This window comes from Streptomyces sp. NPDC001270 (assembly GCF_042896695.1).
In the GTDB taxonomy this organism is placed as follows: domain Bacteria; phylum Actinomycetota; class Actinomycetes; order Streptomycetales; family Streptomycetaceae; genus Streptomyces.
Genome location: NZ_JBIAXM010000010.1, coordinates 282,130 through 331,385, shown reverse-complemented (window position 1 = coordinate 331,385; position 49,256 = coordinate 282,130). Strand labels below are relative to the sequence as shown.

At 72.1% G+C, this 49,256-nt stretch carries 38 protein-coding genes and 1 pseudogene (1 of these 39 running past the window's edge); 16 read left to right on the top strand and 23 right to left on the bottom strand.

All coding sequences use genetic code 11. The features are described from left to right. On the bottom strand, nucleotides 1-718 hold a 718-nt coding region (locus tag ACFY2B_RS19680), incomplete at its 3' end, for a maltotransferase domain-containing protein (protein ID WP_390764364.1). Nucleotides 719-1,337: 619 nt separating this feature from the next. On the opposite strand from ACFY2B_RS19680, the gene glgP reads away from it, so the two are divergent. Further along, nucleotides 1,338-3,968: an alpha-glucan family phosphorylase gene (gene glgP, locus ACFY2B_RS19675; RefSeq protein WP_390764363.1), complete on the top strand. Its 2,631-nt coding sequence runs from the start codon at nucleotides 1,338-1,340 to the stop codon at nucleotides 3,966-3,968. A 165-nt stretch (nucleotides 3,969-4,133) separates the two neighbouring features. On the opposite strand, the gene ACFY2B_RS19670 is transcribed toward glgP, so the two are convergent. The 6 genes from ACFY2B_RS19670 to ACFY2B_RS19645 form a co-directional block, all read right to left on the bottom strand. Further along, complete coding sequence (locus ACFY2B_RS19670; RefSeq protein ID WP_390764362.1) at nucleotides 4,134-4,649, bottom strand: DUF1990 domain-containing protein; 516 nt, start codon at nucleotides 4,647-4,649, stop codon at nucleotides 4,134-4,136. A gap of 86 nt (nucleotides 4,650-4,735) precedes the next feature. Next, nucleotides 4,736-6,391: a M4 family metallopeptidase gene (locus ACFY2B_RS19665; protein WP_390764361.1), complete on the bottom strand. Its 1,656-nt coding sequence runs from the start codon at nucleotides 6,389-6,391 to the stop codon at nucleotides 4,736-4,738. A 685-nt stretch (nucleotides 6,392-7,076) separates the two neighbouring features. After that, nucleotides 7,077-8,840 carry an ABC transporter ATP-binding protein gene (locus tag ACFY2B_RS19660; protein ID WP_390764360.1) on the bottom strand — a complete coding sequence of 588 codons (1,764 nt, stop codon included), beginning with the start codon at nucleotides 8,838-8,840 and terminating at the stop codon, nucleotides 7,077-7,079. Next, the gene (locus tag ACFY2B_RS19655; protein WP_390764359.1) at nucleotides 8,837-10,612 is read right to left on the bottom strand and encodes an ABC transporter transmembrane domain-containing protein; all 1,776 of its coding nucleotides are present in this window, start codon (nucleotides 10,610-10,612) and stop codon (nucleotides 8,837-8,839) included. The genes ACFY2B_RS19660 and ACFY2B_RS19655 overlap by 4 nt, the downstream gene beginning before the upstream one ends. A gap of 57 nt (nucleotides 10,613-10,669) precedes the next feature. Continuing rightward, nucleotides 10,670-12,562, bottom strand: a complete 1,893-nt coding sequence (locus ACFY2B_RS19650) for an ABC transporter ATP-binding protein (protein ID WP_390764358.1) — start codon at nucleotides 12,560-12,562, stop codon at nucleotides 10,670-10,672. Beyond that, nucleotides 12,559-14,481, bottom strand: coding sequence for an ABC transporter ATP-binding protein (locus ACFY2B_RS19645; protein WP_390764357.1), 1,923 nt, complete (start codon nucleotides 14,479-14,481; stop codon nucleotides 12,559-12,561). The genes ACFY2B_RS19650 and ACFY2B_RS19645 overlap by 4 nt, the downstream gene beginning before the upstream one ends. A gap of 1,659 nt (nucleotides 14,482-16,140) precedes the next feature. On the opposite strand from ACFY2B_RS19645, the gene ACFY2B_RS19640 reads away from it, so the two are divergent. Further along, complete coding sequence (locus ACFY2B_RS19640) at nucleotides 16,141-17,235, top strand: hypothetical protein (protein WP_390764356.1); 1,095 nt, start codon at nucleotides 16,141-16,143, stop codon at nucleotides 17,233-17,235. A gap of 126 nt (nucleotides 17,236-17,361) precedes the next feature. On the opposite strand, the gene ACFY2B_RS19635 is transcribed toward ACFY2B_RS19640, so the two are convergent. After that, nucleotides 17,362-17,679 (bottom strand): hypothetical protein, encoded by a 318-nt coding sequence (locus tag ACFY2B_RS19635; protein WP_390764355.1) that lies wholly within the window; start codon nucleotides 17,677-17,679, stop codon nucleotides 17,362-17,364. A 278-nt stretch (nucleotides 17,680-17,957) separates the two neighbouring features. Here ACFY2B_RS19635 and ACFY2B_RS19630 point away from each other — a divergent pair, with 278 nt between their 5' ends. Continuing rightward, a complete protein-coding gene (locus tag ACFY2B_RS19630) occupies nucleotides 17,958-18,167 on the top strand; it encodes a DUF397 domain-containing protein (protein WP_390764354.1) in 210 nt (69 codons plus the stop codon). A 29-nt stretch (nucleotides 18,168-18,196) separates the two neighbouring features. Here the strand turns inward: ACFY2B_RS19630 and glgX are convergent, their stop codons facing one another. Beyond that, entirely contained in the window at nucleotides 18,197-20,443 is a 2,247-nt protein-coding gene (gene glgX, locus ACFY2B_RS19625; protein ID WP_390764353.1) for a glycogen debranching protein GlgX, read from the bottom strand. Nucleotides 20,444-20,678: 235 nt separating this feature from the next. Here glgX and ACFY2B_RS19620 point away from each other — a divergent pair, with 235 nt between their 5' ends. From ACFY2B_RS19620 to ACFY2B_RS19590, 7 genes are all read left to right on the top strand, one after another. Then, entirely contained in the window at nucleotides 20,679-21,902 is a 1,224-nt protein-coding gene (locus ACFY2B_RS19620; RefSeq protein WP_390764352.1) for an Ig-like domain-containing protein, read from the top strand. 165 nt (nucleotides 21,903-22,067) lie between these two features. After that, a complete protein-coding gene (locus ACFY2B_RS19615) occupies nucleotides 22,068-23,330 on the top strand; it encodes an Ig-like domain-containing protein (RefSeq protein WP_390764351.1) in 1,263 nt (420 codons plus the stop codon). Nucleotides 23,331-23,410: 80 nt separating this feature from the next. Continuing rightward, nucleotides 23,411-24,178 carry an enoyl-CoA hydratase/isomerase family protein gene (locus ACFY2B_RS19610; RefSeq protein ID WP_390764350.1) on the top strand — a complete coding sequence of 256 codons (768 nt, stop codon included), beginning with the start codon at nucleotides 23,411-23,413 and terminating at the stop codon, nucleotides 24,176-24,178. 279 nt (nucleotides 24,179-24,457) lie between these two features. Continuing rightward, the gene (locus ACFY2B_RS19605) at nucleotides 24,458-24,961 is read left to right on the top strand and encodes an ATP-binding protein (protein WP_390764349.1); all 504 of its coding nucleotides are present in this window, start codon (nucleotides 24,458-24,460) and stop codon (nucleotides 24,959-24,961) included. Nucleotides 24,962-25,198: 237 nt separating this feature from the next. Next, the gene (locus tag ACFY2B_RS19600) at nucleotides 25,199-25,996 is read left to right on the top strand and encodes a polysaccharide deacetylase family protein (RefSeq protein WP_390764348.1); all 798 of its coding nucleotides are present in this window, start codon (nucleotides 25,199-25,201) and stop codon (nucleotides 25,994-25,996) included. Further along, a complete protein-coding gene (locus tag ACFY2B_RS19595) occupies nucleotides 25,996-27,174 on the top strand; it encodes a hypothetical protein (RefSeq protein ID WP_390764347.1) in 1,179 nt (392 codons plus the stop codon). Before ACFY2B_RS19600 ends, ACFY2B_RS19595 begins: the two co-directional genes overlap by 1 nt. Before the next feature lie 85 nt (nucleotides 27,175-27,259). Then, a complete protein-coding gene (locus ACFY2B_RS19590) occupies nucleotides 27,260-27,880 on the top strand; it encodes an ADP-ribosyltransferase (protein ID WP_390764346.1) in 621 nt (206 codons plus the stop codon). Here ACFY2B_RS19590 and ACFY2B_RS19585 read toward each other — a convergent pair. After that, complete coding sequence (locus tag ACFY2B_RS19585; protein WP_390764345.1) at nucleotides 27,834-28,499, bottom strand: GNAT family N-acetyltransferase; 666 nt, start codon at nucleotides 28,497-28,499, stop codon at nucleotides 27,834-27,836. The two genes, ACFY2B_RS19590 and ACFY2B_RS19585, sit on opposite strands and share 47 nt — an antisense overlap. A gap of 53 nt (nucleotides 28,500-28,552) precedes the next feature. Between ACFY2B_RS19585 and ACFY2B_RS19580 the strand changes: the two are divergent. Both ACFY2B_RS19580 and ACFY2B_RS19575 read left to right on the top strand, forming a co-directional pair. Further along, a pseudogene (locus tag ACFY2B_RS19580) lies at nucleotides 28,553-28,800 on the top strand (MerR family transcriptional regulator); the annotation flags it as partial. Nucleotides 28,801-29,071: 271 nt separating this feature from the next. Further along, entirely contained in the window at nucleotides 29,072-29,284 is a 213-nt protein-coding gene (locus ACFY2B_RS19575) for an EF-hand domain-containing protein (RefSeq protein WP_390764344.1), read from the top strand. 42 nt (nucleotides 29,285-29,326) lie between these two features. Here ACFY2B_RS19575 and ACFY2B_RS19570 read toward each other — a convergent pair whose 3' ends face one another. Both ACFY2B_RS19570 and ACFY2B_RS19565 read right to left on the bottom strand, forming a co-directional pair. Further along, the gene (locus ACFY2B_RS19570; RefSeq protein WP_390764343.1) at nucleotides 29,327-30,112 is read right to left on the bottom strand and encodes an ABC transporter ATP-binding protein; all 786 of its coding nucleotides are present in this window, start codon (nucleotides 30,110-30,112) and stop codon (nucleotides 29,327-29,329) included. Continuing rightward, a complete protein-coding gene (locus ACFY2B_RS19565; protein ID WP_390764342.1) occupies nucleotides 30,109-30,381 on the bottom strand; it encodes a hypothetical protein in 273 nt (90 codons plus the stop codon). Before ACFY2B_RS19565 ends, ACFY2B_RS19570 begins: the two co-directional genes overlap by 4 nt. A gap of 202 nt (nucleotides 30,382-30,583) precedes the next feature. Between ACFY2B_RS19565 and ACFY2B_RS19560 the strand changes: the two genes are divergently transcribed. Continuing rightward, complete coding sequence (locus ACFY2B_RS19560; RefSeq protein WP_390764341.1) at nucleotides 30,584-31,243, top strand: NADPH-dependent F420 reductase; 660 nt, start codon at nucleotides 30,584-30,586, stop codon at nucleotides 31,241-31,243. Nucleotides 31,244-31,269: 26 nt separating this feature from the next. On the opposite strand, the gene ACFY2B_RS19555 is transcribed toward ACFY2B_RS19560, so the two are convergent. The 5 genes from ACFY2B_RS19555 to ACFY2B_RS19535 all read right to left on the bottom strand — a co-directional run bounded on the left by ACFY2B_RS19555 (nucleotide 31,270) and on the right by ACFY2B_RS19535 (nucleotide 37,420). Beyond that, a complete protein-coding gene (locus ACFY2B_RS19555; RefSeq protein WP_390764340.1) occupies nucleotides 31,270-31,827 on the bottom strand; it encodes a glycoside hydrolase family 25 protein in 558 nt (185 codons plus the stop codon). Nucleotides 31,828-31,953: 126 nt separating this feature from the next. Continuing rightward, nucleotides 31,954-32,967, bottom strand: coding sequence for a carbohydrate ABC transporter permease (locus tag ACFY2B_RS19550; protein ID WP_390764339.1), 1,014 nt, complete (start codon nucleotides 32,965-32,967; stop codon nucleotides 31,954-31,956). Nucleotides 32,968-32,971: 4 nt separating this feature from the next. Beyond that, complete coding sequence (locus ACFY2B_RS19545) at nucleotides 32,972-34,000, bottom strand: carbohydrate ABC transporter permease (RefSeq protein WP_390764338.1); 1,029 nt, start codon at nucleotides 33,998-34,000, stop codon at nucleotides 32,972-32,974. A 47-nt stretch (nucleotides 34,001-34,047) separates the two neighbouring features. Further along, nucleotides 34,048-35,469 carry an N-acetylglucosamine/diacetylchitobiose ABC transporter substrate-binding protein gene (gene ngcE / locus ACFY2B_RS19540; protein ID WP_390764337.1) on the bottom strand — a complete coding sequence of 474 codons (1,422 nt, stop codon included), beginning with the start codon at nucleotides 35,467-35,469 and terminating at the stop codon, nucleotides 34,048-34,050. 103 nt (nucleotides 35,470-35,572) lie between these two features. Then, entirely contained in the window at nucleotides 35,573-37,420 is a 1,848-nt protein-coding gene (locus ACFY2B_RS19535) for a hypothetical protein (RefSeq protein WP_390764336.1), read from the bottom strand. A 465-nt stretch (nucleotides 37,421-37,885) separates the two neighbouring features. Between ACFY2B_RS19535 and ACFY2B_RS19530 the strand changes: the two genes are divergently transcribed. Further along, complete coding sequence (locus tag ACFY2B_RS19530) at nucleotides 37,886-38,476, top strand: alpha/beta fold hydrolase (RefSeq protein WP_390764335.1); 591 nt, start codon at nucleotides 37,886-37,888, stop codon at nucleotides 38,474-38,476. Between the two features lie 98 nt (nucleotides 38,477-38,574). Here ACFY2B_RS19530 and ACFY2B_RS19525 read toward each other — a convergent pair whose 3' ends face one another. The 6 genes from ACFY2B_RS19525 to ACFY2B_RS19500 all read right to left on the bottom strand — a co-directional run bounded on the left by ACFY2B_RS19525 (nucleotide 38,575) and on the right by ACFY2B_RS19500 (nucleotide 48,096). Continuing rightward, on the bottom strand, nucleotides 38,575-39,207 hold the full coding sequence (locus ACFY2B_RS19525; RefSeq protein ID WP_390764334.1) for a pyridoxamine 5'-phosphate oxidase family protein: 633 nt from the start codon (nucleotides 39,205-39,207) through the stop codon (nucleotides 38,575-38,577). Then, nucleotides 39,204-40,265, bottom strand: a complete 1,062-nt coding sequence (locus ACFY2B_RS19520; RefSeq protein ID WP_390764333.1) for a LuxR C-terminal-related transcriptional regulator — start codon at nucleotides 40,263-40,265, stop codon at nucleotides 39,204-39,206. Before ACFY2B_RS19520 ends, ACFY2B_RS19525 begins: the two co-directional genes overlap by 4 nt. 14 nt (nucleotides 40,266-40,279) lie before the next feature. Then, nucleotides 40,280-41,551 carry an MFS transporter gene (locus ACFY2B_RS19515; RefSeq protein ID WP_390764332.1) on the bottom strand — a complete coding sequence of 424 codons (1,272 nt, stop codon included), beginning with the start codon at nucleotides 41,549-41,551 and terminating at the stop codon, nucleotides 40,280-40,282. Next, nucleotides 41,548-43,311, bottom strand: a complete 1,764-nt coding sequence (locus ACFY2B_RS19510; RefSeq protein WP_390764331.1) for a condensation domain-containing protein — start codon at nucleotides 43,309-43,311, stop codon at nucleotides 41,548-41,550. Before ACFY2B_RS19510 ends, ACFY2B_RS19515 begins: the two co-directional genes overlap by 4 nt. 143 nt (nucleotides 43,312-43,454) lie before the next feature. Continuing rightward, entirely contained in the window at nucleotides 43,455-44,219 is a 765-nt protein-coding gene (locus tag ACFY2B_RS19505; protein WP_390764330.1) for a protein phosphatase 2C domain-containing protein, read from the bottom strand. A gap of 283 nt (nucleotides 44,220-44,502) precedes the next feature. Further along, nucleotides 44,503-48,096, bottom strand: a complete 3,594-nt coding sequence (locus ACFY2B_RS19500) for a BTAD domain-containing putative transcriptional regulator (protein ID WP_390764329.1) — start codon at nucleotides 48,094-48,096, stop codon at nucleotides 44,503-44,505. A gap of 254 nt (nucleotides 48,097-48,350) precedes the next feature. Here ACFY2B_RS19500 and ACFY2B_RS19495 point away from each other — a divergent pair, with 254 nt between their 5' ends. Together ACFY2B_RS19495 and ACFY2B_RS19490 are read left to right on the top strand one after the other, a co-directional pair. Continuing rightward, on the top strand, nucleotides 48,351-49,220 hold the full coding sequence (locus ACFY2B_RS19495; protein WP_390764328.1) for a diiron oxygenase: 870 nt from the start codon (nucleotides 48,351-48,353) through the stop codon (nucleotides 49,218-49,220). Continuing rightward, nucleotides 49,217-49,256, top strand: partial view of a hypothetical protein gene (locus ACFY2B_RS19490; protein WP_390764327.1) — the 5' portion only. Its footprint extends 803 nt past the window's final position; the window shows 40 of its 843 coding nt (coding positions 1-40); it begins with the start codon at nucleotides 49,217-49,219; the stop codon falls past the right edge of the window. Before ACFY2B_RS19495 ends, ACFY2B_RS19490 begins: the two co-directional genes overlap by 4 nt.

The window sequence follows — 49,256 nt, the reverse complement described above, 5'->3', positions numbered from 1 at the left end:
GGAGGGGCAGCGGGTCGGAGGCGGTGACCAGTTCCCGTAGCGGGTGGCGGGCCAGGACCTCGTCCACCTCCGGCGCCAGCGCCGCCCCCAGCCGCCAGGCGTCGGGACGGCCGGTGTCCCGCAGGGCCGCCACCGCGGCGAGGACGGCGTCCCGCGCCCCGTCCGCCTCGGGGACCTGGGCCGCCGCCCGCTCGTGGAGCCGCGCGCCCTCCTCCAGGACCAGTTCGGTGTCCATCCCGGCCGGGATCTTGATCCGCGCGTGCCGCCGCCAGGTGGTGACGGGATCGCTCCAGCCCTCCACGTGGTAGGTCCAGTGGCCCATCGCGTCCGGGGTGACGTCCGCGCCCCAGCGGTCCGTGCCGGGGGCCAGTTCGCGCATCGGCGTCCACGGACCGGGGCGGCCCCGCGGGTCGGTGAGTACGACGTTGGCGGCCACCGCGTCGTGGCCCTCGCGGAACACGGTGGCGGAGACCTCGAAGGTCTCCCCGGTGACCGCCTTGGCGGGCCGCCGTCCGCGCTGGACCACGGGGCGGACGTCGAGGACGGGGATGCGGCCGACGGCGGTGGCCCGGTCCGGGGAGGTCCGCTCCGGTGCGGCCGGCCGGGCGCCGCCGCTGCCGCCCGGGTCCGCGGCGCCGGCCGTACGCTCCGGCGGCCCGGCCGCCGTACCGTTTCTGCTGTTGGTCGGGGGTGATGACGAGTGATGCGTGGCGGGCATGACCGCTCCTGTCCGCGTCAACGAGGGTGTGGGCGGATCGGGTGTGGGAGGTGGGCCGTGCGGGTGTGCCTGTGGTGCGCCCGAGGGGCGTACCGGAGGAGCCTTCCCACCCTATTCGGGTGAGCAATCCGGCACTCTGTTAACTACTCGCGCGTATGTCTGCCGCCAGGACCGGCCTTTTTCGGCGGGGCGACCGCGCCCGGTGCCGGGCCGCCGTCACCCCGCGGTACCTGCGGGAGTTCGTCCGACAGGCCGGACCGGAGGGCGTACGGACCGCTCGCGCGGCGGCACGGATATGGCCGGATGTGTACGGTCCGGGTCCTGGGCGGACTCCGTCCTGGACCCGGGCGGGCCGTCCGTGGGACCCCGGCAGCTTTTGGGCGGGGAGCCGGGCTGGCCCTGGGCGGCTGGAGCGAGCGCCCCTGAAGCGGGAGGCGGGCGGCACGAGGCGGGACTTGGGGCGGCCCGTCGCCGGGGCGGGGAGCGGGCTCGGTCCGGATCCGTCCGGGGGCCGCACGGCGATGCCTCGGCGGGGCGCGGGCCGACACCGGTACCGTCGTGACAGACGACGAGCCGCACAGCGATGCGCGGCTCCCGAGCAACCGCGCCGAGGTGGAATGTGAAGGCGATCCGTCGGTTCACCGTCCGTCCCGTTCTCCCCGAGCCCCTCCGTCCGCTGAGCGAACTGGCGCGCAATCTGCGCTGGTCCTGGCATGCCGAGACGCGTGACCTGTTCCAGTCCGTGGATCCCGGCCGCTGGGCCCCCTGCGGCGGCGACCCGGTACGGCTGCTCGGCAGCGTGCGCCCCGCGCGCCTCGCCGAGCTGGCCCGGGACCGCCGCTTCCTGCGCCGGCTCACCGCGGCCGCCGACGACCTCGACGACTACCTCGGCGGGGAGCGCTGGTACCAGGCGCAGCCCGCCGGGCTGCCGGCCGCCGTCGCCTACTTCTCGCCCGAGTTCGGTGTCACCGCCGCCCTGCCCCAGTACTCCGGCGGCCTCGGCATCCTCGCCGGGGACCATCTGAAGGCGGCCAGCGACCTCGGCGTCCCGCTCATCGGGGTCGGCCTGCTCTACCGGCACGGCTACTTCCGGCAGACCCTGTCCCGGGACGGCTGGCAGCAGGAGCACTACCCCGTCCTCGACCCCAACGAGCTTCCGGTGCGGCTGCTCAAGGCCGCGGACGGCACCCCCGCCCGGCTCACGCTCGCGCTCCCCGGCGGCCGGCAGCTGCACGCCCGCATCTGGCTGGCGCAGGTCGGCCGGGTGCCGCTGCTGATGCTGGACTCGGACGTCGAGGAGAACGACCTCGGCGAACGCGGCGTCACCGACCGGCTGTACGGCGGCGGCAGCGAACACCGGCTGCTCCAGGAGATGCTCCTCGGCATAGGAGGGGTGCGGGCCGTGCGGGCGTACTGCCGGCTGACCGGCCACCCGGAGCCCGAGGTCTTCCACACCAACGAGGGGCACGCGGGCTTCCTCGGCCTGGAGCGGATCGCCGAACTCGGCGCGCGGGGAGAGAACTTCGACGCGGCGCTGGAGGCGGTGCGGGCCGGGACGGTCTTCACCACGCACACCCCGGTCCCGGCCGGCATCGACCGCTTCGACCGGGAACTGGTCGCCCGCCACTTCGGTCCCGACGCCGAACTCCCCGGCATCGACGTCGGACGCGTCCTGCGCCTGGGGACGGAGACCTACCCGGGCGGTGAGCCCCACCTGTTCAACATGGCCGTGATGGGCCTGCGGCTGGCCCAGCGCGCCAACGGGGTCTCCCTGCTGCACGGCCGGGTCAGCCGCGAGATGTTCTCCGGGCTGTGGCCGGGATTCGACCCCGACGAGGTGCCCATCACCTCCGTCACCAACGGGGTGCACGCCCCCACCTGGGTCGCCCCCGAGGTGCTGCGGCTCGGCGCCAGGGAGGTCGGGGCGCAGCGCGCCGAGGACGCGCTCACCGTCGGCGACGCGGAGCGCTGGGACCGGTTCGCGGGCATCCCGGACGAGGAGATCTGGGAGCTGCGCCGGGAACTGCGCGAGCACCTGGTGGCGGAGGTGCGCGAGCGGCTGCGCGCCTCCTGGCGGCAGCGCGGCGCCGGCACGGCCGAGCTGGGCTGGATCGACGGCGTGCTGGACCCCGGCGTCCTCACCATCGGGTTCGCGCGGCGCGTCCCGTCGTACAAGCGCCTCACCCTGATGCTGCGCGACCGCGACCGGCTGACGGACCTCCTGCTGCACCCCGAGCGCCCGGTCCAGATCGTGGTCGCGGGCAAGGCGCACCCCGCGGACGACAGCGGCAAACGCCTGGTGCAGGAACTGGTCCGGTTCGCCGACGACCCCCGCGTGCGCCACCGCATCGTCTTCCTGCCGGACTACGGCATGGCGATGGCGCAGAAGCTTTATCCGGGCTGCGACATCTGGCTGAACAACCCGCTGCGTCCACTGGAGGCGTGCGGTACCTCCGGGATGAAGGCGGCCCTCAACGGCTGCCTCAACCTGTCCGTGCTCGACGGCTGGTGGGACGAGTGGTTCCAGCCCGACTTCGGCTGGGCCGTCCCGACCGCGGACGGAGCGGGCACCGACCCGGAACGCCGTGACGACATCGAGGCCGCCGCCCTCTACGACCTGCTCGAACAACGGGTGACCCGGCGCTTCTACGAACGGGGCCGCAGCGGGCTGCCCGACCGGTGGATCGAGATGGTCCGCCAGACCCTGACCCTGCTCGGGCCGAAGGTGCTGGCCGGCCGCATGGTCCGGGAGTACGTCGAGCGGCTGTACACGCCCGCCGCCCACGCGCACCGCGCGCTGACCCCGGACGCGGCCCGTGAACTGGCCGCCTGGAAGGCCCGGGTGCGCGCGGCCTGGCACGGGGTGAGCGTCGACCACGTCGACCACGTGGCGACGGCCGCCGCGACCGCCACCGCGGAGCTGGGGGCCACCCTGGGGCTGAGGGTGCTGGTCGCCCTCGGCGACCTGCGTCCCGACGACGTCGAGGTGCAGGCCGTCTCGGGCCGGGTCGATCCGGAGGACCGCATCGACGACGCGACGGCAGTGCCGCTGAAGCCGACGGGTGGCGCGGATCTGGAGGGCCGCTGGGTGTACGAGGGGCCGCTGTCCCTGGACCGCACCGGTCCCTACGGTTACACGGTCCGTGTCCTGCCCGCGCACCGGTTGCTCGCCTCCGGTGCGGAGATGGGGCTGGTGACGGTGCCGGTGGGGGACGTGGTGGTGGGGGTGGAGGGCCTGCCGTTGCGCTGACCGCTGGGTTGGGGAGGGGGGTGGGGGGAGGGGGTTGTCTGTTGGCTGTGGGTGGGTGGGGGTGGAGGTGGTTGCGCAGTTCCCCGCGCCCCTATGGGGTTGTCTGTTGGCTGCGGGTGGGTTGTGGCTGGTCGCGCAGTTCCCCGTGTTCCTTTGGGGGTGGGGTCAGGTGTTTTGGCCGCAGAGTTTGCGGAGGGTGGTTCCGCAGCGGTGGGCGTATGCCTGTTGGAGGGCGCGGGTGGCCGGGCCGCCCGCTCGGGTGTACCACTTCTGGGGGCGGCTGAAGGCGGCGACCGTCAGCCAGACGGTGCCGTCGCCGGTGCGGTCGACCACGAAGGCTTCCTCACCGCTCTCGGGGTGGCCCTCCAGGGTGCCGTAGGCCCAGCCGGCCCTGCGGGGTTCGGACAGGGTCCACACGACACGGCAGGGCGCCTTGAGCAGACCGGCCAGGGAGACCGTGACATCGACGCCGGGGGCTGCCCGGTCGGCGTCCGTCTCGATGCCCACGCCCATCGCGCGGTGCATCCGCCAGGTGGAGAGGGTCTCGACGGCGCTCCGGAACACCTCCTCGCCCTCGCCGATGCGCGAACGCACATGCAGGGAGTGGAAGCCGGGCGGGCACGCGGTGAGGTTCTCGCGGGTCGCACCGACCGGCTCGTAGGTGAAGTGCGGCGAAGACATGGCACCCAAGGGTAGGGCGGCCCCCCGGAAGGCATTCCTCCCGGGGGGCCGCCCTGTCACCTGCCTGAGATCAGGAGACGCTGGGATCAGGAGACGCTGACCGCCGACCAGGCGGCGGCCACCGCGTTGTACTCGGCGCTGCCCGAGCCGTACAGGGCGGTCGCCGCGTTCAGGGTCGCCGTGCGGGCGGCCTTGTAGTTGGTCGTGGACGTCATGTACGTCGTCAGCGCCTTGTACCAGATCTGCAGGGCCTTGGCCCGGCCGATGCCGGTGACGGTGGAGCCGTTGGACGTCGGGGAGTTGTAGGACACCCCGTTGATCGTCTTCGCGCCGCTGCCCTCCGACAGCAGGTAGAAGAAGTGGTTGGCGACACCGGACGAGTAGTGCACGTCCTTGTTGCCCACGGTGGAGGACCAGTAGTCGGCGGAGGCGCCGTCCTTGCTGGGCTTGTCCATGTAGCGCAGCGGGGTGCCGTTGCCGTTGATGTTGATTTCCTCGCCGATGAGGTAGTCGCCGACGTCGTTCGGGTTGTTGGCGTAGAACTCCACGCCCGTGCCGAAGATGTCGGAGGTGGCCTCGTTCAGGCCGCCGGACTCACCGGAGTAGTTGAGGCCCGCGGTGTTGGAGGTGACACCGTGGCTCATCTCGTGCCCGGCCACGTCCAGCGCGGTCAGCGGGTGGGTGTTGCCGGAGCCGTCGCCGTAGGTCATGCAGAAGCAGCTGTCGTCCCAGAAGGCGTTGACGTAGTTCGAGCTGTAGTGGACGCGGGAGTAGGCACCCACGCCGTTGTTCTTGATGCCGTTGCGGCCGAAGGTGTTCTTGTAGAAGTCCCACGTCTCCTGGGCGCCGTACGCGGCGTCGGCGGCGGCCGTCTGGTCCGTGGAGGAGCTGGAGGCGGCGCCGGTGCCCCAGACGTCGTCGGCGTCGGTGAACAGGGTGCCGGTGCCGGAGGTGCCGCGTGCCAGGTTGTTCGTCTTGTGGCCGCCGCGCGTGCCGTCGGTCAGCTGGTACGTCGAGCCCGACTGCGTGGTGGTCAGGGTGACCGTGCCCGAGTAGAGGGTCTTGCCCGTGCCGGTCTCGATGCCCTGGTACTCGTAGAGCTTCTTGCCGGTGGCCGCGTCGGTGATGACGTGCAGCTCGTTCGGGGTGCCGTCCTCCTGGAAGCCGCCGACGACCGTCTCGTAGGCGAGGACGGGCTTGCCGGAGCCGGCCCAGATCACCTTGCGGGCGCCGTCGGCCTCGGTCTTGGCGGAGCCGTCGGCCTTGGCCGCGGTCAGCGCCTGCGTCTCGGCCTTGGCGGCGGCGATCTTGGGCGTGAGCGAGGACACCTTGATGGTGTTGCTGTTGGCCTTGGTGACGCCCTCGGTCTTCCCGGCCTCGGAGGTGTGCACGATCAGGTCGCCGCCGAGCACCGGGAGGCCCGCGTAGGTGCGCTCGTAGCGGGTGTGGACGGTGCCGTCGACGTCCTTCACGACGTCCTTGACGACCAGCTTCTCCTGCGCGCCGAGACCTATGGTCCGGGCGGTGTCGGTGGCGTCGCTCTGCGCCTGCTTGATCAGCTCGGTGCGGGCCGCGGCCGACAGCACGGTCGGGGAGGCGGCGAGCGGCTTCGCGGCAGCGGCGTCGGCCGGGGTCTGCGCGGAGGCGTTGGTGGTCAGGCCGGTGGCGAGCAGGGCGCCGGCGGCGACAGCGGTGGCGATGGCCAGAGTGGTGCTCTTACGACGCGCGTAGCGGGGGCTCACTCAAGCTCCTTCATGTGGGGGAGTCCGGGCGGCGCTGGGGCCACCGGCCGGAGGAATGGGTGAAGTTGCTTTGCTGCGGCGGGTGAAGGAAGGGTGACACCAAGGGCGCGTACATGTCAGGGCCTTGGGGTGACGTTGGCTGAATCCCGGTTGTCCGGGACGTGTTGCGGGGGTGTGAACTCGTGCCGCTCCGGGGGGTGGGTCGCTGGTGTCGCGTGCCGTTCCCGTCGTCGGTGGGGGCGTTTGCGCGAACGTCGGCCGGCTGCCGCCGGACCCCGGGGCGCGGCCGGGGTGGGCCGTTCGGGCAGACGGGGCGTGACGCGGAACCGGACGCGGTTGCGAGTGCGTTGGCCGGTCCGGGCGTCCCGGTGTCCCCGCGGGGTGTGGTGGGCCGGTCGTGGGGAAGGGTGACGGGGGATCGGTTCACCTGTCAGGGCTGCGTCAAAAGTTTGGCCGGAATCGGTTCGTTGGCCGGATGTTCATGTCCGGTATGCGGACAATTGGCCGGAGGGGTGGGACTCCTGGACCGGCCGGATCGACGGCCCTGGACCGGCCGGCCGGCTCTCCCGGCTCGCCCGGCTCGCCCGGAGAGGGGCGTACGACCGAGGCCGCCGTCGGTACTGTCCCGTGGGCCTGTGGCAAGGTTCTGGTGGCCCACCGCGGTGGGGGCGTGCGGTTCGGGGGCTCAGGTCGCCGTGTCGTCCCCGTGCCAGGTCCGCCACAGTGCGGCGTACGCGCCGTCGGCGCGTACCAGGTCGTCGTGCGTGCCCAGTTCGGTCAGCCGCCCGTCCTCCATCACGGCCACCCGGTCGGCGTCGTGGGCGGTGTGCAGGCGGTGCGCGACGGCGATGACGGTACGGCCCGTCAGGACCGCGGCCAGCGCCCGCTCGGCGTGCCGTGCGGTCGCCGGGTCCAGCAGGGCGGTGGCCTCGTCCAGGATCAGCGTGTGCGGGTCGGCCAGCACCACCCGGGCCAGCGCGAGCTGCTGGGCCTGGGAGCCGTCGGTGGGCCGGCCGGCCGGGCCCAGCCGGGCGTCGAGGCCGCCGGGCAGCTCCCGTACCCAGGTGTCGGCGCCGACCGCGGCCAGCGCCGTCCACAACTCCTCCTGGGTGGCGTCCGGTTCGGCGATCAGCAGATTGTCGCGGACGGTGCCCAGGAAGACATGGTGCTCCTGGGTGACCAGCACCACCTGGCGGCGCAGCCGCTCCGGCTCCAGACCCGCGATCGGCACCCCGCCGACCGTCACCGCGCCCGCGCCCGGCGCGTCGACGCCCGCGAGCAGCCGGCTCAGCGTGGTCTTGCCCGCGCCGGACGGCCCGACCAGCGCCAGCCGCTCCCCGGGGCGCACCGTCAGATCGACCCCGCGCAGCACCTCGCCGCCCCGCTCGTAGGCGTAACGCACCCCGGTCACGTCGATCCGGTCGTCCGCCGGGGCGGGCGAGCCGCCGCCCGGCACGGACCGCGGTGCCCCGGCCAGCCCCTCCACCCGGGCGAACGAGGCGCCGCTGCTCTGCAACTGCTCGATCCGCGTCAGGATCTGGTCCAGCGGCTCGGTGAGCTGCCGCAGGTACAGCGCCGCCGAGACCACCGCCCCGAGACCCACCGCCCCGTGCGCGTGCAGCACCCCGCCGAGCAGCAGGACCCCCGCCACCGGGATCGTGTACGACACCTCGACGGCCGGGAAGAACACCGTGCGCAGGAACAGCGTGTACAGCCGGGCCCGCCGCAACGTCTCCAGCGCGTGCCGGCTCGCCGTGATCCGCCGCTCCTGGAGCCGGAACGCCTCCACCGTCCGGGCCCCGGCCGCCGTCGACGCGACGATCTCGGCGACCTGCGAGGTGGCCGAGCCCTCGGCGAGATAGCCGTCCCGGGCGCGGCGCAGGTACCAGCGCAGCGCGAACCAGATCGGGGTCATCCCGAGCACCCCGAACGCGCCCAGCAGCGGATCCAGCGCGAAGACCGCGCCGAGCACGAACAGCGCCTGGACGGAGCCGACCAGCAGTTCGGGCCCCACGTCCCGCAGCGTGCCGCCGACCGCGGCCACGTCCGCGGTGCCGCGCGCGGTGAGGTCACCGGTGCCGGCCTGCTCCACCACGGAGGCGGGCAGCGCCAGCGCCCGGTCGACGAACTCCTCGCGGACCCGGGCGAGCGTGCGCTCCCCGAACCGGTAGCCCACGTACCGGGCCGAGCGCGCCAGCAGCAACTGGACCAGCGCGCACACCAGGATGACGAACGCCAGCCGGTCCACCGTCCGCACCCCGGCCCCGGCCCGCACCTCGTCCACGATCCGGCCGACCAGCCACGGCCCGGCCAGGCCCGCCGTGGCGGCCAGCGCGTTCAGCAGCAGCGCGGCGGCGAAGGCCCGGCCGTCGGCCCGCACCAGCCGTACCGTCGCCCGGCGTACCTCGGCCCGCCCGGCGACCGGCAGCTGACCCGCGGCCGGCGTCATCGCACGACCTCCTCGGTGTCTTCGGCGCCTCCCACGTCCTGGGCGTCTTGGGCGGCTCCGGCCTCCCGGGCGCCCTCGGCATCGTTGTCGCGTGCCACCAGGGCCCGGTAGCCGGGCTCGTACGCCAGCAGTCCGCGGTGGCTGCCGCTGGCCGCGACCTTGCCGTCCACCAGGTAGTACACGGTGTCGGCGCGGTCCAGCACCAGCGGCGAGGTCGTCGTCACCACGGTCGTACGGCCGGCCCGCGCCGCCCGCAGCCGGTGCGCCACCGCGGCCTCCGTGTGCGCGTCCAGCGCCGAGGTCGGCTCCACCGCGAGCAGCACCTCCGGGTCCGCCAGCAACGCCCGGACCAGCCGCACCCGCTGGCGCTGGCCGCCGGAGAGGCTGCGGCCCTGCGCGGACACCGCCGAGTCCGGCCCGTCCGGCAGGCCCTGCACGACGTCCTCGGCGGCGGCCGCGCGCACCGCCCGCTCCAGCGCGGTGTCGTCGCTCTCCCGGTGCCCGGCCACCGTCTCCCGCAGCGTGCCGGCGAACAGATCCGCCTCGTTGTCGCAGACCAGGATCCGGGCCCGCACCTCGGCCAGCGGCACCTCGTCGAGCCGTACCCCGCCCCAGGTGGCGGCGGACGGCGTGAAGCGGCCGAGCCGGTCGAGCACGGCCGTGGCGTCCGCGGGCAGGGCCCCGGCCAGCGCGGTCAGCCGCCCCGGCGCCACCCGCACCCCCGAGCCGGGGTCGACCAGCGCGGACGGCTGGGCCGGCGCGGGACGGGTGCCCGCGTCCGGCTCCGGTTCCAGGCGCAGCAGCGCCACCACCCGCCGCGCGGCCACCACGCCCCGGCTGAGCTGGTAGCCCATCTCCAGGAAGAAGGCCACCGGGCCGACCAGGACGGCGACATAGCCGTACACCGCCACCAACTCGCCGACGGTCAGCTCCCCCTGGGCGGTCATCCGGGCCGCGAGCCAGGTCACCACCGCCAGGAACAGCGTCGGCAGGCCCACCCCGAGCGCCTGCACCCAACTGGCCACCGCGCCCACCCGGTAGCCCTGCGCCCGCAGCCGCCGCGAGTCGTCCCGGAAGGCGTCCGCGAACAGGCTCTTGCCGCCGAGGCCGCCCAGGACCCGCAGCCCGCCCGCCAGATCGCCGATGCGCGCGGTCAGCACGCCCTGCCGCTCCCGGTACTCGGTCTCCTCCTTCTGCAACCGCACCGTCAGCGGACCGGCGACCAGCGCGATCAACGGCATCCCGAGCAGCACCACCGCGGCCAGCAGCGGCGAGATCGACAGCAGCACCACGGCCACCACGACGTAGACCACCACCGAGCCCACCCCGGGCCCCACCACGGTCAGCGCGTAGGCGATCGTCTGCACGTCGCCCACGCCGACCGTGACGATCTCCCCGGCCCCGGCCCGCCGCTCCAGCGCGGCCCCCAGCCGCACCGCGTGCCCGACGACCACCTTGACGGTGCGGAAGTTGGCGTCCATCCGCACCCGGGTCATGGTGCGGTGACGCAGGATGCTCACCCACGAGCCCGCCGCGCCGACCAGGAACAGCACCACCGTCCACCGGGCCAGCCGGCCCGGATCACCGGCCACCAGACCGTCGTCGACCGCCCGGGCCAGCAGATACGGCGCCGCCGCCATCAGCACCAGCCAGACGCTGCCGAGCAGCGCCCCGGCCAGCGACCGGCCCGGCTGGCGGGCCACCAGCCACCACAGGAACCGCCAGCCGCCGCGGCAGTCGGGCGTCCCTGGATCCTCGTACGCGTCGATCATGGGAGCTCCCGTCCCGTTCCCGGAGTGCTACGCGAGGCCGTCCCGCTTTCCTGAGTGCTAGGCGAGGCTGTCCCGCCAGGCCCGGTGCAGATCCGCGAACCGGCCCGTCCCGGCGATCAGTTCGCGGGGCTCGCCGTCCTCGACGATCCGGCCGTGCTCCATGACCAGCACCCGGTCGGCGATCTCCACGGTCGACAGCCGGTGTGCGATGACCACGGCCGTACGGCCCCGCAGCACCGTGGTCATGGCCCGCTGCACGGCCCGTTCCCCGGGCACGTCCAGCGAACTGGTCGCCTCGTCCAGGATCAGCACCGCCGGGTCGGCGAGCAACGCCCGTGCGAAGCCCACCAGTTGTCGCTGACCGGCCGAGATACGGCCACCCCGCTTGCGTACGTCCGTGTCGTAGCCGTCCGGCAGCGCGTCGATGAACTCGTGCGCCCCGATCGCCTTCGCCGCCCGCTCGATCTCCTCGCGGGTGGCGTCGGTCCGGCCGATGGCGATGTTCTCGGCCACCGAGCCGGAGAACAGGAACGCCTCCTGCGTCACCATCACCACCCCGCGGCGCAGCTCCCGCGACGACAGCTCGCGCAGGTCCACGCCGTCGAGCAGGACCCGGCCCTCGGTGGGGTCGTAGAACCGGGCGAGCAGCTTGGCCAGCGTCGACTTGCCGGCGCCCGTCGAACCGACCACCGCGACCGTCTGGCCGGCCGGGATCGTCAGGTCGAAGCGGGGCAGCACCTCGCCGCCGGTGCGGTACGCGAACCGGACGCCGTCGAAGACGACCTCGCGGCCCGGCCGGTTCTCCGTCGCGGGCGCCGGCAGCTCCCGGGGCGCACCCGGCTCCGGCACCGAGGGGGTCTGCGCCAGCAGGCCCGCGATCTTCTCCAGTGACGCGGCGGCCGACTGGTAGGAGTTGAGGAACATGCCGAGCCGGTCGATGGGGTCGTAGAGCCTGCGCAGATAGAGCACCGCCGCCGCCAGCACCCCGAGGGCCAGCGAGCCGGACGCCACCCGGTAGGCGCCCCACAGCACGATCAGCGCGACCGCCGTGTTGGCGACCAGCCGTGACCCGACCACATAGCGGGCCATCTCAAGGAGCGCGTCGCCGTTGGTCCGCTCGTGCCGCCGGTTGAGGACGGCGAACTGGGCCTCGTTCGCGGCCTCCCGGCGGAAGGCGCGCACCGGCCGGATGCCGTTCATCGTCTCCACGAACTTCACGATCACCGCGGCGATGGCCGTCGACCGCACCCTGAACACCCGCCCCGCGCGCCGCTGGTAGAGCCGTACGAGCAGGTAGAGCGGTACGAAGGAGACCACGGCGACCGCCCCGAGGCCCAGGTCGAGCCAGAGCAGCAGCACACAGATGTAGACGAAGGACAGGATCACCGTGATGAGTTCCTGGAGCCCTTCGCTGAGCAGCTCGCGCAGCGACTCCACGTCCGTGGTGGAGCGCGAGATCAGCCGGCCCGAGGTGTAGCGCTCGTGGAAGTCGACGCTCAGCGCCTGCGCGTGCCGGAAGATACGGCCGCGCAGGTCGAGCAGCACGTCCTGGTTGACCCGCGCGGACGACTCGATGAACGCGAACTGCAGACCGCCGGAGGCCAGCGCGCACAGCAGACAGCCGACCGCGACCGCGACCAGCGGGCCGTGGTCGTCGCGACGGAACGCCGGTACGGCGCTGTCGATGGCGTACACCACCAGCAGCGGACTCGCCTGCACGGCGGCCTGCTGGAGCAGCAGCAGGACCGTGGTGACGGCGACCCGGGCCTTCAGCGGGACGAGCAGCGAGCGCAGCAGCGCGGCCGTGGCACCGGGCGGCGCGGGCAGCACGTCCCGGTCGAAGGGGTCGGCCGAGTCCTGCGGGCGGGGCAGCGGATCGGCCTCGTCAGGAGGGGGAGGTGGAGGGGAACCGGCGGCGGGCGGCGGGGCCGACGAGGCGGGTGCGGTCATCGTGCGTCCTCCACTTCTGCGGCCGGCATACCGCCCGGCCGCGGCTCGCCGGTCCGGAACTCGTCCTGTTCGCCGGACATCAGACGGGCGTACTCCGGGTTGGTGCGCAGCAGTTCCTGGTGGGTGCCGACCGCGGCTATCCGGCCCCGGGCGAGCAGCGCGACACGGTCGGCGAGCAGCACCGTGGAGGGGCGGTGGGCCACGATGAGCGCGGTGGTGTCCACCAGGACCCGGCGCAGCGCGGCCTCCACGGCGGCCTCGGTGTGCACGTCGAGAGCGGACAGCGGGTCGTCGAGGATGAGGAAACGCGGCCGGCCCACCACCGCACGGGCGAGGGCGAGCCGCTGCCGCTGCCCGCCGGACAGGCTCAGCCCCTGCTCGCCGACCTGGGTGTCCGTGCCCTGCGGCAGCCCGTGCGCGAACTCCGCCTGCGCGACGGCCAGCGCACGCTCCAACTCCGCGGGACCGGCGGCCCCGTCGGCACCCATGAGGACGTTCTCGGCGACGGACGCGGAGAACAGCGTCGGTTCCTCGAACGCGACGGCCACCTGGGTGCGCAGTTCCTCGCGGGACATCGAGGTGATGTCCCGGCCGTCCAGCGTGATCCGCCCGGAGGTCACCTCGTGCAGCCGCGGGACGAGCGCGGTGAGCGTGGTCTTCCCGCTGCCGGTGGCCCCGACCAGGGCCATGGACTCGCCGGGGCGGATGTGGAGGTCGATGCCGTCGAGGGCGGGCGGGGAGCCGGGCGGGGCGTCGGGGTAGCGGAACCGGACGCCGTGGAAACGCAGTCCGGTACCTTCGGGCCCCGGCGGTGGCTGCGGCCCCGACCCCGATCCCGGCGGTGGCTGCGGCCCGCCGGCACCCGCCGGTTCCTCCACCACCGCGTCCCGGACCTCGAAGTACCGTTGCGTCGCGGTCGCCGCCTCCTGGGTCATCGCCAGCATGAAACCGATCGAGTCCACCGGCCAGCGCAGCGCGAGCGCCGTGCTCAGAAAGGCGATCAGCGTCCCCGCGGACAGCTCCCCGTCCGCCACCCGCACGGCCCCCAGCACCAGCGCCGCCCCGATCGCCACCTCCGGCAGCGTCACGATGACGGCCCAGATCGTCGCCAGCAGCCGCGCCTTGCGCAGTTCCGTGCCGCGCAGGGTCCCCGACAGCTCCCGGAACGCCCGGGCCTGACTGCGGTGCCGGCCGAACCCCTTGATGACGCGGATGCCGAGCACGCTCTCCTCGACGACCGTCGTCAGGTCGCCGACCTGGTCCTGGGCGAGCCGCGCCACATCCGCGTACCGCTTCTCGAAGACGACGCACGTCCACATCACCGGTATCGCGGGGACGAGGACGACCAGCCCGAGTATCCAGTCCTGGGACAGCATGATCGCCACACCGACCACGATGGTGACCCCGTTGACCAGTAGGAACGTCAGCGGGAAGGCGAGGAACATCCGGAGCAGCATCAGATCGGTGGTGCCCCGGGAGAGGAGCTGTCCCGAGGCCCAGCGGTCGTGGAAGGCCACCGGCAGCCGTTGCAGATGCCGGTACAGGTCCGTCCGCATCTCCGCCTCGACGTGCGACAGCGGCCGGGCCACCAGCCGGCGCCGCACCCCGAACAGCACCGCCTCCGCGATGCCGAGCAGCAGCAGATACAGCGCGCCCAGCCACACACCCGCCGGATCCCGGTCGGCCACCGGCCCGTCCACCAGCCACTTCAGGACGAGCGGGATCACGAGCCCCACGCAGGAGGCGACGACCGCGATGGCGGCGGCGGTGAACAGCCGTACCCGCACGGGGCGTACGTACGGCCACAGACGCAGCAGGGTGCGTACGGCGGAACGTTCGGAACGTTCGGAACGCTCGGGACGGTCGGGACGCTCGGAATGGTCGGAGTGGTCCTTGGTGGGTGCATGTGTCGTGGGCATCACAGGGAGCGTACGGTTCGGCACCGACGACGCCCAGTGAGTTTCGACCGGCCCCGGATCCGTCGTAGGACCTACGACCAGCGCATTCGCGGTCCGCGCCGCCGGTCGCACGCGAGGTCGCACGGAGGCGTCCGGAGGTCGTACGCCCGCGCCCGAGCGGGGCGGCGCCGTCCTGGCCACCGGCCGAGCAGGCGGCCGGGCATAACAAGTGGTGCGAGGTGTTCTCGGTGGCAACGGGCAGGGTGGATCCGGGTGAACCGTGGGGGCCGGGGAACCGTTTCCGACAGGTGTAGTCACCGGTTCGAGGAGGGGTTTTTATGCCGATAGAGGATGAGATCACCAGACATGTAGCTGTGTTGAGTGCCTGGCATAAAGGCGACGGGCATTCCGCCGTTTTCCCGAGAGACCTGCCGCGGATTTGGATTCCGGAGTCTCTCCTTGAGGCGACTGCATGGGGGGATCTGACTGAGGCACTGCGACCATATAAATTGAGATTTGCCTCCGATGCGACCGGTGAGCGAATGAGAATTGAGCAAGGCAGTACCCGTGCGGAAAGTGGCAAATATGCGCAAATGTTGAATGACCTACCGGACAAGTTGTCTGAACGACGTGGTGGGAGAGGGGTGCACAGGGAGGGAAAGGAACCTCTCGATCTCAACCTCGTCAAGTACCTGAGTCATCTGCGGCGCAACGGACAAAGGGATTATCCGACTAAAGAATGGGCTGATTCGCTCCCACGGCACGATCTGAAAATGGAGAAGATGATACTGGAGGGTAGAAAGAGTAGGTGGTATCTGGTGGATGCGCCGGGCGGGGCGGCGGAGTCGGCCGCCGGTGTCGGCGTTGGGGAGCGGCGGGATCCTGTACGGAGTGTGTTCCCTGTCGCGGGGTTTGGGGTGGATGCCGGACCTTCGTCCTGGTCTGCGGGTGAGGGCGCGGATGTCCACGCCATGCAGGCCGGGGGGCGGATGGTGCCCGAGTTGTCGATGCCCGACGGCGGGGAGATGTTCCATGGCGAGGACGTGGACATGATTGCGATCTCTATGGCCAACGTCGACTCGTTCGGTGACGTGGAAATTGACGAGGCTCTGAGTCATCCGCTTGTTGACGACTGGGTCGGCCGCCGCGGTACCTCGGGTGAGGGTCTGGGCTCTGCGACCATTCAGGCGGAGCCGAATTCCGGGCCTGATGGGCCGGAATCGTATGGCTCCTGGTCTGCTGCTCCGGTCAATTCTGCCGCGCCCTACTTGGACGGATTCTCGAATCCCGGGGTGGCCGTGCTGCCGTGGGGGACGGGCGGGCCGGCGGGTGCGGCTGCCGGGTATCCCCCGGTGGGGTCGTCGGGGTATTCCGTGGCGGGGCCTTCGGTTGCGCAGTACGCGGGGGTGGGCATGGACGCGCTGCCGAGGACGGGCGGGCCGGCGGGTGCGGCTCCCGGGTATCCCCCGCTGGGGCCTTCGGGGTATCCCGCGGCGGGTCCTTCGGGCGGGCGTTCCCGGTAGGGGTGGGGTCGGTCAGGGGTTCACGGCCCCGGGACCCTTGCATGGATGCGGTGGTGAACGGCGGTACCCGCACGGGGCCCAGGGCAGATCCGGGTGAACCGTGGGCCCCTGGGAACCGTTTCCGACAAGAGTGGTCGCCAGTTCGAGGAGGGTTTTTGTGTTTGTGCTGACAGAGGAAGTAATCGCCAGGCATGTAGCCGTATTGAAGGCTCGAAAGAAAGGCGAGCTGCCCAAGAGGCAAAAGGGTCAGATGAAGCTGGAGAAGAAAGATGAGCACTCCGCCGCCCATTTCCTGGAAAGCCTGCGGCGGCGGGGGGTCAGATCGAGACTACTCGATACGCCTGCAGGGCGGGATCTGACTGCGGAGCTGAAACGACGTGGCCTGGAGTTGACCCGCGACGAGAGCGGTCAGTGGATGCGGCTGTCGCGGTCTGCCGGGATCGGGCGGAGTCCCAAGGATGACAAACATGCGGAAAAACTGAATAACCTAGAACCGGGCCGGAATCCTGTCGATCCCGACCTCAACTCGTACCTGAATGGTTTGCGGCGCTATGGGCGCACGACTGGTCCTTCGAAGCGACTGGCCGCTGCGCTGGCACGGCACGATCTGAAACTGGAGGAAAGAATACTGGAGGGGGAAGGAAGGAGAAGGTGGTACCTGGTGGATGCGCCGGGCGAGTCGAAGAAGCGGGTCGCCCGTGTTGGAGTGGGTGTGGAGGAGGGCCTGGGCCCTGGGCAGAGTGTGTTCCCTGCCGGCGGGGTTGGGGCGGATACCGGACCTTCGTCGTGGTCCGCGGGTGGGGGCTCGGGTGTTCATGCTGTGCGGGCCGGGGGAAAGATGGTGGCTGAGATGTCGATGCCGCACAACGCGGAGCTGTTCGAGGGCAAGGACTTGGACGAGGCTTTGGCTTTTGCGGCCGACAAAGACTGGTTCGGCGATGTGGAATTGGACGGGGCTCTGCGTTGTGCGGTCGCCAACGACTGGCCCGGCTCCGTGGGCACGGACGGGGGTCCGCACTCTGCGGCCACGCAGGGGGAGCTGAGTTCTGGGCTTGATGCGCTGGAATCGTATGGCTCCTGGTCTGCTGCTCCGGTCAATTCCGCCGCGCCCTACTTGGGCGAGTTCTCGAATCCCGGGGTGGCCGCGTTGTCGTGGGGGGCGGGCGGGCCGGCGGGTGCGGCTTCCGGGTATCCCCCGGTGGGGTCCTCGGCGTATTCCGCGACGGGGCCTTCGGCCGGTCGATCGCGGTAGGGGTGAGGTGGGGCAAGGGTTCCTGCCCAGGGCCCGGCATGCTGGGTTCACGGGAGCGGCCACACTCCTGCCGGACGACCTCACCGTGAGCGGAGCTGTACGGGTCACCGGCGTGAGGCGTACGGGTCAGCGGCGGGAGACGCCCCACTCGTCGAGCCGTTCCGCGATCCAGGCGTGGCCGACCTGGAAGGCGCGGGCGAGGGACGCGATGGACTCGCCGTCCCGGTAGCGGGTGATCACGTCGGTACGGCTGCGGACGAACTCGTCCTGTGCCGCCTGTACTTCGGCCCGCGTTCGGCGGGGCATGCGCCCGCGGAAGACGCGCTGGGCGGGACGGCGGTGCAGGTGCGCCTCGTAGCGCTTGCGGCGCGGCACCCCCCATTCGTCGAACCGGAGGGCCAGCCAGCTCGGGGTCACGCCGTACGCGTCGGCGATCCGGGCCACCGGCTCACCGGCCCGGTACCGCTCGATGACGGTGTCCTTGTCGGCTCGGACGGCTCGGACGGCTTGGCGCGCGGCGGCCTTCGGCCGGTGTCGGGCGGCGCACGGTGCTACCTCCAGGTTGCCCCGGCAGGGGCGTACAGCGGGTGCGACAGGCCACCGATCCGCTCGGTCAGTGGCTCGGTCAGCGGCTCGGACGGTGGTGGCGGGTGGGGCCACACCGTAGCTATGTCCCAAGCTGCATCTGTGGCCATGATCGAGCAGGTAAGAAAGGGCATCCCGTGACGACCGAAACCCCCCGTTGGTTCACGTCCTCCTACAGCAACAACGGCGGCGACTGCATAGAGGTCGCCGCGAACCTGGTCGCTTCCCGCGGCCTGGTCCCCGTCCGTGACTCCAAGATCCCGGACGGTCCGGCCCTGAGCCTCCCCACCCGCGCCTTCACCACCTTCGTGGCGGGCGTCAAGGCGGGGCAGGTCGGCTCCATCTGAACGTCCGCCCCTGGCGCCTCTGCGAGGCGTCACCGCACCCGCAGCAGCAGCACCGCCCGTTCCGGCACCGTGATCGCCGTGCCCGCCCGGTGCGCCGTGCCCGGCGCCGCCGCCTGGTCCTCACGGGACGTGTCCACGACCACCTCGTACCGCTCCGCCCACGGCGGCCCCGGCAGGACGAACGGCACCGGGCTCTCCCCGGCGTGCAGCACGGTGAGGAAACTGTCGTCGAGGACCGGCGCACCCCGCTCGTCCCGGCCCGGGATGCCGTGTCCGGAGACGTACATGCCGAGCGAGGCGGCGGGTGCGTACCAGTCGGCCTCGGTCATCTCCTCGCCCCGCGCGGTGAACCAGGCCAGATCGGGCAGCCCGTCCGGCGGCCGGGCGTGCCCGGAGAAGTACGTGTCGCGCCGCAGCACCGGATGGCGCCGGCGCAGGGCGATGAGCCGGGACGTCAGCTCGAACAGCGCCCGCCAGCCGGGCTCCGCCAGCAGCGACCAGTCCAGCCAGCCGGTCTCGTTGTCCTGGCAGTAGGCGTTGTTGTTGCCGCGCTGGGTGCGGCCCAGTTCGTCACCGGCGACCAGCATCGGCACGCCGGTGGACAGCAGCAGCGTGCTGAGCAGGTTGCGCAGTTGCCGGCGCCGCAGCGCCCGGATCCGCTCGTCGTCCGTCTCGCCCTCGGCCCCGCAGTTCCACGAGCGGTTGTCGTCGGAGCCGTCCCGGCCCTGCTCGCCGTTCGCCTCGTTGTGCTTACGCTCGTAGGACACCAGGTCGCGGAGGGTGAAACCGTCGTGCGCGGTGATGAAGTTGACGGAGGCGTAGGGACGGCGGCCGCCGCGGGCGTACAGGTCGCTGGAACCGGACAGCCGGTAGCCGAGGTCGCGCAGGTCGGGCAGCGCACCCCGCCAGAAGTCGCGCACCGCGTCCCGGAAGCGGTCGTTCCACTCCGACCACAGCGGCGGGAAGCCGCCAGCCCGGTAGCCGCCGGGCCCGACGTCCCAGGGCTCGGCGATGAGCTTCACCCCGCGCAGCACCGGGTCCTGCGCGATCACAGTGAGGAACGGGGAGAGCATGTCGACGTCGTACGCCGTGCGGGCCAGCGCGGCCGCCAGGTCGAACCGGAAGCCGTCCACGCCCATCTCCGTCACCCAGTACCGCAGCGAGTCGGTGATCAGCCGCAGCACCTGCGGCTGGACGACGTGCAGGGTGTTGCCGCAGCCGGTGAAGTCGGCGTACCGGCGGGCGTCGGCCTGGAGGCGGTAGTAGCCGCGGTTGTCGATGCCCTTCAGGCAGAGCGTCGGGCCCAGTTCGCCTGCCTCCGCGGTGTGGTTGTAGACCACGTCGAGGATGACCTCGATGCCGGCCGAGTGCAGGGCGCGGACCATCCGCTTGAACTCGCCGACCTGTCCGCCCGCCGTGCCCGCGGCGGCGTAGGCCGCGTGCGGGGCGAAGTAGCCGATCGAGTTGTAGCCCCAGTAGTTGCGCAGGCCGCGGCGGAGCAGGTGGTCCTCGTGCGCGAACTGGTGCACGGGCAGCAGTTCCACGGCCGTCACGCCCAGCGTCACCAGGTGCTCGACGGCCGCCGGGTGGGCGAGCCCGGCGTAGGTGCCGCGCAGTTCCTCGGGGACGCCGGGGTGCCGCTTGGTGAAGCCCCGTACGTGCAGCTCGTAGACGACCGAGTCCGCCCACGGCGTCCCGGGCGGGCGGTCGTCGGACCAGTCGTCCTCGTCGTGGACGACGACGCCCTTGGGGACGAACGGCGCCGAGTCCCTCTCGTCCCGCACGGTGTCGGCGACATGCTGCTCCGGCCAGTCCCGGACATGCCCGTACACCTCGGCCGGCAGGGTGAATTCCCCGTCGACCGCGCGTGCGTACGGATCCAGCAGCAGCTTGGCCGGGTTCCAGCGGGCGCCGGTCCACGGGTCCCAGCGGCCCGCCACCCGGTAGCCGTAGCGCCGGCCGGGCCGCACGCCGGGGACGAAGCCGTGCCAGATCTCCTGCGTCAGCTCGGTCAGCCGTACCCGGGTCTCCCGGCCGTCGTCGTCGAACAGGCACAGCGTGACCGCCTCGGCCCCGGCCGCCCAGAGTGCGAAGTTGGTTCCGGCGGTGCCGTCCGGGCCGGGCCGGAAGGACGCGCCGAGGGGCGTGGGCGCGCCCGGCCAGGCGGTCGCGGTGAGCGGCGCGGGCCGCCGGGCACCGCTCGTCGCGGTGGTCGGCCGGCCGCCGCGCCCGGCTCCCTCCCCGGCCGCCGCCCGCTGCTCGGCTGCGCTCGTCACTCTGTCGGCCCCTTAGCGTCGGCTCGTCCGCCGCGGGCCGCGCCCGGACCGTGCCACACGGCCGGGCACCGCCCGGAACCGCAGGTCCGCGGCGTGCCGGACCATCTGACGCGGCACGCCCGCGACGGCTCGCGCGGGCGTGGCGGCCCCCCATTTCGTCGTCCTCCCCACAGTTCTGCCCACCGCTTGGCTCGCACTCACGTTTCCCCGGGGCGGGGACGTCGTTGAGTCACGCGTGAGGCATGGACAAGGGCGCGCACGGCGCGCGACGGCCGCGTTGGCCGCGGTGTTGACATGGGCGGGCCTGCTGGCGGGCGCCGCGGGCTGCTCGGGCGACGGCCTGGGCATCGACCGGGTGCTCGGCAAGCCGCAGACCCCTGAGGAAGGCATCCGGGTCTCCCCGGACGACGGCGTCAAGGGCGTGCGGCCCGGCGAGCCGCTGAAGGTGCGGGTGGCCGAGGGACGCCTGGAGTCGGTGCGCGTGGTCCGGCACCAGGACGCCCAGGAGACGCCTGTCGCCGGGCACATCACCGGCGACGGCCTGGCCTGGGAGCCGGACCGGCCGGAGCTGGCACTCGCCGCCGAGTACACGGTGGACGCGGTGGCCCTGGACGGGCACGGCCGCCGCTCGGCCCGGCACACCACGTTCACGACCCAGGTCCCGGCACAGCGGTTCATCGCGTACGTCACTCCGGAGAACCGCTCCACCGTGGGCACCGGGATGATCGTCTCGCTGGCCTTCAACCGGGAGATCGCGGACCGCGCGGCCGTCGAACGCGCCGTCCGGGTCACGGCGAAGCCCGCCGTCGAGATCCGCCCGCACTGGTTCGGCAAGGACCGGCTCGACTTCCGCCCCGAGCGCTACTGGAAGCCCGGCACCAAGGTCACCGTCGACATCGGGCTGCGGGACGTCGAGGGCGCGCGCGGCGTGTACGGGATGCAGCGCAAGACCGTCGAGTTCACGGTGGGCCGCAGCCAGGTCTCGCTGGTCGACGCCGAGGCGCACACCATGGAGGTGCGGCGCGACGGCAGTCTGCTGTCCACCGTGCCCATCACCGCCGGGGCCCCGGAGACCACCACGTACAACGGGAAGATGGTGGTCATGGAGATGTACGAGGTCACCCGCATGAACGGCCGGACGGTCGGGTTCGGGGGCGAGTACGACATCCCCGACGTGCCGCACGCCATGAAGCTCACCGACTCCGGCACCTATCTGCACGGCAACTACTGGTCGCCCAACTCGCCCGGGGTGGAGAACGTCAGCCATGGCTGCGTGGGCCTGCGGGACGTGCAGGGCGGCGGTTCGAACACGCCCGCCAGATGGTTCTTCGACCGCACTCTCATCGGTGACGTCGTCGAGGTCGTCAACAGCAACGACAAGACCGTCTCTCCCGACAACGGCCTGAGCGGATGGAACATGGGCTGGAAGGAGTGGAAGGCGGGCGCCCCGGTCAAATAAGAAGGAGGGGGGTTTCGTCGGGGACGCGGCTGTCGGCGGAAGTTGCGACGGAACGGTGACACGGTGAGCGGCACGAAGGTCGAAATTCTGCGGTTAATATGCGCCAGTGTGCGCGCGGGACGCACCGGGGCGGGGGCCTGACCGGGCCCGCGGAGGGGAGAAGAATTGAACGTGCGGCCGATATCGGGGGCGTCGGTTGACGCGCGGCGGAGAACGGGCAGGACGGCCGTCGGGCGCAGGGGACTGCCGGTGCTCATAGCCGGCGTCCTGCTCATGGCCGTCACCGCGTGCGGCGGGTCGGGATCGGAGCCGGGGTCCGGCTCCGCCGACGGCAAGGGCAAGGACTCCTCGACCCAGCGGAGCAAGCAGTCGGAAGCCGCCGTCACCATCGCACCCGAGGACGGCGCCAAGTCGGTCGGCACGAGCGGCGCGCTCAAGATCGGCGCGGCCAAGGGCAAGCTGACCGAGGTCGTGGTCAAGGACGCCAAGGGCGCGCGGGTCGACGGAGAGATCACCGGCGGGGGCACCGGCTGGACGCCCTCGACCCATCTGGCCCTCGCCACCAAGTACACGGTGCACGCGGTCGCCAAGGACGCCGCGGGCCGCGAGGCCGCCGAGGACTCCAGTTTCACCACGCTGACGCCGAAGAACACGTTCATCGGCTACTTCACCCCCGAGGACGGCTCCACGGTCGGCGTCGGAATGCCGTTCTCCCTCCGCTTCACCCGGGGCATCACGCACCCCGAGGACGTGGAGAAGGCCATCGGCATCACGACCGAACCGGCCGTCGACGTCGAGGGCCACTGGTTCGGCAACGACCGCCTGGACTTCCGCCCGGAGAAGTACTGGAAGGCCGGCACGAAGGTCACCGTCCGCCTCGACCTCGACGGCGTCGAGGGCCGGCCCGGTGTCTACGGCAAGCAGACCAGGACGGTGAAGTTCACCATCGGCCGCAACCAGGTCTCCGTGGTGGACGCCAAGAAGCACACGATGAAGGTCACCCAGGACGGCAAGGTCATCAGGACCGTCCCGGTCACCACCGGCAAGCCCGGCTACGACACCTGGAACGGCCAGATGGTCATGAGCGAGAAGCTCACGGTGACCCGGATGAACGGCGAGACCGTCGGCTACGGCGGCGAGTACGACATCAAGGACGTCCCGCACGCCATCCGTCTGACCAACTCGGGCACCTTCATCCACGGCAACTACTGGGGCGGCGGCGCCTTCGGCAACTACAACGCCAGCCACGGCTGCGTGGGCCTGCGCGACGCACGCGGCGGCCACGACACGAGCACCCCGGCGTCCTGGTTCTTCAACCATTCGCTGATCGGCGACGTGGTGGTGGTCAAGAACTCCGACGACCGCACGGTGGATCCGGACAACGGGCTCAACGGCTGGAACATGTCCTGGGAGAAGTGGACGGCGTAGCCCGCGGGCGGTGGCCGGGCCCGGTGCTGTGACACACGGCACCGGGCCCGGCGCCGTTAGTCGCCGTTAACCTGCTCTGCATGACCGTACATCTCGAAGTCGCCGAGGGCGTCGGCACGCTGCGCCTCGACCGCCCGCCGATGAACGCGCTGGACGTCGCCGTACAGGACCGGCTCAGGGAACTCGCCGAGGAGGTCACGCGCCGCGACGACGTACGCGCCGTGGTGCTCTACGGCGGCGAGAAGGTGTTCGCCGCGGGCGCGGACATCAAGGAGATGCGGGCCATGGACCACGCCGCGATGGTCGTGCGCGCCCGTGAGCTCCAGGACTCCTTCACCGCCGTGGCCCGCATCCCCAAGCCGGTGGTCGCCGCCGTCACGGGGTACGCGCTCGGCGGGGGCTGCGAGCTGGCGCTGTGCGCGGACTACCGGATCGCCGCCGACAACGCCAAGCTGGGCCAGCCGGAGATCCTGCTCGGCCTGATCCCGGGCGCCGGCGGCACCCAGCGGCTGCCCCGGCTGGTCGGCCCCAGCAAGGCCAAGGACCTCATCTTCACGGGCCGTCAGGTGCGGGCCGACGAGGCGCTGGCCATCGGCCTGGTGGACCGGGTCGTCCCGGCCGCCGACGTGTACACCGAGGCGCACGCCTGGGCCGCGAAGCTCGCCAAGGGACCGGCGATCGCGCTGCGCGCGGCGAAGGAGGCCGTCGACACCGGTCTGGAGGCGGACATCGACACCGGGCTGGCCGTCGAACGGACCTGGTTCGCCGGGCTGTTCGCCACCGAGGACCGCGAGCGGGGCATGCGGAGCTTCGTGGAGGAGGGGCCTGGCAAGGCCACGTTCCGCTGAGGATTTCCCGCCGGAAAACGCTTGTAATTGACGCGATGTCTCATTCCGGGTCCCTCGTTGGGGCGAGTTGTGGCAGCCTTGAGGCAGCCTTGCGCCTGCCTGGTCGAGGAGGTCTGTCTCTTGCCCGGGAGTGAACCGTCTTCGCAGGTCAACCGGGCTGTCTCCAGCCCTGAAATGCCCTTGACATATGCTGGAAGAGCGTTGCTCGCGGGAAGTTTCGCGGGGAAGTATTCCCCCGGAACGGCCACGGAGGGCGGCCCGGACGGCCATGATGGGGGCATGGCGGGGCTGGAGGGCATGGAACAGCCGCGGGGACAGGGCCGTGCGACCACGGCACGCTGGTCGCCTGCGGCCGAGGACGAACAGGCGCTCAAGGCACTGGACTTGTTCGGCAACCCCGCCGAGGCCGAGGTCCCGCTGCCGTCCCGCCCCGAGTCGGCGGCCACCGCCCGCCGGCTCGTCCAGGTCGTGGTCCTGCGCCAGTGGGCGCTCACCCCGAAGCTGACCGAGGACACCGTCCTGCTCGTCTCCGAACTCGTCGGCAACGCGGTGCGCCACACCGGCGCCCGCGTCTTCGGCCTCCGCATGCGCCGCCGCCGCGGCTGGATCCGGGTCGAGATCCGCGATCCCTCCCGCGGGCTGCCCTGCCTGATGCCGGTCCAGGAGCTGGACATCAGCGGCCGGGGGCTGTTCCTCGTGGACCGGCTGTCCGACCGGTGGGGCGTGGACCTGCTGCCGCGGGGCAAGACGACCTGGTTCGAGATGCGGGTCGCCGACCGCTGACGGCACGCCCGCCGCTTCCGGGCGTACGGAAGATGCCGCTGACGGACCGTCCGTCCGCCCCCGGGTGTACGGGCGGTACCGCCGGCGGAGTGCCCGTCGCACCCGGGTACACGGACGGTACCGCCGACGGGCCGCCCGCCGCCCCGGGTGTACGGACAGTTTTCGGCGCGACCCGAAAACTGTCCCTCAATGAGCGCAATCGGCGTTTTTCGTACCCTTCGCCTCTTAAATGGTGCGGTGACCACGACCGATCGTCGCGCGGCGCTGCGTGCAGGAGCCGGACTCGTCGCCGGCGGCGCCCTCGCCGCCGGGTGCGCGTCCGCGTCGGGCTCGACCGAGCGGCCCACCGCCACGCACCCCACCGCGACAGCAGCCACCTCCGGCCCCGCGCGGGGCACGCCCCGCGCCGCCCCCGTCCCGCGGGCCTTCCCCGGGCAGCCCGCCCAGATCAGCCACGGCCCGCGCGACCGCCCCCGGGTGGCCCTCACCTTCCACGGCCAGGGCGATCCCGCGCTCGCCCGCGCCCTGCTCACCGAGGCCGAACGGCACGGCGCCCGCGTCACCGTGCTCGCCGTCGGCAGCTGGCTGGACGAGCACCCGGAGATGGCCCGCCGCGTCCTCGACGGCGGCCACGACCTCGGCAACCACACCCAGCACCACATCTCGGTCAACACCCTGTCCGAGGCGGCGGCCCGCGCCGAGATCACCGACTGCGCGGACCGGCTGCACCGGCTCACCGGCTCGATCGGCACCTGGTTCCGCCCCTCCCGGGCCCAGACCGCCGCCCCGCTGGTCGAACGGCTGGCCCGGGCCGCGGGCTACCCGCACGTGCTGTCGTACGACGTCGACTCCCTCGACTACACCCGGCCCGGTGCCCCCGCCGTCACCCGCAAGGTCCTCGCCGAGGTCACCGGCGGATCGGTGGTCAGCCTGCACTTCGGCTACCCGGACACGGTGGCCGCCCTCCCCGACGTACTCGAAGAACTCGGCCGCCGTGGACTGCGCGCGGTCACCACCACGGAGCTGCTGAGCTGATGCACCTCACCCCTGCCGCCCGCGTCCTGGCCGCCGGCGCCGCCCTGTGCGCCCTGACCCTGCTGTCCGCCTGCGGCGGCGGGTCCGGGCCCCGTCCCGACACGGCGGCCAGCAAGGCAGCCGTGTCCCCCCGCTCGATGCGGTACGACACCCTGCCCGGCATGCCGCCCCTGCTCGACCCGAAGGACGCCTACGCCGCCGACCGCCCCGGCCGCCTCTCACCCGTGGTCAAGGACTTCCCGTCCCGCGTCTACGTCCCCAACACCAACTCCAACACCGTCACCGTGATCGACCCGGCGACGTACAAGGTCATCGAGACGATCCCGGTCGGCGCCCAGCCCCAGCACGTCGTCCCCTCCTGGGACCTGAAGACGCTGTGGGTCAACAACGACCGGGGCCACTCCCTCACCCCCATCGACCCGAGCACCGGGAAGGCGGGCGAACCGGTCCCCGTGCACGACCCGTACAACCTCTACTTCACCCCCGACGGCAAGTACGCGGTCGTCATGGCCTCCCTCGACCGCCAACTGGTCTTCCGGGACGCGCACACCATGAAGACCGCCAAGGCCGTCCCGGTCAGCTGCTACGGCGTCAACCACGCCGACTTCTCGCTCGACGGCCGCTACTTCATCGTCTCCTGCGAGTTCAGCGGCGAACTGCTGAAGGTCGACACCGCGCGGATGGAGGTCGTCGCGCAGCAGAAACTGCCGCTCAAGGGCGCCATGCCGCAGGACGTCAAGATGTCGCCCGACGGCAAGCTGTTCTACGTCGCCGACATGCAGGCCGGCGGCCTGTGGATCCTGGACGGCGACACCTTCGGCACGCCCCGGTTCCTCGCCACCGGCCGGGGCTGCCACGGCCTCTACGTCAGCCGCGACTCCCGCACGATGTACGTCACCAACCGGGGCGAGGGCACCATCTCCCTCTTCGACTTCGCCGAGGACCGGCTCACCGGGAAGTGGCGCCTGCCCGGCGGCGGCAGCCCCGACATGGGCGGCGTCTCCGCCGACGGCAAGGTGCTGTGGCTGTCCGGCCGCTACAACTCGGAGGTGTACGCGATCGACACCCGCACGGGCGCCCAGCTCGCCCGGATCAAGGTCGGCAGCGGCCCGCACGGTCTCGCCGTCTATCCGCAGCCGGGCCGCTACTCGCTCGGGCACACCGGCATCTTCCGTTGAAACAGGGCCAGTTGACACGGCGGACACGCCCCCGATGGAGTGACGATCCCGCTTCCAGGACCGCGGAGGCGGGATTGTGCTCCGCATGACCAGTACTCGCCCGCGCCGCCGCGCCACCGCCGCCGCACTCTCCCTCGCGGCCGTCCTCGCCACGACGGCCGCCGCCCCCGCGGCCCTCACGACGAAGGCGCCCGCCACTGCCGCCGCGGCCAAGGCCGCCCCGGCCTGCCCTCAGTTCGAGGACCGCGTCAAGGCCGCCGCGGACCGCCGCGTCGACGTCGACCGGATCACTCCGGAGCCGGCCTGGCGCACCACCTGCGGCACCCTGTACCGCAGCGACAGCCGGGGGCCGTCCGTCGTCTTCGAGGAGGGCTTCTGGCCCAAGGACGTGGTGAACGGGCAGTACGACGTGGAGAAGTACGTCCTCGTCAACCAGCCCTCGCCCTACGTCTCCACCACCTACGACCACGACCTGTACAAGACCTGGTACAAGTCCGGCTACAACTACTACATCGACGCCCCGGGCGGCGTCGACGTCAACAAGACCATCGGCGACACCCACAAGTGGGCCGACCAGGTGGAGGTCGCCTTCCCCGGCGGTATCCAGCGGCAGTACATCATCGGCGTCTGTCCGGTCGACAAGTCGACCAAGACCGAGATCATGAGCGACTGCAAGAGCAACCCGCACTACGTGCCGTGGCACTGAGCAGCGCCTCCGCGCCCACCGGGCGGTAGCCGGCCGCGAGGAACGCCCGCAGACTGCGGGCGTTCCCCGGTGACACCTGCGCCCACACCGGCTCGCTCGCGAGCCGCCGGGCCGCCGTCACGAGGTCCCGGCCGAGACCCCGGTGCCGGGCCGCCCCGTCCACCTCCACCGACACCTCCAGCCGGCCGGCCACCCCGCGGCCCAGCGTCACCACCCCGCCGTCCGCCGCCCAGGCGCGCACCGCGTCGCGGCGCCCGCGGGCGTAGGCGATCCGGGGATGGCCGGGGTCCGTGATCTCCCGGATCGCGGGCGGCGGACCGTCCGGCAGGGGAGCGCCGACCAGCAGCGCGTCGACGGTGTCGTGAGCGCGCCCCGTGCGCGCCATGAAGGCCGCGAGGAACCGCGGATGCAGGGCGGCGGCCAGCGGATCGCAGTCGACCGCGCCGAGCGCCCCGCGCACCCACCGCGGGTCCTCGTCGGTGAACACCACGGCGTGCGCGGTGAAGGCGATCACCCCCGCGTCCCGGTACTGGTGCTGCGGCACCACGGTGGTACCGCCGTCGTCCGGCGGGTAGACCCCCCGGGCCGCCGCGTCGACAATGTCCGCCAAGGACTCCATCGCCCTGCTCGCTCCTTGAGTCTCCACCCACTGGAAGGCCCAGACTCGCAGACATGACCGACGACGGCACCGGCCTTTTCACCATCGGCGAGCTGGCCCGGTCCACCGGACTGAGCGTGCGCACCATCCGCTTCTGGTCCGACGAGGGCGTGCTGCCCCCGGCGGCTACCGGCTCTACGACGCGGGGTCCGTGGCCCGCCTCGAACTGATCCGCGCCCTGCGCGAGCTGGGCCTCGGCCTGGCCCAGGTGCGCGAGGTGCTGTCCGGCGAGCGGACGATGGCGGAGGTCGCGGCCGGGCATGTGGCGGCCCTCGACGCCCAGATCAGGTCGCTGACGGTGACCCGCGCGGTGCTGTCGACCGTGGCGCGGCGCGGTGCGAGCGCGCAGGAGACGACCCGGATGCACCAGTTGGCGCGGTTGCCGGCGGCGGCGCGGCGCGGCAGCCCCTCGGCGCGTGCGCGGAGGACTCCGCCCGGGTGGCCGCGGCCCTCGGGGTTCGTGCGGGCCGTTAATCTGACCTGCGGCACTACGCCGACACGGTACGAGAGACACGAGCAAGAGGGGCGGATCGGTGGCGGACATCGACGAGGCACGCAAGGACTTCGAGCGGATAGACGCGGACGGCGACGGGTTCATCACCGCCGCCGAGTTCAAGTCCGCCCTGGCCCAGGGGGGCGACTGGAACGTCACCGAGGCGGTGGCCGAGGCCATCATCAGGACCCGTGACCTCAACGGCGACAAGGTGCTGTCGTTCGACGAGTTCTGGGCCTACCTGAACAAGTGAGGTGAGCGGCGGGACGGGGGCGCCTGGCGGGCGCCCCCGTTCTCATGCCGGGTGGTCGACGCGTACGCTCCAGCGCCCGCCGTGGCGTTCCAGCACCAGCGGCAGGTCGAAGCACTTGCCGACCTGGTCACCGGTGAGCACGTCCGCCGCCGCCCCCTGGGCCAGGCTGCGGCCGTCGCGCAGCAGCAGGGCGTGCGTGGTGCCGGCCGGCAACTCCTCGAGGTGGTGGGTGACCAGCACCGTCGCCAGGTGCGGATGCTCCCGGCGCAGCGCGTCCAGGGCACCCAGCAACTGCTCCCGGCCCGGCAGGTCGAGGCCGGTGGCCGGTTCGTCCAGGAGCAGCAGCCGGGGCTCGGGCATCAGCGCCCGCGCGATCAGGGTCCGGCCGCGCTGTCCCTGGGAGAGCGTGGGCCAGCGGGCCTCGCGGCGGTCGGCGAGGCCGAGCGTCTCGATGAGCCGGTCGGCCCGCGCCTCCTGCTCGGGCGTCGGCCGCCAGCGGGGCAGCGGGGCCACCGAGTTGGTCAGCCCGGTCAGCACCACGGTCCGGACGGTCAGCGGCTGGGTGAGCGGATGACGCGGATCGACATGTCCGACGTACGACCTCAGCTCCCGCAGGTCGACCCGGCCGAGGCGGCGGCCGAGCACCTCGACCGTGCCCCGCGTGGGGTGGGTCAGCGCGCCGAGCAGGCTGAGCAGGGTGGACTTCCCGGCTCCGTTGGCGCCGAGCAGCGCCCAGTGCTCGCCCGCCCGCACGGTCAGCGAGACCTCCTGGAGGATCGGCCGGCCGTCGCGCACGACGTGCACGTCCGCCGCGCTCAGGACGATCATCGGCGCACCGCCCGGTCCGCCGGGGACGGCGCCGCGGGCACGGCGAGCGCCGCGGGCACCGCGGCGGCGAGGGCCGGGGGCGCCTCTCCCGCGCCGCGGGCCGTGCGGTGCCCGGCGCCGGAGGGCTCCGCGGTGCGGTCCGCGCCGGTCCGCAGGGTGCGCGGGCCCCTGCTGATCGTGTCCTGGCGGGTGCGGGGGAAGCTGTCGAGGTCGCCGGAGCCGGTCATGGGGTCGGCTCCGGGGGCGTGGCGGTTCGGTGCGAGGGTCACCCCATCGACGGTACCGGTGCGCTCGCCGTTGCCGGACCGGCGGCCCTCCGCCCCCTCCAGCCCCCTCCATCGGCGGGCAGGCCGGCCGGGTCTCCGGCCGTGTTCACCCGGTCACCCGGTTGCCGTACGGGCCGGAATAGGTCCCGGGACCCCGGGGTTGTCCCCAGCACTGTATGTGCGTGCATCTTTCCGGAGGTTCGGCATGAAGATCGGCATCATCGGGGCGGGCAACATCGGCGGCAACCTGACCCGGCGGCTCACCGCCCTCGGCCACGACGTGTCCGTGGCCAATTCCCGCGGTCCGCAGACCCTCACCGACCTGGCGAAGGAGACGGGGGCCACCCCGGTCCCGGCCGCGGAGGCGGCCCGCGGCGCGCAGGTCGTCGTGGTCACGGTCCCGCTGAAGGCGGTCCCGGACCTGCCGTCCGGACTGCTCGACGGCGCGGCCGAGGACGTCGCCGTGATCGACACCGGGAACTACTACCCCCAGCGGGACGGCCGGATCGCGGGCATCGAGGACGAGGGCCGCACCGAGAGCCGCTGGACCGAACAGCAGATCGGGCACCTCGTGATCAAGGCGTTCAACGGCACCTACGCCCAGGACATCCTGGACCGCCCGCGTCCGGCCGGCGCCCCCGACCGGCTGGCGCTCCCGGTGGCCGGTGACGACCCGGCCGCCAAGCGGACCGTGCGCGACCTGATCGAGCAGCTCGGCTTCGACACGGTCGACGCCGGCGGCACCGACGAATCCTGGCGGCAGCAGCCGGGCACCCCGGTCTACGGCCTGCGGGCGGGCGTCGAGGGCGTGCGCGCGGCGCTGGCCGAGGCGTCGCCCGAGCGGCCGGCGGAGTTCCGCGCGTAGCAGCGCGCCGCGGCGGCCCGTGCCGGTCAGCCGTCCTGCGCCCAGGCACGCAGGGCGGCTTTGTCCGCGAAGTCCGCCACGTTCTTGTCGTGCGGTTCGCTGGTGTACTGGTGGAAGCGCCACTTCGCCTGGATGCGGGGCTTGCCCGCGGAGACGTAGTCGGCGATCCACAGGCCGTCGCCCGCGTACGAGGTGGTGTCGACGTTCAGCCAGTAGTCGCGGTTCGTGTACAGCATCACCTGGTGGTGCGGCCGCAGGTCCTTCACCTTCCGGATGAACAGGTCCTTGTCGGCGTTGCTCGCGTGCGTCCCCTCGCTGGTGGTCTCCCAGTCCACGGCGAGGATGTCGCCCCCCTTCTCGGGGGCGTGCCGGACGAAGTAATCGGCCTGGGCGCCGACGTTGCCGGGCCACAGGAAGTGGTAGAAGCCGACGACGAGCCCGGCGTCCCGGGCCCGCCCGGTCTGGGCGTCGAGTTTCGGGTTGACGTACGAACGCCCCTCTGTGGCCTTGATGAAGACGAAGGACGCGCCGTCCGTGTCGTAGGACGAGGACTGGTACGCGCTCACATCGATGCCGTGCAGCACGGGGACCCCCTCAAATGTCAGTGGGGTGGGAGAAGTTGACCGGTGTATGCCCCATCCGGGCGTGCCTGACCCCTTGACCTGTGAGACCTCACCTCATCTTGACCTGTGCGGTATCACTTCACGGCGTCACTTCACCGCGCCGGCCAGCAGCCCCGACTCCACGTGCCTGCGGAACAGGACGTAGAACGCCAGTTGGGGCAGCGACGCGAGGGTCAGGCCGGCGAACAGTGCGCCCCAGTCGCCCTTGTAGCCCTGGTGGACGGCGAGGGACGCGAGGCCCTGGGTCAGGACGAACCGGTCCGGATCGGGGTTGATCATCTGCGGGATCAGGTACTGGTTCCACAGGCCGAGCAGGTTGAACATCGCCACGCTCACGAGGCCGGGCCGGGCCATCGGCACCATCACCTGGAAGAGGATCCGCAGATGCGACGCCCCGTCGAGCAGCGCCGCCTCCGCCGCGGACGCGGGCAGCGACCGGAAGAAGGAGGTCAGGAAGAACACCGAGAACGGCAGCGAGTACGCGATGTAGACCAGCACCAGGCCCGGGAACGTGTTCAGCAGGGCCATGCCCTTGAGGACGAAGAACAGTGGGACCAGGGCCAGGACCACCGGCGCGCTCATCCCGGACATGAACAGCAGTTGGATGAAGAGGCTGCCCGGGAAGACGAACCGCGCGAGCACATACGCGGCCATGGACGCCAGCACCGTCGACCCGACGACCGAACACCCCACGACCAGGACCGTGTTGAGGAGGTCCCGGCCCAGGTCCGCCGTCGTCCAGGCGTCGGCGAAGTTCCGCCAGTGCGGCGACGCCGGCAGCGACCAGGGGCTCTCCAGGATCTGCCCCGAGGGCTTGAACGACGTCATCACGGCCCACAGCAGCGGGCCCGCCGCCATCACCGCCCACAGGATCAGGAAGCCGTGCGAGAACGCGCTGAAGCCGGTGCGCCTGCCCCGGTCCGTACCCCTGCCCCGGTCCGTACGCCTGCCCCGGCCAGGGCGGCGACCCGGCGCAGACCGGTCCGGCGGACCCCCCGTTCCCGTGCCCGCCGGACCGGTCCGCGCCGGGTCCGTCGGCCGCGTGCCCGTGGCGCCGCGGTCCTCTCCCGTTCCCGTTCGGTGCGTCGCACTCGCGGTCATGGTCTCAGAACTCCAGCCGCTCACGCCGTCCCAGCCGCAGGACGACGGCGGCGAACAGCAGGGTGACGATCAGCAGGGCGACTCCGGCCCCCGAGGCGTAGCCGGCCTGTGCGTCCCGGAACGCCTTGTTGTACAGGTAGACGGGCAGGACCAGGGTGGAGTGGTCCGGGCCGCCCTGGTTCACCGTCATGATGTTGACCACGGTGAACGAACCGTCCAGCGCCAGGATGCCCAGGTAGATCCAACCGGTCCGCACGGTGTCCCACAGCAGCGGCAGGACGACCTTGACGAAGGTGCGTGCCGGGCCGGCCCCGTCCAACTGCGCGGCGGCCAGGATGTCGCCCGGTATCGAAGCCGTCGCCGAGGAGAGGACGATCACGAAGAAGCCCACGTTCGTCCAGGCCATCACGGCGATCACGCACATCAGGGCGAGATCCGGGTCTCCCAGCCAGTTCTGCTCCCAGGAGGCCGGGCCGACCGCGCCCAGGACCCCGTTGAGCAGGCCCCCGCGCGGTGCGAAGACGTACTCCCACAGCACCGCGACCGCCGCGACGGACAGCACCTGGGGAAAGAAGAACACGAGCCGGTAGAACCGCGCTCCGCGCACCGGGGCGATCGCGCCGCCCGGTCCGCGGCCACCGGCGAAGTCGAGCAGATAGGTGAGGAACAGACTCAGCCCGAGCACCAGGACCGGCAGCGTGAGCAGCACGATCAGGTTGTGCCGCAGCGCGGTCCAGAAGACCGGATCCCGTGCCAGGCGTTCGTAGTTGCGCATTCCGATGAACTCGGTCTCCGGACTGACCCCCGTCCAGTCCGTGACCGAGTAGAAGAACGCCTGGAGGAAAGGCGAGACGACGAAGACCGCGTAGAGCCCCACCGGCGGGGCGAGGAAGCCCACGATCACCCGGTACTTGCGGTACCGCTGGTAGAGCCTGGACGCCTTGATGCCCGCGCGTCCGCGCGGTGCCCCGCCACTCCCGCGCGGACGGCCCGTCCGCGGCCCGTCCACGGGCACCGCCGTGTAGTCCGTCATCCCGCCTGCTCCGTCTTCTGCCACCGCGCCGCGTCGGCGGACGGGGCTCAGGGGTGCTTGTACTTCTTGACCGAGTCGTCCTTGGCCACGGCGTCGGACGCCTTCTGGATCCGGTCGATCGCCTCGGCGGGCTGGAGCCGGTCGGCCATCATCTCGCCGATCAGACCGGCGATCTCCTCCCGGTTCAGCGTCTGGTACCAGTCCGTGCGGGGCGAGATGATGTGCGACCCGGCCTCGCTGACCAGGCGGCTCGCGGACGCCAGCCCCGAGGGCAGGTCCATCCCCGCAACGGCGCCCCGCACACAGCTCAGCGACGAGGTGAGCCGGGAGAAGTTCTGCGCCGACTTCTTGCCGAGCATGATGCGCAGCAGTTCGAGGCCGCCCTGCGGGTTCCTGGCGTCCTTGGGGACGACGAACGCCTCGCCCGCCTGCGCCCAGATGGTCTCGAAGGGCATCACGTCCGAGGAGTCCAGACCCGACGGCGGCGAGACGGTCATCTCGAAGCCGGCCGGTGTGATGTCCTCGGTCTCGTTCTCCACCCAGGTGCCGTTCGGGACGAACAGCGCCTTGCCCTTGATCCACTCGGCCTGCGACTGTGTGTGGTCCAGGCCCGGCGTGCCCTTGAGGACGTAGCCCTTGGCGACGAGTTCGTGGTACGCCTCGAACGCCTGCCGGACCGCGGGGTGCTTCCAGGCGTTCGGCTCCAGGTTGTCGATCGACTTCAGGACGTCCCAGCCGCCGATCTTGGCGATGAACGGGTAGAGCGTCCACTGGAGGTAGTAGGGGAACTTGCCGGCGTAGGTCCAGCCCGCGATGCCCTCCTTGCGCGCCGCCGCGCAGAGCGTGAGCATCTCGTCCCAGGTCCGCGGGTAGGTCCAGCCGTACTTCTCCAGCAGGGACTTGGAGTACCACACCCCGAAGGCCGTGTAGGCGTAGTTCAGCGCCCAGACCTCCTCGCCGCCGTACTGCCCCTTCGACACGACGCCGGGTATCAGCGTCTCCGCAACGGTCTTGCCCGGGATGTCGTAGGACGGGGCCTTGAGCAGCGTCCGCAGGTCGGTCAGCTGGCCGTTGTCCGCCAGGGTGGCGGTGGGGAGGGAGTCGGCGCCCGTGTTGTCCACCAGGTCGGGCGGGTCGCCGCCCAGGAACCGGGGCTGGAGCAGGGTCCGGATGTCCTGGGTGGTGGTGTGCTTGACCTTCGCCTTCGGGAAGGCCCTCTCGTAGACGGCTTCGGCGTCCGTCACGTACTCGACGCCGAGCCCGCCGTCGAAGACGACGACCTCCAGGGCCGCCGACTCATCGGCGCCGAACGGGTTCTTCTCGCTCATCTTTCCCTTTCCGACGGTGTTCTGCCTGCCTCCTGCCGTGGCACAGCCGGTGAGGAGGGCGGATGCGGGCGAGGCGGCCAGCGCGGCGGCGACGGTGCGCTTGATCAGGTCGCGTCGACCCAGGTCCGAAGCGGATCCCATGCTCGGTTTCTCGCCTTCTGCGGGGGGAGGGGCACGGTCCTTCCGGAGCGGCCGGGCTGTCACGAGCTCGTGATCGGTGGTCCGTTCTGTGCGGAGTGGGTTCTCAGGGCCGCCGGGGTTCCGCCTCGTAGGCGAGCCACTGCGCGAAGGAGCGCAGGCCCTCGGCGAAGGGGACGGCCGGGCGCCAGCCGAGTTCGGCGGCGGCCCGCTCGGTGGTCAGCGGCGGGCGTCCGTCCGGCGGCGCGGGCCGCCTCGCGGCGGCCTGGTCCGGGCGGTCGACGGGCACGGGGCGTACGGCCGCGCAGACCGCGTCCGCCAGGTCGGGCGCGCTCAGGTTCTCGTCGTTGCAGATCTCGAACACGCCGGGACGCCGCAGCAGCAGGGCCCGTTCGACGGCGCGGCAGACATCGGTGGCGTGGACGTACTGGAGGGGGCCGGGTAACGGCTCCGTGAGCCGGATGGGCCGGCGCAGCAGCGACTTCTCGACGAAGCCCGGCAGCGGTGAGCTGTCCGGCACGACACCCGGCCCGTACGGGGTGCCGATGCGCAGCACGGTCAGCACGGTGCCGCCCCGCACGGGAGCCGGCGCGGGATCCTCCGCCGCCGCCCCTTCGGTGGTGACCGACACCACATGGCCGATCCCCGCGCGCGCCGCCGCGGCGACCACCGGCCGCGCCCGGCCGCGGGGGCCGACGTGCACGACCGCGTCGGTACCCGCCAGGTCGCCGACGGCGGGTGCGGTGACCGCGTCGCCGAGCAGGACCGTGTCGTAGCCCTGGTGTTCGAGGTCGTCGCCGATGAAGCGGCCCAGCCCGCGGGAGGCGCCGACGACCGCGACCCGGCCCTTGCCCGCGGCCGGTCCGGCATGGCCGAGCCGGGTCACGGCGGTCAGCTCGTCGTCCGCCGCGGCGCCCAACTCAACTGCTCTGCGGGCCAGTTCAGCGAGGTCGTCGTGGAGGGCGGTGAGGCGCAGCGCACCGATCTCCCCGCACAGTCCGCCGGGCCCCATGGTGGCGACGGCCGGACCGCGGAGCCCCCCGGTGACGTCCGGCGCGTCCTGCGGTCCGAGGTCGGCGCCGGCCCGGCGGCTGAGGAAACCGGTCAGCCCCGCCGTGATCCACAGCGCCTCCAGCGCCCTGGGGCGGACCGGGGCGAGGGCATCCAGCAACGGCGCGGACTCCATGGCCGCCGCGGTCAGCTGCTTGCGGAACCACTCCAGGGGAAACCCGAGCCGGCCGCAGTACCGCTCGCTGTCGACGGTCGTCCACGGCCCGTCCGTACCCCGCCGGACCGCGCACTGGGCCACCCCGTGCTTGAAGAACGGGATGACGCCGGCCTCGGACAGACCCGCCCCCAGATCCCAGTCGGCACCTGGCGGCACCGCCCCGTGACAGGCCGCGCGCCGCAGCCCGTGGTGGTCGTTGCGCGCCACGCTGGGGAAGTCGTCGTGCTCGACGAGGTTCGGCACGGTGAGATACGACGGGACGCGGTGCGCGCGGAGGTAGCGCTGCATGATCACGTCGTCCGGCCAGCCGTCACCGTGCCGCCGGGCGAACTCGGCGAAACCGAGCGCGACGGGCGTGGGCAGCACCAGCGCCACCGTCGGCGTGTACTCCTGCGCCGCCACGGCCCACCGCGCGCCGCGCAGCGCCGCCATCCGGACCGCGGCACCGTTGCGGGAGTTCCAGGAGGTGAAGAAGGCGATGGCCGCGTCGGGCGCACCGCGCACGGCGTCGTGGACGCGGTCGAAGAAGTCCGGGCCGGGCAGCGCGTCGTCCTGGAGCACGAGGTGGTGCGTGGCCCCCGGGTCGGCGGCGGACCAGGCGCTCAGCGCGGTCCGCAGCGCGGTGGGCGGGCCGTCGGGCTCGGGGTCGAGCACCAGTCGCAGAAAACCGTCCGGTGCCTTTGCGATGAGGTTCCGTGCCGTCCGGCTGCGCCGCGGATGACTCATGACGGCACCGCTGATCCTGGGCCTTGTGCTACTGATTCCGGTCGGTGCCGAGTCCGTTCTCCCCATATTCCGTCACCGCTCCTCAGCAGGCTCGGCCTTCGAATCGCTGCGAAGAAATACTAGCGAGCCCGCACTGGTATTCCGCCATAAAAATACTGGAGCTTGCTTGAGCGTTCTGTTAATGGGAACTGCCCCTGCGGAAGGCGGTTGAGGTGCGGATACGGCGGGCTGCGCGACCGGTGTCCCACGGGAGCGGCAGTTCCTGCAATTGTTCTGAGGAAGTTCCGTTTCCGGGGTGCCTCCGGCCGGACGGCGGGTGCGTTGACACGAACGGATCTCGGCGAGATCCTGTGCTTCCAAAATTGGTAAATTCTCTAGTCGAGGCGGGTATCGGTGACCTCATCTCTGCAATTCGACACGTTCGCTGTCGATGACACCGGAAATAGTCTCCCGTACGCTCTCCATGTGCCGAGCGGCTATCACCTCGACGAATCGGAGAGGTGGCCCCTGCTGCTCTTTCTGCACGGCGCCTCCGAGCGCGGGGACGATCCGACGATGCTCACCGCGCACGGGCCGGTGAAGCAGGCCGCACAGGGCGCGGACCTGCCCTTCGTGATGGTGGCTCCGCAGTGTCCGGGCTACAGCACCTGGGCGTGCGAACTCGACGGTCTGTACGCGCTGCTCGACGAGATCCAGGCACGCCACCGGATCGACGCGGACCGGGTGTACTGCACCGGTCTGAGCATGGGCGGGGCGGGCACCTGGGCGTTGGCGGCGCGGTTCCCGGACCGGTTCGCGGCCATCGTGCCCATCTGCGGGGCCTGGATGCCCGAGGCCGCCCCCCGGATCGCCGACCTGCCGGTGTGGACCTTCCACGGGGAGGACGACTTCAACATCCTCATCAAGCACACCGAGCAGGTCGTCGAGGCGCTCAAGGACCTGGGCAGCCACGCCAAGTTCACCCGGTACCCGGGCGTGGGACACGACTCCTGGACCCAGACCTACGACAACCCCGACGTCTACACCTGGCTCCTGGAGCAGCGCCGCGGCAGCTGAGACGGCCCGGCGACGGGGGACGCCAGGGACGACGGGGGACGTCAGGGGCCCGCCGGCTTCGGCCGGCGGGCCCCTGGCGTTTCCCGGACGCGGCCGGCTCAGCCGCCGCGCAGCGCCTCCAACTCGGCGCGCAGCCGGGCGTTCTCCTGCTCCAGCAGCGTGAGACGGTCACGGATCGGGGCGAGCGCCCCCGCGAGTTCGCCCTCGCTGAAGCGCGGCGTGATGTGCTTGGCGCAGTTCCAGTCGAACGCCTCGACGCGCACCGTGATCAGCCGCTCCACCCGCCCGTCGGTCCGGGGCTGTGCCAGCCGCTCGGCGAGCGGGGGATCGTCCGGCGCGGGCGTCGCCGTGGCGTGGCCGTACAGCTTCAGCCGCGCCTGCCGCGCGTGATCCAGGAGGAACAGGGCGACCCGGTCGTCGCCCCGCAGATTGCCGGTGGTGATGTACTGCCGGTTGCCCCGGACGTCGGCGAAGGCCAGGGTCCGCTCGTCCAGCACGTGCAGGAACCCGGGCGGGCCGCCGCGGAACTGGATGTAGGGCCAGCCGGTTTCGCCGACCGTCGCCATCAGGAAACCGTCCAGACCCTGGATGAACGCGGCCTCGACAGGGGTGAGGCGTTCGGCCTCGTCGGCCGGCGCCGCCAGCCGCCGCGCCGCGGCGTCCCCGCTGCCCATCTCGTACTGGACCTGACGGACGTTCTGCGTGTAGGCGAGACGGGCGTAACGGCTCATGCGGAACTCCTCGCGCTGTGCGGACGGCCGGCGGCGGACCCGAGCAGCCCGGTCCGCGCGGCCAGCACCCCGGCCTGGAAGCGGCTGCCGGCCGTGAGGTCCTGCATGATGGCGGCGACGTGGCGGCGGAAGGACCGTTCGGACATCCCGAGCCGACGGGCGATCACCTCGTCCTTGATGCCGGAGGCGAGCAGTTCCAGGATGGTCGCCCGCAGGTCGTCCATGGCCGCGGAGTAGCCCGAGGCACCGGACTCGTAGTCCAGCGCCGACTCCCACATCCGGTCGTGGATGCCGCCCAGGAACGCGGCGACGGACGCGTCGTAGACCACGGCCAGCCGCTGTCCGTCGTCGTTGTCGTCGGCCGGTACGAAGGCGACCCGGCGGTCGATGACGATGAACCGTCCGTGGATCTCCCGGGACGTCCGGACCTGCCCGTCGGCCCGCGTCAGGTCGCGCACGTGGGAGCGGGTACCGGCGTCGCCGCGGGCGGTGTGCGGGTACAGCACCAGGGCGCGGACGCCCCGCTGGAGGGCCTCCAGGACGAGCGGGCGCGCATGCCGCAACTCCGGTGTCTGCTGCGCCACACAGGGCTGCATGACCAGGATCTCCGAGGTGCAGCGCTGGACGGCCTCCATCAGACGCAGCTCGATCTCGGCCGGGTCGCTGGTCACCACCACGGTCTCGGGCCGGCGCTGGGGCCGCTGGGTCTTGTTGAACGTGTCCTCGAAGGACAGCAGTTGCCCCTTGACGTCGTTCAGCCGGCGGCGCTCGGAGTAGATGGCCCGCTCCAGCGGCACCAGGAGTTCCATCTGGGCCTCCTCGGGGCTCACGGCGACCAGCTCGCCCTGGCTCCGGGCGGCGTCCTTGACCAGCCGCAGCTCCCGCAGCACCCGGACCGCTTCCACGACCTGCCGCAGGGAGACGCCGAGCCCCGCGGCGATCACGGACGAAGTGGCGCGACGGCCGGCGAGCACGCGTTCGTAGACGCGGACGACGAACTCGTCCACCTCCCCGGAGCGAGGCAGCTCCGACGTCCCGGTCGAGGTCGCGATCTCCATGTCAGCTCCTCCGTTCAGGTCCCGAGCGCTTCGGCGTCCGGGGTCACGGCGCGCAGCCGCCGGATTCCGGGCACGGCCAGCAGCACACCACTGCAGCACAGTCCGAGCAGGGTCGCCGCGATCATCAGGGGGCGTGCCCCGGCCACCGAGGCGAGCGGTCCGGCCAGGGACCGCCCCAGGGCCATGGACAGCAGCGATCCGGTCACGTCGTAGGCGTAGACCCGGTTGAGCAGGTCGGCCGGGATCTGCGTCTGTACGGTGGTCGCCCAGATCACCGCCCAGAAGGCGAGGCCGGCACCGGCGACGGCCCAGCCGGCGCAGAGCGGGACGACCCCCGGCCGCAGGGCCGGGACCAGCGGGTACAGCGCGTACAGCGCCCAGCCGATCGAGCCGGTGGCGAGCGGACGGCTCGGCCGGATCCGGATGGCCAGGGCGCCGCCGATCACGCCACCGGCGCCGAAGGCACCCAGGGCGATGCCCAGCGCCGTCGAGCCGTGCTGGGTGGTGACCAGGTCCGCGCCGACCGGCAGGGACAGACCCGCGACGAAGCAGCCGTAGACCAGGAAGCAGGAGATCACCCCCCACAGCCAGGTACGGGACCGGAACTCCTGCCAGCCCTCGGTCAGTTGCTGCCAGAAGGACTCCGTCTCGCCGTCCTTCTTCGTCTGTGCCAACCGCAGTCCGAACAGGCAGGCGGCGCTGAGCGCGTACGTGGCCGCGTAGATGGCGAAGACGGTGGCCGGTCCGGACACGCTGATCAGCACACCGGCCAGGGCCGGACCGAGCACACCGGCCACCGACTCGGAGACCCGCAGCACGCCGTTGGCCCGCTGCACGTCGGCGGAGACCTGGGGCACCATGCTGGCCACCCCCGGCTGGAACAGGGCGGTGGCGACACCGCTGAAGAACTGGAGCGCCACGATCATCCACAGGGGCGGCGCGCCCAGCGCGAAGGCGACCGCGAGGCCGCCTTGCAGCACCAGCCGCAGCAGGTCGGCCAGCACCATCATGCGCCGCGGGGTGAACCGGTCGGCGAGCACCCCGCCGAACAGCATGCACAGGGCGAGCGCGGCCATCCAGGCACCGAGGGCGTAGCCGACGCCCGAGGTGCCGTATCCGGCGTCGAGGACACCGACCGTGAGGGCGACGGGCAGCATGGCGTCCCCCAGCAGGGAGCCGGTGCGGGCGCCGAAGTACAGGCGGAAGTTGGCCGTCCACAGGGACGGCTGCGCGGTCGGCTCCTCGGCGGACGGCGTGTCCGTACGGAGACCGGCGTCCTGGCTCATGCCCGGTCACCCCCGTCGCGGCGGCCGTCGGCCTGGGTACGGACCGGCAGCGCGGCCCACGCGTCCGGGTCGGTGGCGGCCGGGCCGGCCGGCGCGTCGTCGTGCACGACGTAGTGGTGCGGGGCGATGGCGGTGACGCGGCCGGGCAGCGCGGCGAGCGTCCGCTCGTGCACTGTCGCGGGCGAGTCCGGGCCGGCCAGGTGGCAGACGATCCGGTGGCCCAGCTCCTCGTCCGGCACGGCCGTCACCAGATGCGGCACCTCGCCCAGGACATCGTCCAGCAGCCCCCGCACGGCGTCGAGTTCGACCAGCGAGTGGTCGCTGACGTACCACCCCTCGCCGCGCGCCACCGGTTCCAGCGTGGTCAGCGACTTCAGCTCACCGAGCGGCAGATCGGCGTCGCCCGCGGCGCGCAGCAGGCGCAGCAGTGCCCGGCCGAACTCCTCGGCCTCGTCGTTGGGGAGGATCTGCGGGTCGACCCACAGGGTCAGTTCGAACTCCTCGTCCAGCCGGTACAGGCAGACGAAGAAGCGGCAGGGGATGTCCTCCTTCGGCAGCCAGGAGACGCTGCCGCCGATCCCGGGGTCCTCGTCGGGCGCCGGCTGGTGCCCGGGTATCCACACGGAGGGCAGCCGGCTCAGGGCGGACTGGTCGGGGGAGCCGGCCGTGGTGGCGAGCGTGCTCATGTCGTTGAAGACGAGGTCACGGGCGAACGAGATGCCGCGCTCGCCGCTCACCTCGTTGATGACCTGCTGCCACAGGGCGGTGGGGTCGAACCAGGCGTGCCGGTAGGCAGGCAGCCCCGCGGAGCGCACCTTGCGCACGGCGTCGTCGAAGCCCGCGACGTCGGAGAGGTCGACGGGCAGCAGCGCGTCCTGGGCCAGCGAGCCGAAGAACCCACGGAGTTTGCGGACCACCCGGTTGTCCGACAGCGAGGTCGTCACCACCGTGGAGTGCCCGGTCCGGTGTCCCACGAGGACGGCCAGCGCGGCGAGTACGACAGCCGAGGGGCTGGCGCCGGTCCGTTCCGCGATCGACTCCAGCCGGGCCGGTACGGTCGTGGAGCGGATGTTCAGACCGGCGTGCAGCCAGTCGGTCTTGGCCGGGGTCGTCCGGGCCGAGGGCGTGAACATCGCCTGCGGCACCCGGCGCAGCTGGGACTCCCAGTAGCGCAGCGCGCTCTCGCCGAGCCGCCGGATGGTCGCGGACCGCTCCAGCTCCACGACGTCGACGGGTTCCAGGGCGGCCGGGGCCGGCAGTGGGCGGCCGGCGCACAGGGCGGCCCACTCGGTGTGCAGCACCTCGCAGGCGGCGACGTCCATGGCGGCATGGGTGACCACCCAGACCAGATGGCGCGGAGCGCCGCCGGCCGTCACCACGGCCACCCGGACCGGCAGGTCGTGCTCCAGGTCGAACACCTGGGAACGCAGCCGGCGGGCGGTCCGCTCGGCGACCGCGAGCGGGTCGTCCGCGGCCTCGACCACGGCCACGGCCAACTCGCCCTCGGCGGCCACCACCTGGGTGGCGGGCGTGCCGAGCCGGTAGGTCGTGCGCAGCGCTTCGTGACGCTCGACCAGCGTCCGCAGCTGGTCCGCGATCCGGTCCAGACCGCCGTTCGCCGGGGCGTCGAAGACCATGGCCAGGTTGAGGCGGGTCGGGTCCTCGTCGACGAATATCGAGCGCACGATGTTGGCGTGCCCGAAGGAGAGCGGCCCTGAGCGGTGCGACTGGCCGGCGAAGGGCACTGTGAGTTGCGGCAACGGGTCACCTCATGAAGGAGCCGGGCCGGTCCTGCGGCCCGGGGTGCGGGTTCGGGGATGGAGCACGGAGTGACGGCGCCGGGCGGGCGGCCTCCGGTGTGCCGTCGGGCACGTCGGGTCCGCCCCAGGGGGACGTGTCCGGCTCAGACCGTGCCGGTCGCGCCGCCCATCAGACACAGGGCGACGGACGCGTCGTCGTGGTGCTTTCCGGGAAATGCCCCGGCCGGGGTGCGTGCCTCGGCGGCTCGCGTTCGCGCGATGAGCCGGTGGGCCCCCTCGCGGCTCACACAGTCCAGCAGGTCCTGCCAGCTCCACTCGTACCGCTCGACCAGCCGGTAGGCGCCGTCGGTCAGCAGACAGACACGGTCGACGCGCTCGGCGGGCCACGTACCGGTCAGCGCGTGCGCGGCCGCCGCGGGGCGGTTCCCGGCGACCCAGAAGCCGCCCTCCCTGTTGCGCAGGTGCCTGAGGTCCGCCCAGGACCGGTCGGGGAATCCGTGGATGCGGTTGTCGACGACACAGTCGACCGTGCCGTCGGTGAACCGGGCCACCACGGCGGAGTCCCCGAGGACCAGGTGGTCCACCTGGTCGTCGCGCTGCCTGAGGACGGCGACGGTGGCGGACGGGCTTCTGGGGTTCGCCAGGTCGCACTCCGTGCCGTGCCGGGCCATGACGTCGGCGATGGCCTCGGCGGCCACCTGGGGCAGCGCGGCCGTCGGGGTCTCGATGAGACCGGCCACCAGCCGGCTGCCGAGCTGGGTGACCAGCCACCGCACGCCGTGCCGGCATCCGTTGTCCACCCCCGGCTCGGCCGTCGCCCCGTCGAGCACCACGGCGAAGTGTCCCGCCGCGGCGACGAAGTCCTCGTTCAGGGTGTCGCCGGGACGTGTGGCACAAGTGATCTCCACCGCTCCTCCAAAGAGGCGTGCAGGCTGGAACTCCGGGTACCTGAGGTGCCGACCCTTTGGTCTGTACCTCTCTGCGATCACTGTACGGAGGGGGCATATCCGCGGAACTACAGCCGGACCATAGGGACGGCTGCCGCCCGGTCAGCGGGGTGCCGCCGACGCCACCGGGCTGACCTGCGGTGTCGCGGCACGCCCCGGCAGAGTCCGCCGGACGCGGCAGAAATCGCAAACCTTTCCCCGGCAGGTCGCCACAGAACCGGGGCCGGCCCGCGCGTCCGACCGGTCAGCCGGCCCGGCCGGGCCGCGGGCGGACGGCGCCGAAACCGGGCATGCCCATCCCCTGGAACAGCAGCAGCGACGTACGCCAGTGACCGAAGGCCCGAGTGTCCTCGCCCAGCATCGCCGACGTGCTCCCGAGCACCAGATGGCTCCGTGCCTCCCCGGGGCGGTGCCCGGTCTCGTGGTGCAGGGCGAGTGCCTGCCGCGCGGTACGCATCGCCTGCTCGCCCTCCTTCAGACACAGCCGGACCCCGGCGAGCACGTTCAGCGCGTTGCCCTCCAGCATCCGGAACTCCGCCTGCCGGGCCATGCCGATGGCCTGTTCCACCGTGGCGAGCACCCCGTCCGGCCGGTCCTGGCGCAGCCGCGTCGCGGCCAGATTGATGAGCGCGTAGACCTGCGGGTAGCGGTCGTCCATCGACTCGGCGAGATACAGTGCCCGCCGGTAGCACTCCGCCGCCTCCCCCAGACTTCCGGCGCTCTCGTACGCGGCCCCCATGGAGAAGAACGCGTTCGCCTCCAGCCTCCTGTTGCGCATGGACTGCGCCGACTCCAGGGCGAGCCGGGCGACGGCCATCCCCTCGGTGTGGTCGCCGAGATCGGAGTGCGCGGCCGACAGACAGCTCAGCGCCACCGTGACGCTGGTCTTGTTGCCGTTCTGCTCGTGCACCCGCAACGCCTCGCCGATCACCCGGATGACGTCCTGGGGCCGCCCCAGGGCCCGGTAGGTGATGCCGAGGTTGGTCTGCGCGATGGCCTCACCGCTGGCCGAGCCCATGCGCCGGAACAGCCGGGCGGCGTGCGCGTGGTGGTCGGCGGCCTCCGTGAGCCGGCCCAGCTTCCAGCAGATCAGGCCCAGGTTCGTCACGTCGTCGGGGGCGACCGTGCCCTGCGACTGCTTGGTGAGGTCCCAGGCCTGCGAGAGGAACTGCGCGGCCTGCCGCGTGGCGCCGTTCTCCTGGTGCGCGGCACCGATCCGGCGCAGCGCCATGGCCTGCCCGTTGAGCCAGCCCGCCGCCCTGGCCAGCGCCAGCGCGCCCTTGAACAGCTCCTGGGCCTGGAGGTTGTCCCCCTTGACCCAGTAGCAGTCGCCGCGCCGCAGCTGCGCGGCGGACCGGGCCCGCAGATTGCCGTCGGCGGTCGCCGCGGACAGGCCCGCGGTCGCCACCGACAGACAGTCCGCCGTGTACGCCCGCAGCGACAGGAATCCGTGCAGCACCTCGGCGAGCCGCCAGGCGACCCGGTGGCAGCCGGCGTCCGCCGCGGCCAGCACCGCACCGACCAGGCTCTCCCGCTCGCTCTCCAGCCAGTCCAGGGCCCGGCGGTGGTCGCCGACCACCACCCGCTGGTCCCCGGGATCCGTCTGCGCGTCCGCGTCCTGCCCCGACAGCTCCTCCGGATACAGCATCCGGGCCGCGGTCTCCGCGTTGACCAGGTACCAGTCGAGCAGCCTGTCGCGTGCCGCGTCCAGTTCGCCGCCGTCGGCCAGGTCCCGGGCGTAGGCGCGCAGCAGGTCGTGCGTGGCGAAGCGGCCGGGCACCGGTTCCTGCACCAGGTGGGCGTCGGCGAGATGGCGCAGCACCCGGCCGGCCTCGTCCGCACCGGTCCCGGTGAGCGCGGCGGCCCCGTGCGGGGTGGTGTCCGGCCCGGGCAACAGGCCGAGCAGCCGGAACGTACGCCGGGCCGGTTCGGGCAGCGCCAGGTAGGAGAGGTCGAACGCGACGCGGATCGTGGCGCGTTCGTCGCCGTCCACCTGGAGGCCGCTGAGCAGGTTCCCGCCGCGCAGCTTCGCGCAGTACTCGGCGATGGTGGTGTTCCGGTTCGCGATCAGATTGGCCGCGGCGATCCGCAGGGCCAGCGGCAGCCACCCGCAGAGCCGGGCCAGCTCCGCCACGGCCTCGGGTTCGGCGCGGACCCGGTCGTCGCCGAGGACCCGGCCCAGCAGCGACCACGCCTCCTGCCGGCTGAGCACGTCGAGCCCGAGGACGTGGGCGCCCTCGGTGGCGACCAGCCCGGCCAGCTTGCCGCGGCTGGTGATGACGACCCGGCAGTTGCCCTCGCCCGGGACGAGGGGCCGCACCTGGTCCACGTCGGCGGCGTTGTCCAGGACGATCAGCATGCGCTTGTCGGCCAGCAGCGTGCGGTACGTCGCCGCCGCCTCCTCCCGGCTCGGCGCCACCTGGTCCGGCGGCACCCCGAGCGCACGCAGGAAACGGGCGAGGACGTCCTCGGGGCGCAGCGCCGGCAGCGCCGAGTGTCCCTGGAGGTTCACGAACAGCTGCCCGTCGGCGAACCGGGACCGGTGGGCGTGCGCCCAGCGCAGTGCGAGAGCGGTCTTCCCCACCCCCGGCGGGCCGATGACCGTGACCACCGGGGCCGCGCCGGCGCCCTCGCAGGACAGCAGCCGGTCCAGCTCCAGCAGCTCCGTCTCGCGCCCCACGTAGGTGGGGGTGTCGGCGGGCAGTTGCGCGGGTCTGCCCGTCATGGGCGCGGCGGAGCGGGCCGCGTCGAAGCCCGAGCGTTCGGTCCGCGGGATCTGCTGCCGCAGCACGCGCATGTGGGCGTGCCGGATCTCTTCGCTCGGCGCGATGCCCAACTGCTCGTCGAGGCGTTCCCGGAGGGTGGTGAAGACGTTCAGGGCGGCTGCCTGCTCACCGCAGCCGGCCAGGGCGAGCATGAGGCGCGCGTGGATGCCCTCGTGCAGCGGATCCTCGTGGGCGAGGTCCCACAGGACGCGCAGCGACTGCTCGGGCCGGCGCATCCGCAGGGCCAGATCGGCGTGCAGCAGCGCGGCTTCGCTTCGGCGCTCACCGCCGGAGACGGCCATCGGGTGCTGCCGCAGCGCCGAGTCCAGGTCGGCGAGGAGGGGGCCGCGCCAGCACTCCAGCGCGGCGGTCAGCGACTCGAAGGCCAGCGACTCGTGGCCGGTGCCGTGCGCACGCCGTGCCCGGGACACGAGTTCGTCGAAGCGCCCGATGTCGGTCTGGCCGGCGTCCACCCGGAGCCGGTAGCCGCTGGGGACGCGTTCCACCGTGGCCGCCGCGCCGGACGCCTGCGGCGGGTCGGGTTCCAGGAGGCGGCGCACCTGGCTCACATAGGTGTGGATCAGGCTCTGGTACGAACCGGGCGGTCCGGCCGGCCACAGGGCCTCGACGATCTCCTGATGGGTGGCGGGCGCGGGGCACTTGAGGACGAGCAGCCCGAGCAGGTGGCGGAGCATGGGCCGGGTGACCGGGACCGGGGTGTCACCGCGGTGCACGGCGAGCGGTCCGAGGACCAGGAAGCGGAGCCGGCCGCTGGTCCTGGGCGCGGCGTCCCGGGCGGCGTCGTGCAGCTCACCGGCCTCGGCATCGGAGAGTTCCAGCGCCGCGACGAGCCGTTGGACGGTGCGTAACTGGGGCCGCTGGACCCGGCCGCGTTCTATGTCGCGCAGCGCGCGGGTGCTCATACCGGTCTTTCCCGAGAGTTCCTGCTGGCTCAGGTGGGCGCGTTTGCGAAACGACCGTATGCGCTGGCCCAGTGCCGCCGGGCCGCTGTCGGATCCGCGATCCGTGGGTTCGCTGTCCGCTGCGTTGCTGTCCAAGGGTGGGGGCCCCATCTTCGGTGACGTGCACGGTGTCGGGCGGGCTTCGCGGGCGTGGTTCACCTGAACTCTCCCCGAGCCACGGACGTTTGTGAACCACGCCCCACCGCCCCGTCGGGCGGCCGGCCGCGTGGCCGTTCCGGTCGGTCCGCCGGACTTCCCGCACTGACCGGTCGCGGCCAGGCCGCTTTCGGGCATTGAGGCTCTTTCCGATCCCAGCCTACCGTCTGGATCGACCGAACCTCGCGGTGAAAGGAGGTCGAGATCCCATGGTCAGCGACGTAATCGAACGCGACGCACGTTTCCAGGGAATACTTGAACGCCTCAGCGCCAAGTCGATCGACGACTACTACAACCCGTACCGGATCTTCGAATGGCCGGACCGGCTGCCGGACGAGATGTGGTGGATGAGCCCCGAACTCACCACCACCCACGGCACCGAACTGGCCGCAAGTCTCCCTCCGGAGCAGCTGTACACGCTCTCCCGGTACGAGAGCGTCAACTTCTACAGCCTCAATGTGCACGGCATTCGAGAACTTCTCATCGAGGTCGTGGGCCGCATTCACACCGCGGGTTTCGAAGCGCCCTCGGAGTTCTTCCACCACTTCATCGGTGAGGAGAACGAACACATGTGGTTCTTCGCGGAATTCTGCCTGCGGTACGGGAAGAAGATCTACCGCCAGCCGGCCGGTGCCGGCGCGACCGTGCCCTCCTCCAAGGTGGAGAGCCTGCTGGTCTTCGCCCGCATCATGATCTTCGAGGAGCTGGTCGACCACTACAACTCGACCATGGCGGCGGACGAGCGGCTGCACGAGACGATCCGGGGGATCAACCGCATCCACCACCAGGACGAGTCCCGGCACATCGCCTTCGGCCGCGAACTGGTGCACCTCCTCTTCGAGGACGTGAAGCGCACGGCGTCGGAGGAGGAACTGGAGGAGATCTCCGCCTACCTGCGCCGCTACATGACGCACAGCTTCGAGTCCCTCTACCACCCCCAGGTGTACCGCGACGCCGGCTTCGAGCGCCCGCACGAGATACGCCGGACCCTGCTGGACTCCCCGGCCAGGGCGCTGGCGGAGGAGCGCACGTTCCGCAAGACCAGCAAGTACCTCAAGAAGGTAGGGCTCCTGCGATGACCCGCCTCACAGGAAGCGCGGGCGCTCGGGCACTGG

Coding starts and splice junctions, on each gene's coding strand:
- ACFY2B_RS19570 (WP_390764343.1), bottom strand. CDS start 30,112: ATGATCGTCCTGAGCGCGGCGGACGTGCACGTCGTGCGCGACGGCCGG.
- ACFY2B_RS19550 (WP_390764339.1), bottom strand. CDS start 32,967: ATGACCGCGAGTGCGACGCACCGAACGGGAACGGGAGAGGACCGCGGC.
- ACFY2B_RS19515 (WP_390764332.1), bottom strand. CDS start 41,551: ATGAGCCAGGACGCCGGTCTCCGTACGGACACGCCGTCCGCCGAGGAG.
- ngcE (WP_390764337.1), bottom strand. CDS start 35,469: ATGGGATCCGCTTCGGACCTGGGTCGACGCGACCTGATCAAGCGCACC.
- ACFY2B_RS19560 (WP_390764341.1), top strand. CDS start 30,584: ATGAAGATCGGCATCATCGGGGCGGGCAACATCGGCGGCAACCTGACC.
- ACFY2B_RS19545 (WP_390764338.1), bottom strand. CDS start 34,000: ATGACGGACTACACGGCGGTGCCCGTGGACGGGCCGCGGACGGGCCGT.
- ACFY2B_RS19595 (WP_390764347.1), top strand. CDS start 25,996: ATGCACCTCACCCCTGCCGCCCGCGTCCTGGCCGCCGGCGCCGCCCTG.
- ACFY2B_RS19535 (WP_390764336.1), bottom strand. CDS start 37,420: ATGAGTCATCCGCGGCGCAGCCGGACGGCACGGAACCTCATCGCAAAG.
- ACFY2B_RS19525 (WP_390764334.1), bottom strand. CDS start 39,207: ATGAGCCGTTACGCCCGTCTCGCCTACACGCAGAACGTCCGTCAGGTC.
- ACFY2B_RS19645 (WP_390764357.1), bottom strand. CDS start 14,481: ATGCCCACGACACATGCACCCACCAAGGACCACTCCGACCATTCCGAG.
- ACFY2B_RS19650 (WP_390764358.1), bottom strand. CDS start 12,562: ATGACCGCACCCGCCTCGTCGGCCCCGCCGCCCGCCGCCGGTTCCCCT.
- ACFY2B_RS19500 (WP_390764329.1), bottom strand. CDS start 48,096: ATGGGGCCCCCACCCTTGGACAGCAACGCAGCGGACAGCGAACCCACG.
- ACFY2B_RS19670 (WP_390764362.1), bottom strand. CDS start 4,649: ATGTCTTCGCCGCACTTCACCTACGAGCCGGTCGGTGCGACCCGCGAG.
- ACFY2B_RS19605 (WP_390764349.1), top strand. CDS start 24,458: ATGGCGGGGCTGGAGGGCATGGAACAGCCGCGGGGACAGGGCCGTGCG.
- ACFY2B_RS19520 (WP_390764333.1), bottom strand. CDS start 40,265: ATGGAGATCGCGACCTCGACCGGGACGTCGGAGCTGCCTCGCTCCGGG.
- ACFY2B_RS19590 (WP_390764346.1), top strand. CDS start 27,260: ATGACCAGTACTCGCCCGCGCCGCCGCGCCACCGCCGCCGCACTCTCC.
- ACFY2B_RS19495 (WP_390764328.1), top strand. CDS start 48,351: ATGGTCAGCGACGTAATCGAACGCGACGCACGTTTCCAGGGAATACTT.
- ACFY2B_RS19660 (WP_390764360.1), bottom strand. CDS start 8,840: ATGACGCCGGCCGCGGGTCAGCTGCCGGTCGCCGGGCGGGCCGAGGTA.
- ACFY2B_RS19655 (WP_390764359.1), bottom strand. CDS start 10,612: ATGATCGACGCGTACGAGGATCCAGGGACGCCCGACTGCCGCGGCGGC.
- ACFY2B_RS19610 (WP_390764350.1), top strand. CDS start 23,411: ATGACCGTACATCTCGAAGTCGCCGAGGGCGTCGGCACGCTGCGCCTC.
- ACFY2B_RS19585 (WP_390764345.1), bottom strand. CDS start 28,499: ATGGAGTCCTTGGCGGACATTGTCGACGCGGCGGCCCGGGGGGTCTAC.